The 49,783-nt window shown below is 70.6% G+C and carries 44 protein-coding genes and 2 pseudogenes; 23 read left to right on the top strand and 23 right to left on the bottom strand.

What is annotated here, in order from left to right:
* Positions 1-117: 117 nt before the first annotated feature.
* The 4 genes and pseudogenes from ACTWQO_RS42380 to ACTWQO_RS42395 all read right to left on the bottom strand — a co-directional run.
* A pseudogene (locus tag ACTWQO_RS42380) lies at positions 118-747 on the bottom strand (AAA family ATPase); the annotation flags it as partial.
* Between the two features lie 6 nt (positions 748-753).
* On the bottom strand, positions 754-1,608 hold the full coding sequence (locus ACTWQO_RS42385; protein ID WP_443242711.1) for an FAD binding domain-containing protein: 855 nt from the start codon (positions 1,606-1,608) through the stop codon (positions 754-756).
* Entirely contained in the window at positions 1,605-3,968 is a 2,364-nt protein-coding gene (locus ACTWQO_RS42390) for a xanthine dehydrogenase family protein molybdopterin-binding subunit (protein WP_443242712.1), read from the bottom strand. The genes ACTWQO_RS42385 and ACTWQO_RS42390 overlap by 4 nt, the downstream gene beginning before the upstream one ends.
* Positions 3,965-4,435 carry a (2Fe-2S)-binding protein gene (locus tag ACTWQO_RS42395; protein WP_328436604.1) on the bottom strand — a complete coding sequence of 157 codons (471 nt, stop codon included), beginning with the start codon at positions 4,433-4,435 and terminating at the stop codon, positions 3,965-3,967. Before ACTWQO_RS42395 ends, ACTWQO_RS42390 begins: the two co-directional genes overlap by 4 nt.
* 266 nt (positions 4,436-4,701) lie before the next feature.
* Here ACTWQO_RS42395 and ACTWQO_RS42400 point away from each other — a divergent pair, with 266 nt between their 5' ends.
* The 3 genes from ACTWQO_RS42400 (at position 4,702) to ACTWQO_RS42410 (ending at position 9,091) form a co-directional block, all read left to right on the top strand.
* Entirely contained in the window at positions 4,702-6,672 is a 1,971-nt protein-coding gene (locus ACTWQO_RS42400; protein WP_443242713.1) for a GTP-binding protein, read from the top strand.
* Positions 6,673-6,745: 73 nt separating this feature from the next.
* Positions 6,746-8,605 carry an endoglycosylceramidase gene (locus ACTWQO_RS42405; RefSeq protein ID WP_443242714.1) on the top strand — a complete coding sequence of 620 codons (1,860 nt, stop codon included), beginning with the start codon at positions 6,746-6,748 and terminating at the stop codon, positions 8,603-8,605.
* A 120-nt stretch (positions 8,606-8,725) separates the two neighbouring features.
* Positions 8,726-9,091 (top strand): hypothetical protein, encoded by a 366-nt coding sequence (locus ACTWQO_RS42410; RefSeq protein ID WP_443242715.1) that lies wholly within the window; start codon positions 8,726-8,728, stop codon positions 9,089-9,091.
* A 12-nt stretch (positions 9,092-9,103) separates the two neighbouring features.
* Here the strand turns inward: ACTWQO_RS42410 and ACTWQO_RS42415 are convergent, their stop codons facing one another.
* Positions 9,104-10,354, bottom strand: a complete 1,251-nt coding sequence (locus ACTWQO_RS42415) for a YncE family protein (RefSeq protein ID WP_443242716.1) — start codon at positions 10,352-10,354, stop codon at positions 9,104-9,106.
* 186 nt (positions 10,355-10,540) lie between these two features.
* On the opposite strand from ACTWQO_RS42415, the gene ACTWQO_RS42420 reads away from it, so the two are divergent.
* The gene (locus ACTWQO_RS42420) at positions 10,541-11,197 is read left to right on the top strand and encodes a TetR/AcrR family transcriptional regulator (RefSeq protein WP_443242717.1); all 657 of its coding nucleotides are present in this window, start codon (positions 10,541-10,543) and stop codon (positions 11,195-11,197) included.
* Positions 11,198-11,272: 75 nt separating this feature from the next.
* On the opposite strand, the gene ACTWQO_RS42425 is transcribed toward ACTWQO_RS42420, so the two are convergent.
* Positions 11,273-12,502 (bottom strand): glycosyltransferase, encoded by a 1,230-nt coding sequence (locus ACTWQO_RS42425; protein ID WP_443242748.1) that lies wholly within the window; start codon positions 12,500-12,502, stop codon positions 11,273-11,275.
* Positions 12,503-12,686: 184 nt separating this feature from the next.
* Between ACTWQO_RS42425 and ACTWQO_RS42430 the strand changes: the two genes are divergently transcribed.
* Complete coding sequence (locus ACTWQO_RS42430; RefSeq protein ID WP_443242718.1) at positions 12,687-14,633, top strand: RICIN domain-containing protein; 1,947 nt, start codon at positions 12,687-12,689, stop codon at positions 14,631-14,633.
* A 45-nt stretch (positions 14,634-14,678) separates the two neighbouring features.
* On the opposite strand, the gene ACTWQO_RS42435 is transcribed toward ACTWQO_RS42430, so the two are convergent.
* Positions 14,679-15,032 (bottom strand): nuclear transport factor 2 family protein, encoded by a 354-nt coding sequence (locus ACTWQO_RS42435; protein WP_443242719.1) that lies wholly within the window; start codon positions 15,030-15,032, stop codon positions 14,679-14,681.
* Between the two features lie 192 nt (positions 15,033-15,224).
* Here ACTWQO_RS42435 and ACTWQO_RS42440 point away from each other — a divergent pair, with 192 nt between their 5' ends.
* Positions 15,225-16,685: an aldehyde dehydrogenase family protein gene (locus ACTWQO_RS42440; RefSeq protein WP_443242720.1), complete on the top strand. Its 1,461-nt coding sequence runs from the start codon at positions 15,225-15,227 to the stop codon at positions 16,683-16,685.
* Positions 16,686-16,694: 9 nt separating this feature from the next.
* Here the strand turns inward: ACTWQO_RS42440 and ACTWQO_RS42445 are convergent, their stop codons facing one another.
* Positions 16,695-18,449 (bottom strand): ABC transporter ATP-binding protein, encoded by a 1,755-nt coding sequence (locus tag ACTWQO_RS42445; protein WP_443242721.1) that lies wholly within the window; start codon positions 18,447-18,449, stop codon positions 16,695-16,697.
* Positions 18,450-18,575: 126 nt separating this feature from the next.
* On the opposite strand from ACTWQO_RS42445, the gene ACTWQO_RS42450 reads away from it, so the two are divergent.
* The 5 genes from ACTWQO_RS42450 to ACTWQO_RS42470 all read left to right on the top strand — a co-directional run bounded on the left by ACTWQO_RS42450 (position 18,576) and on the right by ACTWQO_RS42470 (position 22,052).
* Positions 18,576-18,863: a metal-sensitive transcriptional regulator gene (locus ACTWQO_RS42450; RefSeq protein ID WP_362951708.1), complete on the top strand. Its 288-nt coding sequence runs from the start codon at positions 18,576-18,578 to the stop codon at positions 18,861-18,863.
* A gap of 92 nt (positions 18,864-18,955) precedes the next feature.
* On the top strand, positions 18,956-20,044 hold the full coding sequence (locus ACTWQO_RS42455; protein WP_443242722.1) for an S-(hydroxymethyl)mycothiol dehydrogenase: 1,089 nt from the start codon (positions 18,956-18,958) through the stop codon (positions 20,042-20,044).
* Positions 20,044-20,673 carry an MBL fold metallo-hydrolase gene (locus ACTWQO_RS42460; protein WP_443242723.1) on the top strand — a complete coding sequence of 210 codons (630 nt, stop codon included), beginning with the start codon at positions 20,044-20,046 and terminating at the stop codon, positions 20,671-20,673. The genes ACTWQO_RS42455 and ACTWQO_RS42460 overlap by 1 nt, the downstream gene beginning before the upstream one ends.
* Entirely contained in the window at positions 20,663-21,058 is a 396-nt protein-coding gene (locus ACTWQO_RS42465) for a DUF4180 domain-containing protein (RefSeq protein WP_443242724.1), read from the top strand. Before ACTWQO_RS42460 ends, ACTWQO_RS42465 begins: the two co-directional genes overlap by 11 nt.
* A gap of 79 nt (positions 21,059-21,137) precedes the next feature.
* Positions 21,138-22,052, top strand: a complete 915-nt coding sequence (locus tag ACTWQO_RS42470; RefSeq protein WP_443242725.1) for an SDR family oxidoreductase — start codon at positions 21,138-21,140, stop codon at positions 22,050-22,052.
* A 235-nt stretch (positions 22,053-22,287) separates the two neighbouring features.
* Here the strand turns inward: ACTWQO_RS42470 and ACTWQO_RS42475 are convergent, their stop codons facing one another.
* Together ACTWQO_RS42475 and ACTWQO_RS42480 are read right to left on the bottom strand one after the other, a co-directional pair.
* Positions 22,288-22,923 carry an NADPH-dependent F420 reductase gene (locus ACTWQO_RS42475; RefSeq protein ID WP_443242726.1) on the bottom strand — a complete coding sequence of 212 codons (636 nt, stop codon included), beginning with the start codon at positions 22,921-22,923 and terminating at the stop codon, positions 22,288-22,290.
* Between the two features lie 33 nt (positions 22,924-22,956).
* Positions 22,957-23,691, bottom strand: a complete 735-nt coding sequence (locus tag ACTWQO_RS42480; RefSeq protein ID WP_443242727.1) for an SDR family NAD(P)-dependent oxidoreductase — start codon at positions 23,689-23,691, stop codon at positions 22,957-22,959.
* Positions 23,692-23,835: 144 nt separating this feature from the next.
* Here ACTWQO_RS42480 and ACTWQO_RS42485 point away from each other — a divergent pair, with 144 nt between their 5' ends.
* Entirely contained in the window at positions 23,836-24,447 is a 612-nt protein-coding gene (locus ACTWQO_RS42485) for a TetR/AcrR family transcriptional regulator (protein WP_443242728.1), read from the top strand.
* 37 nt (positions 24,448-24,484) lie between these two features.
* Here ACTWQO_RS42485 and ACTWQO_RS42490 read toward each other — a convergent pair whose 3' ends face one another.
* Genes ACTWQO_RS42490 through ACTWQO_RS42500 form a run of 3 tightly spaced genes read right to left on the bottom strand, consistent with a single transcriptional unit; the run spans position 24,485 to position 25,742 of the window.
* Complete coding sequence (locus ACTWQO_RS42490) at positions 24,485-24,778, bottom strand: DUF1905 domain-containing protein (protein ID WP_443242729.1); 294 nt, start codon at positions 24,776-24,778, stop codon at positions 24,485-24,487.
* 3 nt (positions 24,779-24,781) lie between these two features.
* Positions 24,782-25,558: a DinB family protein gene (locus tag ACTWQO_RS42495; RefSeq protein ID WP_443242730.1), complete on the bottom strand. Its 777-nt coding sequence runs from the start codon at positions 25,556-25,558 to the stop codon at positions 24,782-24,784.
* Between the two features lie 55 nt (positions 25,559-25,613).
* A complete protein-coding gene (locus tag ACTWQO_RS42500; RefSeq protein WP_443242752.1) occupies positions 25,614-25,742 on the bottom strand; it encodes a hypothetical protein in 129 nt (42 codons plus the stop codon).
* A gap of 50 nt (positions 25,743-25,792) precedes the next feature.
* Here ACTWQO_RS42500 and ACTWQO_RS42505 point away from each other — a divergent pair, with 50 nt between their 5' ends.
* Positions 25,793-26,590, top strand: a complete 798-nt coding sequence (locus ACTWQO_RS42505; protein WP_443242731.1) for an SDR family NAD(P)-dependent oxidoreductase — start codon at positions 25,793-25,795, stop codon at positions 26,588-26,590.
* Between the two features lie 105 nt (positions 26,591-26,695).
* Here ACTWQO_RS42505 and ACTWQO_RS42510 read toward each other — a convergent pair whose 3' ends face one another.
* Positions 26,696-28,090, bottom strand: a complete 1,395-nt coding sequence (locus ACTWQO_RS42510) for a pyridoxal phosphate-dependent decarboxylase family protein (RefSeq protein ID WP_443242732.1) — start codon at positions 28,088-28,090, stop codon at positions 26,696-26,698.
* A gap of 184 nt (positions 28,091-28,274) precedes the next feature.
* On the opposite strand from ACTWQO_RS42510, the gene ACTWQO_RS42515 reads away from it, so the two are divergent.
* Positions 28,275-28,970, top strand: a complete 696-nt coding sequence (locus tag ACTWQO_RS42515; RefSeq protein WP_443242749.1) for a L,D-transpeptidase family protein — start codon at positions 28,275-28,277, stop codon at positions 28,968-28,970.
* Between the two features lie 29 nt (positions 28,971-28,999).
* On the opposite strand, the gene ACTWQO_RS42520 is transcribed toward ACTWQO_RS42515, so the two are convergent.
* Genes ACTWQO_RS42520 through ACTWQO_RS42535 form a run of 4 tightly spaced genes read right to left on the bottom strand, consistent with a single transcriptional unit; the run spans position 29,000 to position 33,485 of the window.
* Entirely contained in the window at positions 29,000-30,202 is a 1,203-nt protein-coding gene (locus ACTWQO_RS42520; RefSeq protein ID WP_443242733.1) for a Gfo/Idh/MocA family protein, read from the bottom strand.
* Between the two features lie 15 nt (positions 30,203-30,217).
* Positions 30,218-31,558: an ABC transporter substrate-binding protein gene (locus ACTWQO_RS42525; protein ID WP_443242734.1), complete on the bottom strand. Its 1,341-nt coding sequence runs from the start codon at positions 31,556-31,558 to the stop codon at positions 30,218-30,220.
* 10 nt (positions 31,559-31,568) lie between these two features.
* Entirely contained in the window at positions 31,569-32,501 is a 933-nt protein-coding gene (locus tag ACTWQO_RS42530; RefSeq protein ID WP_443242735.1) for a carbohydrate ABC transporter permease, read from the bottom strand.
* An 18-nt stretch (positions 32,502-32,519) separates the two neighbouring features.
* Positions 32,520-33,485, bottom strand: coding sequence for a carbohydrate ABC transporter permease (locus ACTWQO_RS42535; protein ID WP_443242736.1), 966 nt, complete (start codon positions 33,483-33,485; stop codon positions 32,520-32,522).
* A 160-nt stretch (positions 33,486-33,645) separates the two neighbouring features.
* Here ACTWQO_RS42535 and ACTWQO_RS42540 point away from each other — a divergent pair, with 160 nt between their 5' ends.
* On the top strand, positions 33,646-34,806 hold the full coding sequence (locus ACTWQO_RS42540; protein WP_443242737.1) for an ROK family protein: 1,161 nt from the start codon (positions 33,646-33,648) through the stop codon (positions 34,804-34,806).
* Between the two features lie 133 nt (positions 34,807-34,939).
* The gene (locus tag ACTWQO_RS42545; protein ID WP_443242738.1) at positions 34,940-35,125 is read left to right on the top strand and encodes a hypothetical protein; all 186 of its coding nucleotides are present in this window, start codon (positions 34,940-34,942) and stop codon (positions 35,123-35,125) included.
* Between the two features lie 64 nt (positions 35,126-35,189).
* Here ACTWQO_RS42545 and ACTWQO_RS42550 read toward each other — a convergent pair whose 3' ends face one another.
* Entirely contained in the window at positions 35,190-36,569 is a 1,380-nt protein-coding gene (locus ACTWQO_RS42550; protein WP_443242739.1) for a S1 family peptidase, read from the bottom strand.
* A 98-nt stretch (positions 36,570-36,667) separates the two neighbouring features.
* Complete coding sequence (locus ACTWQO_RS42555) at positions 36,668-37,699, bottom strand: hypothetical protein (protein WP_443242740.1); 1,032 nt, start codon at positions 37,697-37,699, stop codon at positions 36,668-36,670.
* A 25-nt stretch (positions 37,700-37,724) separates the two neighbouring features.
* Here ACTWQO_RS42555 and ACTWQO_RS42560 point away from each other — a divergent pair, with 25 nt between their 5' ends.
* Together ACTWQO_RS42560 and ACTWQO_RS42565 are read left to right on the top strand one after the other, a co-directional pair.
* Entirely contained in the window at positions 37,725-38,903 is a 1,179-nt protein-coding gene (locus ACTWQO_RS42560) for a MalY/PatB family protein (protein WP_443242741.1), read from the top strand.
* A 26-nt stretch (positions 38,904-38,929) separates the two neighbouring features.
* Positions 38,930-39,316, top strand: coding sequence for a PPOX class F420-dependent oxidoreductase (locus ACTWQO_RS42565; RefSeq protein ID WP_443242742.1), 387 nt, complete (start codon positions 38,930-38,932; stop codon positions 39,314-39,316).
* A 9-nt stretch (positions 39,317-39,325) separates the two neighbouring features.
* On the opposite strand, the gene ACTWQO_RS42570 is transcribed toward ACTWQO_RS42565, so the two are convergent.
* Positions 39,326-42,094 carry a hypothetical protein gene (locus tag ACTWQO_RS42570; RefSeq protein WP_443242743.1) on the bottom strand — a complete coding sequence of 923 codons (2,769 nt, stop codon included), beginning with the start codon at positions 42,092-42,094 and terminating at the stop codon, positions 39,326-39,328.
* 172 nt (positions 42,095-42,266) lie between these two features.
* Here ACTWQO_RS42570 and ACTWQO_RS42575 point away from each other — a divergent pair, with 172 nt between their 5' ends.
* Positions 42,267-43,619, top strand: a complete 1,353-nt coding sequence (locus tag ACTWQO_RS42575) for a Gfo/Idh/MocA family protein (RefSeq protein WP_443242744.1) — start codon at positions 42,267-42,269, stop codon at positions 43,617-43,619.
* 134 nt (positions 43,620-43,753) lie between these two features.
* On the opposite strand, the gene ACTWQO_RS42580 is transcribed toward ACTWQO_RS42575, so the two are convergent.
* Together ACTWQO_RS42580 and ACTWQO_RS42585 are read right to left on the bottom strand one after the other, a co-directional pair.
* Positions 43,754-44,167 (bottom strand): Zn-ribbon domain-containing OB-fold protein, encoded by a 414-nt coding sequence (locus tag ACTWQO_RS42580; protein ID WP_443242745.1) that lies wholly within the window; start codon positions 44,165-44,167, stop codon positions 43,754-43,756.
* A 161-nt stretch (positions 44,168-44,328) separates the two neighbouring features.
* On the bottom strand, positions 44,329-45,006 hold the full coding sequence (locus tag ACTWQO_RS42585) for a TetR family transcriptional regulator (protein WP_443242750.1): 678 nt from the start codon (positions 45,004-45,006) through the stop codon (positions 44,329-44,331).
* Positions 45,007-45,208: 202 nt separating this feature from the next.
* Here ACTWQO_RS42585 and ACTWQO_RS42590 point away from each other — a divergent pair, with 202 nt between their 5' ends.
* The 4 genes and pseudogenes from ACTWQO_RS42590 to ACTWQO_RS42605 form a co-directional block, all read left to right on the top strand.
* Positions 45,209-46,603, top strand: coding sequence for a hypothetical protein (locus tag ACTWQO_RS42590; RefSeq protein ID WP_443242746.1), 1,395 nt, complete (start codon positions 45,209-45,211; stop codon positions 46,601-46,603).
* Positions 46,604-46,711: 108 nt separating this feature from the next.
* A complete protein-coding gene (locus ACTWQO_RS42595; RefSeq protein WP_443242747.1) occupies positions 46,712-48,007 on the top strand; it encodes an AAA family ATPase in 1,296 nt (431 codons plus the stop codon).
* A gap of 131 nt (positions 48,008-48,138) precedes the next feature.
* Positions 48,139-49,383: a vWA domain-containing protein gene (locus tag ACTWQO_RS42600; RefSeq protein ID WP_443242751.1), complete on the top strand. Its 1,245-nt coding sequence runs from the start codon at positions 48,139-48,141 to the stop codon at positions 49,381-49,383.
* A 140-nt stretch (positions 49,384-49,523) separates the two neighbouring features.
* Positions 49,524-49,783 (top strand): annotated as a pseudogene (locus ACTWQO_RS42605) (peptidoglycan-binding protein); the annotation flags it as partial.

Raw genomic sequence — 49,783 nt, forward strand, 5'->3', positions numbered from 1 at the left:
GTACCAGCCGTGCAGCACCGGGAGGATGTCACGCATCGTCGGCTCCTTTCACCACCGCCGCAAGCCGCTCCAGCGCGGCCACGCTGTGCCCCTCGACGAACGCGTCCACGCTCGGCAGCGCCGCCGCACGATGGCCAGTTCGCGGGCGAAGCCGGGGTGGTCGAACCAGTGATAGAGGCAGCGGCGCTTGAGGGCGTCGTGCACCTCGCGGGTGCGGTTGGAGGTCAGGACGACGACCGGCGGCTGCTCGGCCCGCAGCGTGCCCAGTTCGGGGATCGTGACGGAGAACTCGGACAGCAGCTCCAGCAGGAACGCCTCGAACTCGTCGTCCGCGCGGTCGATCTCGTCGACCAGCAGCACCGACGGATGCGTCTCCAGGGCACGCAGCAGCGGCCGGGCGATCAGGAACCGCCGGTCGTACAGCTCGCCCTCCAGCCGGTCGGCGTCGGTGACCCCGGCCGCCTCCGCCGCCCGCAGATGCAGCAGCTGGCGCGGGAAGTCCCAGTCGTACAGGGCCTGGGAGGCGTCGATGCCCTCGTGGCACTGCAACCGGATCAGCGGGGCGTCCAGCGCCTCGGCGAGGGCGGACGCGAGCGCCGTCTTGCCCACGCCCGCGTCGCCCTCGCAGAACAGCGGCCGGTGCAGGCGCAGGGCCAGGAAGCAGGCGACGGCCAGACCCTCGTCGACGAGGTACCCCGTCTCCTCCAGCCGGGCCCGCACCTGCTCCGGCCCGTCGATGTGCGTGATCGGCCCTCACCCCATTCCGGCGGCGGCCAGCACCGCCCGCTTGGTGAGCACGCGTGCGAGATGCGCCCGGTACTCCGGCGACGCGGACGTGTCCTGCGACGGCCGGGTGCCTTCCGCCGCCGACTGTGCGGCCCGCGCCACGTCCTGCGCGTCACCTGCACCCGACAGGGCGTTCTCGGTCGCGGACGCGCGCAGCGCCGTAGAGGCCATGTTGGTCAGGCCCACGCGCGCCTCGGCGATCTGCCCGTTGTCGCGCCGCACCAGCGCGGCCACGCCGACGATCGGCCAGGACTGTGCCACCCGGTGGAACTTCTCGTAGTGGAAGCCCCAGCCGTCCGTCTTCGGGATCCGCACCTCGACCAGGAGTTCGTCGGGTTCCAGCGCGGTCTGCAGGTAGTCGACGAAGAACTCGCGCGCCGGGATGGTGCGCCGCCCGCGCGGTCCTTGCGCCACCAGTTCGCCGTCCAGCGCCAGTACCGCGGCGGGCGGGTCCCCGGCCGGGTCCGCGTGCGCGAGGGAGCCGCCGAGGGTGCCCCGGTGGCGTACGGCGGGATCCGCGACCGTGGCGGTCGCGGTCGCCAGCAGTCCCGCGTGGCGGCGGACCAGCGGGTCGTGGATGACGTCGTGGTGGGTGGTCATCGCGCCGATGACTAGGGTGTTCCCGTCCTCGCGCACCCCGCGCAGCTCGGGGATGCGGCCGACGTCGACGACCAGTTCGGGGAAGGCCAGCCGTAGCCGCAGCAGTTGCAGCAGGCTCTGCCCGCCGGCCAGCACCTTCGCGTCCTCGCCCGCGTCGGCGAGCGTCCGCACCGCCTCGTCGACGCTGCTCGGCCGGGCGTAGTCGAATGCCGGGGGGATCATCGCGCCGCCTCCTCGATCGCTTCCCACACCCGCTGCGGGGTGCAGGGCATCCGCACGTCGGTCACGCCCAGCGGGCGCAGCGCGTCCACGACCGCGTTGACGACGGCCGGGGTCGAGGCGATGGTCCCCGCCTCGCCGACTCCCTTGACCCCCAAGGGATTCAGGGTCGACGGCGTCTCCGTCCGGTCGGTCACGAAGTCCGGCAGGTCCGCCGCCGACGGCACCAGGTAGTCGGCCATCGTGCCGGAGACCAGGTTGCCCTCGTCGTCGTAGACCGCCTCCTCGTACAGCGCCTGCGCGATGCCCTGGGCGATACCGCCGTGCACCTGGCCCTCGACGATCACCGGGTTGATGACCTTGCCGACGTCGTCGACACAGACGTACGACCTGATCCGTGTCTGTCCGGTCTCCGTGTCGACCTCGACCGCGCACAGGTGGGTGCCGTGCGGGTAGGAGAAGTTCTCCGGGTCGACGAGGTGCTCGGCGTTGATGGTGGGTTCCATGCCGTCGGGCAGGTCGTGCGAGGAGAACGTCTCGAAGGCGACCTCCTGGATGGTCTTGCGGGCCTCGGGTGAGCCCTTCACCGAGAAGACGCCGTTCGTGAACTCCAGGTCGTTCTCGCTGGCTTCGAGCAGATGCGCGGCGACCTTGCGGGCCTTGGCGACCACCTTCTCGGCCGCGTGGTGCACGGCGATCCCGCCGACGACCAGCGATCGCGACCCGTAGGTGTCCATGCCCTGCGGGACGGCCCTGGTGTCGCCGTGCACCACCTCGACGTCCTCGAACGGCACGCCCAGCGCATCGGCGGCGATCTGGCTCCAGCAGGTCACATGGCCCTGCCCGTGCGGGCTGGTGCCGGTGACGACCTCGACCTTGCCGGTCGGCAGCATGCGGATGGTCGCCGCCTCCCAGCCGCCGGCCGCGTACCGGAGGTCCCTGAGTACGCGGCTCGGCGCGAGCCCGCACATCTCGGTGTACGTCGACACGCCGATGCCGAGCCGTACGGTGTCGCCGCGCTCGTTGCGGTCCGCCTGCTCGGCGCGCAGCTTGTCGTAGCCGAACATGTCGAGTGCCTTCTCCGTGGCGGCCTCGTAGTTGCCGCTGTCGTAGGTGAGCCCTGCGACGGAGGTGTACGGGAACTCCTCGTGCCGGATCCAGTTGCGGCGCCGCAACTCGATGGGGTCCAGGCCGAGTTCGACGGCCAGATCGTCCATGATCCGCTCGATGGCGAAGGTCGCCTCGGGTCGGCCGGCGCCCCGGTAGGCGTCGGTCGGCGTGCGCGTGGTGAAGACGCCCGTGCAGGTGAAGTCGTAGGCGTCCATCTTGTAGATCCCCGGGTACATGAAGGCGCCCAGCAGCGGAGTGCCCGGGGTGATGATCATCAGGTAGGCGCCCATGTCGGCCAGCAGGTCGACCTTCAGGCCGAGCAGCTTGCCGTCGCGGGTGGCGGCGATCTCGATGTCCTGGATCTGGCCGCGGCCGTGGTGGGTGGCCTGGTAGTTCTCGGAGCGGGACTCGGTCCACTTCACCGGCCGGCCCAGCTTGCGCGCCACGACGAGCGCGAGGGCCTCCTCGCCGTACACCTGGAGCTTGGAGCCGAAGCCGCCGCCCACGTCGGGCGCGATCACCCGCAGCTTCTGCTCGGGGATGCCGGTGACCATCGCCAGCAGCACCCGTGCGATGTGCGGGACCTGGGTGGAGGAGTACAGGGTGTACTCGCCGGAGGCCGCGAGCGGGGTGACGACGACCGCGCGGGGCTCCATCGCGTTGGGGATCAGGCGTTGCTGTATGTAGCGCCGTTTCAGGACGACGTCGGCGCGCTCGCGTACCGCGTCGTAGCTCTCGCCGGTGGCGAGCGGCCAGACGTAGCAGCGGTTGGTGCCTTTGTCGGAGTGGACCAGCGGGGCGTCCTCGGCGAGCGCGTCCTCCAGGTCGAGCACCGGGGGCAACGGCGTGTAGTCGACCTCGATCGCCTCCAGCGCGTCCGCCGCCGTGTACCGGTCCCGTGCCACGACGACCGCGATCGGGTCGCCCGCGTACCGCACCTCGTCGACCGCCACCGCCGGATGGTCCGGCATGACGATGTCCTCGGTCACCGGCCATACGCACGGCATCGAGCCCATGCCGTCGGCGAGGTCGCGCCCCGTGAAGGCGGCGATGACGCCCGGCCGGTCGAGGGCCGCGGAGACGTCGACGCGGTCGAGGCGGGCGTGCGCCATGGGGCTGCGCAGGATCGCCAGGTGCAGCAGACCGCTGACCTGGATGTTGTCGGTCCAGTTGGTCTGGCCCGTGATCAGGTGGGCGTCTTCCTTGCGGGCCCGCGAGCGGCCGACTTCGGGTTCGGCCATCTGGTCGGTCATGCCGGCACCTCCTGCCCGGAGGCGGCGAGCACCGCGCGCACGATGTTCTGGTAGCCGGTGCACCGGCAGAGGTTGCCCTCCAGGGCCTGGCGTACGTCGTCCGAGCTGGGGTGGGGGTTCTCCCGTAGCAGATCCCGGGCCGCCATGATCATGCCGGGGGTGCAGTACCCGCACTGCAGTCCGTGCTGCTCGTGGAACGCCTTCTGCAGCCCGGTCCACTCGCCGTCCCGGGCGAGCCCCTGGACCGTGGTCACTTCGCTCCCGTCCGCCTGGACGGCAAGGACGGAGCAGCTCTTGACGCTCTCCCCGTCCAGTTCGACCGTGCAGGCCCCGCAGTTGGAGGTGTCGCAGCCGATCGGGGTGCCGGTCAGACCGAGGCGGTCGCGCAGGTAGTGGATCAGCAGAAGACGGGGCTCGACCTCGTCCTCGTATGTCGTGCCGTCCACGTTCACCGAGATGTGGGTCATGTGCCCTCCAGGCCATGCGGCGGAAGCGAGGGAAATCAGCGACGAAACGTGATGCAGGTCACTCGATGTACGTCACTCTATGACCGCGCCCTGACGACGGCGAGTGCTGCGACGGGCTTCGTTGACGGTTAATCCATTGCCGTGGTGCGCCCGCTTCTGCTGCACTGCTGGGGAGACACGTCGTCACACACGAGGAGCACAGATGCGCACTGCGTGCATGTCCACTCACGAAGGAATCCCTCCGATGACCAAGGACATGACGCTCAGTGCACCTGCTCAATCTCGGAATTCTCGCGCACGTAGACGCCGGTAAGACCAGCCTGACCGAGCGGCTGCTGTACACCGCCGGAGTCGTCGACGAGATCGGCAGCGTCGACGCCGGCTCCACGCAGACCGACTCCCTCGCGCTGGAGAAGCAGCGCGGGATCACCATCAAGTCCGCCGTCGTCTCGTTCCCCCTCGACGACGTGACGGTCAACCTCATCGACACCCCCGGCCACCCGGACTTCATCGCCGAGGTCGAGCGGGTCCTCGGCGTGCTCGACGGCGCCGTCCTGGTCATCTCGGCCGTCGAGGGCGTCCAGCCGCAGACCCGCGTCCTGATGCGCACCCTGCGGCGGCTGCGCATCCCCACACTGATCTTCGTCAACAAGATCGACCGGCGTGGAGCGGGGTACGACGGGGTGCTGCGGGCGATCGCCGAGCGGCTCACCGCGGCGGTCGTACCGATGGCGTCGGTGACCGGGCTCGGCACACGCGGCGCCCGCGTCACCCCGGAGCTCGCCCCGGCCGCGATCGACGTCCTCACCGACCACGACGACGACCTGCTGTCCGCCTATGTCGAGGACACGGTCTCGTACGACCGCCTGCGCACCGCCCTCGCCGACCAGACCCGGCAGGCCCTCGTCCACCCCGTCTACTTCGGGTCCGCCATCACGGGCGCGGGTGTGGACACGCTCATCGGCGGGATCAAGGAGTTGCTGCCCGCGGCCGAGGGCGATCCGGAGGGGCCGGTGTCGGGCACCGTCTTCAAGGTCGAGCGGGGACCGGCGGGGGAGAAGATCGCCTATGCGCGGATCTTCTCCGGGGCGCTGGCCGTCCGCGACCGGATCCGTTTCGGCGACGGTGACACCGAGGGCAAGATCACCGCGATCAGTGTCTTCGAGGAGGGCGCGGACTCCCGTGACGAGACCGTCCCGGCGGGCCGCATCGCCAAGCTCTGGGGCCTCGACGCCATCCGGATCGGCGACGCGATCGGCGAGCCGCGCAAGGCGTACGAGCACTTCTTCGCGCCGCCCACTCTCGAAACCGTCGTCGTCCCGGGCGCGGGCGTGGACAAGCGGTCCCTGCACCTCGCCCTGACCCAACTCGCCGAACAGGACCCGCTGATCGGCCTCCGCCACGACGAGATCCGGCAGGAGACCTCCGTGTCCCTCTACGGCGAGGTCCAGAAGGAGGTCATCCAGGCAACGCTCGCCGACGACTACGGCCTGGACGTCACCTTCCGGGAGACGTCGACGATCTGCATCGAGCGGCCCGTGGGCACGGGAGCGGCCGCCGAGTTCATCAAGAAGGGCGCCAACCCGTTCCTCGCGACGGTCGGCCTGCGTGTCGACCCGGCGCCGACCGGCTCGGGCGTCGCGTTCCGGCTGGAGGTGGAACTCGGTGCCATGCCGTACGCGTTCTTCAAGGCAGTCGAGGACACCGTGCGCGAGACGCTCGGACAGGGCCTCAGCGGCTGGCAGGTCACCGACTGCACGGTCACCATGACCCACTCCGGCTACTGGCCCCGGCAGAGCCACGCCCACCAGGGCTTCGACAAGAGCATGTCCAGCACCGGCGCCGACTTCCGGGGCCTGACGCCACTGGTCCTGATCGAGGCGCTGCGCAGGGCGGGCACCCAGGTGTACGAGCCCATGCACCGCTTCCGCATCGAGACGCCCGTGGACACCCTGGGCGCCCTGCTCCCGGTGCTGGCCGCGCTGCGGGCCGTACCGCAGACCACCGGGACCACGGGTGCCACCAGCGTTCTGGAGGGTGCCGTTCCCGCGGGCCGGGTGCACGAACTGGAGCAGCGGCTGCCGGGGCTCACCCGGGGTGAGGGTGAGCTGGAGAGCGTCTTCGACCACTACGCGCCGGTCGCCCACGGCACGGTCCCTCAGCGTCCGCGCACCGACCACAACCCGCTCAACCGCAAGGAATACCTGTTGAACGTGACGCGCAGAGTGAGTGGTTGAGCTGGCCGAGACTTAACTTACTCCAGAGTCAGGGGTGTTGACGGTGTCCTGAAATTACCGGACGGTAGTGAACATGCCGAATAAGCGTGCGCGTGTGCTCCTTGTTCTGGTTCTCCTCTGTGGATTCCTGTCGGTGGCGGGCACCCGCCCCGCCACCGCTGCCTCCGTCCCCGACTCCCTCTGGTTCGACGAATCCCCGCTGACCGTGCAGAACGGCCGCTTCACCGACGGCCACGGCCGCGAGGTCGTGCTGCGTGGCTACAACGTCTCCGGCGAGACCAAGCTGAAGGAGAACAACGGCCTGCCCTTCGCCTCGGTCGCCGACGCGAAGAAGTCCGCGACCGCGCTGAGAGCGCTCGGCGGCGGCAACTCGGTCCGCTTCCTGCTGTCCTGGGCGTACGCCGAGCCCGTGCGCGGCCAGGTGGACAACGCCTACCTGGCCGCCGCCACCGCCCAGATCGGCGCGTTCCTCGATGTCGGGATCCGGGTGTATCCCGACTTCCACCAGGACCTCTACTCCCGCTGGCTGTTCGACTCGGACAGCTGGTACACCGGCGACGGCGCCCCCAAGTGGGCCGTGGACCTCGGTGACTACCCGGACGAGTACTGCGGGATCTGCCCCTTCTGGGGCCAGAACATCACCTCCAACGCGGCCGTGACGGAGGCGACGTACGACTTCTGGCACAACACGTACGGCCTGCAGGACTCGTTCCTCGACACCGCCCAGAAGACGATGGCGTACCTCAAGCAGAACCTCACGACCGCTCAGTTCGCGGCCGTCGTCGGCTTCGACCCGTACAACGAACCCCATGCGGGCGTCTATGACTCGGGCCAGTCCAGCCGGGCCTGGGAGAAGGACGTCCTGTGGCCCTTCCATGTGAAGTTCCGGGCGCGGATGGACGCGGCCGGCTGGCAGGACAAGCCCGCGTTCGTCGAACCGAACCTGTTCTGGAACGCCAACCTGGACTTCCAGAAGCAGGAGGGCGGCCTGCTCGACGTGGGCAACCTCGGGCCGCGCTTCGTCTTCAACACCCACTTCTACGACCAGAAGGCGATCTCCGGCATCTTCATGTGGGGCAAGGCGGCGGACGGACAGTACGCGGGTGACTTCGGCACGGTGCGCGACCGGGCCTCCGCCACCAAAGCGCCCGCGATCGTCAGCGAGTTCGGCCACCCGCTGACCGGCACGGTCTCCGACAAGGCGCCGACGGTTCTCAAAGCGATGTACCAGGCCCTCGACTCCCGGGTGCCGGGGGCGAGTTGGTGGACGAACCCGGCCGGCTCCGGACCCGTGCTCTCCGGCAGCCAGTGGCAGTGGGACATCTACCACGGCCGCCACCACGAGCTGATGAACGACAACCCCGACAAGGTGCAGACCGAGGGCGACGCCTGGAACGGCGAGGACCTGTCCGCCGTACGCCTCGACGACTCCGGTAAGGCCGTCCTGCGCCAGGACGCACGGCTCCTCGACCGCGTCTACCCGAGCGCCACCTCCGGCACGACCGTCGCCTTCACCTACGAGGACCGCTCCCGCGACGGCTCCACGACCCTGACCTGGAACCCGGTGCCCAGCTCACTGCCCCGTGTGGCCCAGCTGGTGGGCTCCGGGCAGTACAGCCTGCTCGTATGGCGCTCGGGAAGCGGCTCGGCACCCACCGAACTGCACCTCCCGGCATCCTTCCCGACCTCGACCACCACCGTCGTCTCCGACCTGGGCACGGCGTACGCCCCGCCCGCGTACACGCCGTCGACCCCGATCGCGGCGGCTTCCGAACCCGGCGGCAGCGGCAGCCGCCGCCTGCTGCTGACGGACTCGGACTCCGGCACCCTGCACTACGCACTCGTCACCAACGGCGCGACGAATCCCTCGTCGTCCCTGCTGAACGCGGCGAAGGCCGAACTGGCGGCCTGGGCGACCCAGCGCATCGGCTGACGCCCGTCCCTGACGTCGGGGTCGACCCTGGATCCCGACGTGAGGGCAGGTGAAGCAGGCTTGGCCTGGTCGCCGTAGGATCACCCACCGTTGACGGGCACATCTGTGGGGGAGACGACGTTGCCGAAACCCGACGACCGACGCGCGGCCGTCCCGCGCTTCGGGACCGAACTCGTCGCCTGGGTGGCCACGCCCTGGGCGCTGGCCGGGTACTCCTGGCCGCTCGCGGCGCTGTCCGTGGTGGTGCTGATCGGGCTGCCGACCGTCTTCACCACACCGGGGGACAAGGCCCACGGGATCGTGCCGGTACCCGGGGCGGTCACGATCCTTCTGGTGCTGCTCCAACTGGTCGCGGCCGTGGTCTGCGCATGGCTGGCCTGGCCCGTGTGGGCGGCGGTCGCGGTGTCCCTGCTGGCCGCCGCCACGCTGGTCACGGAACGCCCGCGGTGGCGGTGGCTGGTGTCCGGGCACCGCGCCACCGCCTGAACCGCTCGGGCCTCAGCCGGTGGTTCCCGTCCAGTCCGCGGCCACATGCCCCAGCCGCACTCGCTGCGGATGGTCGCCGACCGGGACGGACACCGTCTTCTTGCCGGTGGCGAAGTCGATGGCCGTGACCTGGTCGGTGCCGCTCTCCGACACCACGCAGCTCTTGCCGTCGCCGCTGACGGTCGCCCAGTACGGCTTCGAGGCGGTGACCAGCGGGCCCTCCTGGAGGGTGGCGCGGTCGACGACCGTCGCGTAGTCGTCCATCGTGCCCGCGACACACAGCTTGCTGCCGTCGGGGCTCATCGAAATGCCGTGGTGGCGCGAGTCGTTGACGAAGGTGGTGCGGTCGTCGTTGGTCGCCGGGTTCTTGGGCAGTGTCTTCGTACGGGTGATCTTGTCCGTCGCGATGTCGTACTCGAAGAAGCCGTTGAAGAACGACACCTGGAAGTACAGCTTGGACTCGTCGGGCGAGAACACGGCGGGCCGGACGGCGTCGGAGTAGTCCGTGAGGCCGATGGCGTCCAGCCGCTGCCGCATGTCGATGACCTTGACCCGCTCATACGTGGTCGCGTCGACGACGGTGATGTACCGGTTGCCCTTCGTCCAGTCCAGCCAGGGCGCGTCGGTCGCGGTGTTCACATCGCCGATGCCCATGTTCCAGAGGTACTTGCCGTCCTTGGTGAAGATGTTCTCGTGCGGCTTGTCGGCGGTGGCGGCCGAGCCGAGCTGCTTGCCGGTGACGATGTCCAGTACGTGCACGGTGTTGGAGGTCGAGGCGGACACGGCGACGCGCTTGCCGTCGGGGGAGACCGTCATGTGGTCGGAGCGGTAACCCGACACGGGGAAGCGCCAGTTGATGTCACCGGTGGCCAGGTCGATCGAGACCACGTCGGCGAAGCTCGGGCGGGAGACGACCACGGACGAGCCGTCCGGCGTGGTGTACATGTCGTCCACGAACTGGTCGTGGCCCTCGCCGACGCTGTTGCGGATGGCCATGAAGTAGATCCACTTGATCGGGTTCGCGTTGATCTCCGCCATCCGCTCGTCCTTGTCGGGGATGACGTTGATGCGGCCGATCTTCGCGAAGTCGCCGGAGGACTTGATGACGTCGGCGGTGCCGTCCCAGTTGTTGCCGACGAACAGGACTTCGCGCAGGGCGGCGGCGTCCGAGGTGGCGGCGGTGGCTGCGGTCGCGGGAGCGGTGACGGTCAGGACGAGGGCGGCGGCCATGGAGCAAAGGTGCCTGGGGCGGATGGCAGGCATGGGTGCTCTCTTCTCTGGGGGGGGCGGGTGCCATGGGTGGAGCAGGCCAAGACGGGGTGCTGAATCTGAACACAAGTACTTTCACAGTGGACTTACTGAAAAGTAAGGAGGGGGTGTCCTGTTCGACAAGACCGCGTACACGACAAAATTGATCGACGGGGACAGGCGAGGGAACGGGGAGGGTCCGTGACGGGCAGGCTCAGGGCGCCGACCGGCCGGTACAGGGGCAAGTCCGCCGAGGAGCGGCAGGCCGAGCGCCGCCGCCGCTTCCTGGACGCCGCGCTCCAGCTGTTCGGCGACACACCCGGCTACCGGGCCACGACCGTCGCCGCGCTGAGCGAGGCCGCCGGGCTCTCCACCCGCCAGTTCTACGAGGAGTTCCGCACCCTCGAGGACGTCCTGGCCGCCCTCCACCTCCAGGTCAACGACTGGGCCGAGGAGGCCGTGCTCGCCGCGGTGGCTGCCGCGGACGACCTGCCGCTCGCCGAACGCGCCACCGCGATCTTCCGCGCCTACGCCGCCAACGTCACCGCCGATCCACGCCGTATCCGCATCACCTTCGTCGAGATCATCGGCGTCAGCCCGCGTCTGGAACACCAGCGCCTGGCCCGCCGCGCCCGCTGGGTCGACCTCGTCTGCGCCGAGGCGGAGGCAGCGGTCGCCCGGGGTGAGGCGGCGCCCCGCGACTACCGGATCGCCGCGACAGCCTTCATCGGCAGCGTCAACGGCCTGCTCCACGACTGGAGCGCCGGGTGGGTGGACGCCACGCTGGAGGAGGCGGTGGACGAGTTGGTCCGGCAACTGCTGGGGATTCTGCGGCCGGCGGGGTGGGAGGCGGGGTGACGGTCGCTTGCGGGCCGCCGAGTTGACGGTGCGGCGCATGGTCGTTCCGGCCGCCGACGATGCGCTTCGTGCGTGTCAGCCGCTCAGCCGGTTCACCGCGGCAAGGACCGACGTGACCCCGTCCTCACTCCGGATCCGTGCCCCCAACGCCCGCGCCCGCTCCCCGTACCCGGTATCCCGGGTCGCCCGCACCAGCGCCGAGGCCAGCGCGTCGACGCTGAGCCGCCGCAGCGGGACCGCCCGCGGAGCGACACCCAGGGCCACCAGCCGTGCCGCCCAGAATCCCTCGTCGAACTGGATGGGCACCGGCACGGCCGGCACTCCGGCGCGCAGGCCGGCCGCGGTCGTGCCGGCGCCCGCGTGATGAACCACCGCGGCGACCCTCGGGAACAGCAGCGCGTGCGGTACCTCGCCGATGGTCAGCATGTCGTCCCCGGCGGCTTCCAGCCCGCCCCAGCCGCGCTGGATCACCCCGCGCAGTCCGGCCCGGCGCAGCGCCCGCACGATGTCCGCGCTGAGCCGCTCGGGGTCGGGCACGGTCGCACTGCCCAGGCCCACGAAGACCGGCGGCGGCCCCGCCTCCAGGAAGTCCCGCAGCTGCGGCGGGAGTCGGTCCTGACGGTCGTACGGCCACCAGTACCCTGCCACCTCCAGCCCCGCACGCCAGTCGCGCGGCCGGGCGACCACCAGCGGGCTGAACCCGTGTTGCACCGGCCACCTCTGCCGCTCCCGGCGCCGCAGCCCCGCCGCCGCCCGGACGGGCGGCTGCCCCAGCCGGGCCCGCACCTGGGGCACGGTGGAGGCGAAGACGTGTTCCACGGCCAGACCGACCCCGTGTCCGGCGACCCGGTTGCCGACCGCACCCCATGAACCACCGCCGAGCACGGCGGGCCCGAACTCCCTTGTGGGAGCGACCGGTTGGAGGTAGACGCCCAGGCTCGGCAGCGACAGGCCCTCGGCGACGGTGTGTCCCAGCGGCGCCAACGAGCTGGAGAGCAACAGGACATCGTGCGTGCGGGCCGCCGCCACGAGGTCGTCCGTCATCCGCCCGACGAGTGCCCGCGCCAGGGCGACGACCCGCGCGAGCTTGCCGACGCCGGTCGTGCTGCGGTGCAGCCCCCGCCCGCGCGAGGACTCCAACTCCTCCCGCGGGTCCACCGGAAGGGGATGAAACCTGAGCCCTGCCCCCGCGACCAGCGGCTCGAAGCAGCCGTGGGTGACCAGGGTGACCTCATGCCCGGCTCGGGAGAGTCCGTGCCCGAGGCCGGTGTAGGGGGCCACGTCGCCCCGGGAGCCCGCCGTCATGATCGCTACGCGCACGACGGTCAGTGTTCCGTCGACGCGGGACCGCGCGCAATCCCGCACCCACGCGCGTCACATCCGTTGACTTCCGCCCCTGGCGGCTCTACTTTCAGCGCGCCGTTTCGTTCGGATAACCGATCCTCGTTCGATATTTCGGCCAGATCTCGGCCATCGGCAAAGGAGCCGCATGTTCCGCACCCTCGTCCTGCGCACGGTCGCCTTACTGGCGGCCGTGGCAGCCGTCCTCCTCGTCGCCAACCCGACCGCACCCCTCAAGGCGGCCCCCGCCGCCGTGGCGACCCGTCAGATACCGGTGCCCACCGCCCCGATGGGCTGGGCCTCCTGGAACAGCTTCGCCGCGAAGATCGACTACAACGTCATCAAGCAGCAGGTCGACGCGTTCGTCGCCGCCGGTCTGCCGGCCGCCGGATACAAGTACATCAACATCGACGAAGGCTGGTGGCAGGGCACCCGCGACAGCGCCGGCAACATCACCGTCGACGAGGCCGAGTGGCCCGGCGGCATGAAGGCCATCGCCGACTACATCCACAGCAAGGGCCTGAAGGCCGGCATCTACACCGACGCGGGCAAGGACGGCTGCGGCTACTACTTCCCGACGGGCCGGCCCGCCGCGCCGGGTTCGGGCAGCGAGGGCCACTACGAGCAGGACATGCTCCAGTTCTCGAAGTGGGGCTTCGACTTCGTCAAGGTCGACTGGTGCGGCGGCGACGCCGAAGGGCTCGACGCGAAGTCGACGTACCAGGCCATCAGCGATGCGATCACCAAGGCCACGGCGGCCACGGGCCGTCCGCTGACCCTCTCGATCTGCAACTGGGGCAAGCAGAACCCGTGGAACTGGGCCCCGGGCCAGGGCGCGATGTGGCGGACCAACACCGACATCATCTACTGGGGCAACCAGCCCTCCATGACGAGCCTGCTGGCCAACTACGACACCAACCTCCACCCCACCGCCCAGCACACCGGCTACTACAACGACCCCGACATGCTGATGGTCGGCATGGACGGCTTCACCGCCGCCCAGAACCGCACCCACATGAACCTCTGGGCGATCTCCGGCGCACCCCTCCTCGCCGGGAACAACCTCGCGACGATGTCCGCCGAGACCGCGAACATCCTCAAGAACCCCGAAGTCATCGCCGTGGACCAGGACCCGCGCGGCCTCCAGGGCGTCGAGGTCGCCGAGGACACCACGGGAGCCCAGGTCTACGGCAAGGTCCTGTCCGGCACCGGCAACCGCGCCGTCGTCCTCCTCAACCGCACCTCGGCCGCGAAGAACATCACCGTCCGCTGGGCCGACCTCGGCCTGACGAACGCCTCCGCGACCGTCCGTGACCTGTGGGCGCGGCAGAACGTGGGGTCGTACGCCACCGGCTACACGGCCAGTGTCCCGGCGGGCGGCTCCGTGATGCTCAAGGTCACCGGCGGCACGGAGGCGGCGGGCAGCACGTACGAACCTGCTTCCACGGGGCGCTTCACCGGCGTGACGGCGGCGAACACGGGCGTGAAGGTCGTGGACGTCTCCTACACCAACAACACCTCCGCGACCCGCACGGCGACCCTCCAGGTCAACGGCCAGACCAGCACCAAGGTCGCCTTCCCGCCGACCGGATCCGCCGCGGGCACCGTCTCCGTCCAGGTCTCCCTCTCCAAGGGCTCCGCCAACACCCTCACGCTCACCGGCGGCCCCGCCGTCGAGGGCATCGCGGTCCGCCCCCTGCCCGGCACCGACGGCTCCCTCGTCGTCGGCACCCAGTCGTCCCGCTGCCTGGACGTCAACGACAACACCATCACCAACGGCACCCAGGCCGAGCTGTGGGACTGCAACGGAGGCCGCAACCAGTCCTGGACGTACACCCCCCGCAAGGAACTCGTGGTGTACGGCAACAAGTGCCTCGACGCCTACAACCTGGGCACGACCAACGGCACCAAGGTCGTGATCTGGGACTGCAACGGCCAGGCGAACCAGCAGTGGAACATCAACGGCGACGGGACGATCACCAACGTCCACGCCGGTCTGTGCCTCGACGCCTACAACGCGGGGACGGCCAACCGCACCCCGCTGGTGCTGTGGTCCTGCGGCACGGGCGCCAACCAGAAGTGGACGCTCACCTAGGGACGGTGTCGCCGCCCCGGCCGTCACGGCCGGGGCGGACGACGGCTACTCGTCCCACGCCTGGATCATGGTCTGCTCGGCGATCTTGCCGTCGCGCAGCGACACCATCGACTCTGACAGGACCCGGACGCCGTCCGAGTACTCGCAGGACTCGCTGAACGCGACGTCGTCGCCCTGGACGACACACCGCTCCAGCTTGTGCGTCTTGATGTCGCGGCTGTAGACGTCGGCGAGCATCTCGGCGATCTCGTCCCGGCCGTGCAGGACCTTGGGGTGGCTGGGCTGGGTGTTGCGGTCCACGATCCGCAGCTCCGCGTCGTCCGCGTAGAGCGAGACGAGCGGCTGCTCGGAGTGTCCTTCAATGGCCTGGCGCAGTGCGTTGCTGTCGAACGTGCCCATCATCGACCTCCTTCGAAGGCCGCGGCCCGACGAGGAGCGGGCCACCGGAGCCCTCACCTCCGAGCCTCCTCCGCCCCGCCGGGCCCGGCAAGCGCAGCCGCGGTCTGCGACCCTTGACATTGCCGCAGCCGGCTCGCAGCATGCGCGGTAGAGTGGATCAACTTTCACACGGCGAACACAAAGGTCGGCAGCATGCCCATCACGCGTGAACTGTTCATCGGCGGCAAGGACGTGCCCGCCGCCTCCGGCCGCACGACCGAGGACATCAACCCGTATACGGGGGAGGTGTACGCGACGGTCGCCGCGGCCGGACCCGAGGACGTGCGCCGGGCCGTGGACGCCGCCGACGCTGCGTTCGAGGAGTGGGCGGCGCTCGCCCCCTTCGCGCGCCGGGCGATCTTCCTGAAGGCGGCCGACCTGCTGGACGCCCGCGGCGACCAGGTCGCCGAGCTGATGGCGAACGAGGCCGGCGGCACCCGCCCGTGGGCGTACTTCAACGTGGCCCTCGCGGCGAACATGCTGCGTGAGGCCGCGGCAGCCGTCACCGCGCCGCGCGGTGAGGTGCTGAACGCCCAGGCGCAGGGCGCGTTGGGGCTCGCGGTGCGTGAACCGCTGGGCGTGGTCGCCGCGTTCGCCCCGTGGAACGCGCCCGTCATCCTCGGCGTACGGGCCGTCGCGGCGCCGCTCGCGGCGGGCAACACCGTGGTGGTCAAGCCGAGCGAGGACGCGCCGCTGGCCTGCGGGCTGCTGATCGCCGACGTCCTGCGCGAGGCCGGACTCCCGGACGGCGTGCTGAACGTCGTCACCAACGCCCGTGAGGACGCCGCGGAGATCGCCGAGACGCTGATCGCGGACGCGCGGGTGCGGGGCGTGAACTTCACCGGCTCGACCCCGGTGGGCCGGGTCATCGGCGAACACGCGGCCCGCCATCTCAAGCCCGCCGTCCTGGAGTTGGGCGGCAAGAACGCGGTGATCGTGCTCGACGACGCGGATGTGGACTACGCCGTCAACGCGGCCGTCTTCAGCGTGTTCATGAACGCCGGACAGATCTGCATGTCCGGCGACCGCATCCTGGTGCACGAGTCGCTCGCCGAGGAGTTCACCGAGCGCTTCACCACGAAGGTCGCCTCCCTCCAGTCCGGTGACCCGGGTGACCCGCACACCGTGGTCGGCCCGCTGGTGGCCGCGTCGTCCGCGCAGCGCGTGGCCGGACTGGTACGGGACGCCGTCGCCAAGGGGGCCAAGGTCCTCGTCGGCGGCGGCGAGCCGGAGGGGGCGGTGCACCCGGCGACCGTCCTCACGGAGGTACCGCAGGAGGCCGACCTGTACCACGCCGAGGCCTTCGGGCCGGTGTGCGTGGTCGAGTCGTTCGCCGACGACACCACCGCCATCACCCTCGCCAACGACACGGAGAACGGCCTGACCTGCGGCATCATCACCGAGAACGCCACTCACGGGCTGGCCGTCGCCCGCCGGATCCGGACCGGGATCGTGCACGTCAACGACCAGTCGGTGGCCGACGAACCGCACGCCCCGTTCGGCGGAGCCAAGGCCTCCGGATACGGGCGCTTCGGCGGTCGCTGGGGCATCGAGGCCTTCTCCAACACCCGCTGGGTGACCATCGCCACCCAGCAGGCCCACTACCCCTTCTGACGGGACCTGTCAGCCGACCGTCGCCAGGAACTGCGTGGCCGCCAGCTCCGCGTACAGCGGGTCGGCGGCCACGAGTTCGCGGTGCGTGCCCACCGCGCGCACCTTGCCCGCGTCCATGACGACGATCCGGTCGGCCATCGTCACCGTCGACAGCCGGTGGGCGACCACGAGCACCGTCGTCGTACGGGCGACATCGGCGACGGTGTCCCGCAGCGCCGCCTCGTTCACCGCGTCCAGCTGCGAGGTGGCCTCGTCCAGGAGCAGCAGCCGGGGGCGGCGCAGCAGGGCGCGGGCGATGGCGACCCGTTGACGTTCACCGCCGGACAGCTTGGTGCCGCGATGTCCGACGAGCGTCTCCAGGCCGCCCGGCAGCCTGTCCACCATGCCGTCCAGACGGGTCGTCTTCAGCACCCGCGCGAGGGCCGCGTCGTCCGCGTCCGGGTTCCCCAGCAGCAGGTTCTCCCGCAGCGAGCCCGACAGGACCGGCGCGTCCTGCTCGACGTAGCCGATCGCGGACCGCAGCTGGGGCAGCTCCCAGTCCGCCAGATCCCGGCCGTCGACGGTGATCACGCCGGACTCGGGGTCGTAGAACCGCTCGATGAGCGAGAAGACGGTGGTCTTGCCGGCGCCGGACGGGCCGACGAACGCCGTCATGCCCTGCGCGGGCACCTCGAAGGTCACGCCGTGGTGGACGTACGGCAGGTCGTCGGCGTACCGGAAGCGGACGTCGGTGAAGGCGAGCGCGGCCGGCTGTGTGCCGGGCGAGGGCAGCGGGGCGGGCAGGGCGGCCGGTTCGGCGGGCAGCGCCAGCGCCTCCTGGATACGGGCGAACGCCGCGGCGCCCGTCTGGTACTGGGTGATCGCGCCGACGACCTGCTGGATCGGCGACATCAGATAGAAGACGTACAGCAGGAACGCCACCAGGGTGCCGACGTCGACCGCGCCGGTCGCGACCCGTGCCCCGCCCACCGCGAGGACGGTGATGAACGCGATCTGCATCGCCAGACCGGCCGTATTGCCCGCCGCCGCCGACCACTTGGCGGCCCGCACGCTCTGCCGCCAGGACTCCTCGGCCGCCGAGTGCAGCGTCTGCTCCTCGCGGTGCTCCGCGCCGGACGCCTTCACCGTGCGCAGCGCGCCCAGGATCCGCTCCAGCGAGGCGCCCATGACACCGACAGCGTCCTGCGCCTGCTTGCTCGCCCGGTTGATGCGCGGCACGATCACGCCGAGGATCGTGCCCGCGCCGAAGATCACGGCCACGGTGACCCCGAGCAGGACCGGATCGACCAGGCCCATCATCACGATCGTCGCGACCAGCGTGAGCCCTCCCGTGCCGATGCCCACCAGGGAGTCGGTGGTGACCTCACGCAGCAGGGTGGTGTCGGAGGTGATCCGGGCCATCAGGTCGCCCGGCTCGCTGCGGTCCACGGCCGCGATCCGCAGCCGCAGCAGATACGACGACAGGGCGCGCCGCGCGCCGAGCACCACCGACTCGGCGGTGCGCCGCAGCACATACCCACCCAGCGCGCCCACCGCCGCGTTGGCGACCACCAGACCCGACATGACGAGAAGCGCGCCGGTGATGGTCCGGTCGTGCGAGAGGTCGTCGATCAACTCCCGTGCCACCAGCGGCAGCAGCAGCCCGGTGGCGCCGGTGACGAGGGAGAGCACGGCACCTGCGAGCAGGGCCCAGCGGTGGGGTCTGACGTAACCGAGAAGGAGCCGCCACGTGGGCGTGCTGCTCTTCGTCGCTGCGATGCTCACGGCGCTCCTTGGGAGTCGGGCGGAGTACTCAGGCTACGGTCCCGGGATGACCGGATCCGAACGGGTTTCCGGGGTGGCGCGGGCCCTGAGGTAAAATACCCCTAAGGGTATGCAAAGGGAGTGATCGTGGAGCTGCAGTTCGAGGGTGACGAGCTCAAGTCGGTGCTGAACCGGCTGAGGCGGGCGCAGGGGCAGATCTCCGGAGTGATCAAGATGATCGAGGAGGGCCGTGACTGCGAGGACGTCGTCACCCAGCTCGCCGCGGCATCCCGCGCACTCGACCGGGCCGGATTCGCGATCATCGCGACCGGCCTGCAGCAGTGCCTCACCAATCCGGCCCAGGGGGAGCGCGACGGCGAGAGCCCGGAGCAGATGAAGGCCCGGCTGGAGAAGCTGTTCCTGTCGCTCGCGTAGAGGTACCGGTGGCCTGATCCGGCGGGTGACGTTACTGATCAGTCGCACGTAGTGTCGACTGGCCAGGACATCGTTGGTGAAAGGGGCCCACCATGGCGCAGGAAGTGCGCGGCGTGATCGCACCGGGCAAGGACGAGCCCGTCCGGGTGGAGACGATCCTCGTACCCGACCCCGGGCCGGGAGAAGCCGTCGTCCAGGTCCAGGCCTGCGGGGTCTGCCACACCGACCTGCACTACAAGCAGGGCGGCATCAACGACGAGTTCCCCTTTCTGCTGGGCCATGAGGCCGCCGGTGTCGTGGAGGCGGTCGGCGAGGGCGTCACGGACGTCGCACCCGGCGACTTCGTGATCCTCAACTGGCGCGCGGTGTGCGGCCAGTGCCGGGCCTGTCTGCGCGGCCGGCCCTGGTACTGCTTCGACACCCACAACGCCGGCCAGAAGATGACCCTCGCCTCGACCGGACAGGAGCTGTCCCCGGCGCTCGGCATCGGCGCCTTCGCCGAGAAGACGCTCGTCGCCGCCGGACAGTGCACCAAGGTCGACCCGGCGGTCTCGGCGGCCGTGGCCGGGCTGCTCGGCTGCGGAGTGATGGCGGGCATCGGGGCCGCGATCAACACCGGCAACGTCGGGCGCGGCGACACGGTCGCGGTCATCGGCTGCGGCGGCGTCGGGGACGCGGCGATCGCCGGTTCGAGCCTGGCCGGTGCAGCGAAGATCATCGCGGTGGACATCGACGACCGGAAGCTGGAGAAGGCCCGCTCCATGGGCGCCACCCACACGGTCAACTCGAAGGAGGCCGACCCGGTCGAGGCGATCCGCGACCTCACCGGCGGCTTCGGCGCCGACGTCGTCATCGAGGCGGTCGGCCGCCCGGAGACGTACAAGCAGGCCTTCTACGCCCGCGACCTCGCCGGCACGGTCGTCCTCGTCGGCGTCCCCACCCCCGACATGAAGCTCGAACTGACGCTGCTGGACGTCTTCGGACGCGGCGGGGCGCTCAAGTCCTCCTGGTACGGCGACTGTCTGCCCTCCCGCGACTTCCCGATGCTGATCGACCTGCATCTGCAAGGCCGCCTGGACCTGGAGGCGTTCGTGACCGAGACGATCCAACTCGACGAGGTGGAGAAGGCATTCGAGCGGATGCACCACGGCGACGTCCTGCGCTCGGTGGTGGTGCTCTGATGGCCGCCCGCATCGAACGCCTCGTCACCTCAGGGCAGTTCACCCTCGACGGCGGCACCTGGGACGTCGACAACAACGTGTGGATCGTCGGCGACGACCACGAAGCCATCGTCATCGACGCCGCCCATGACGCCGACGCCATCGCCGAGGCCGTCGGCGACCGCCGGCTGACCGCGATCGTGTGCACCCACGCCCACAACGACCACATCGACGCCGCACCCGCGCTCGCCGACCGCACCGGCGCCACCATCTGGCTGCACCCCGACGACCTGCCGCTGTGGAAGCTCACCCACCCGGACCGCGACCCCGACGCCCATCTCGCCGACGGGCAGGTGATCGAGGCCGCGGGCGCCGACCTGACCGTGCTGCACACCCCCGGACACGCGCCCGGCGCGATCTGCCTCTACGACCGGGGCCTCGGCACCGTCTTCACCGGCGACACCCTCTTCCAGGGCGGCCCGGGCGCCACCGGCCGCTCCTACTCCCATTTCCCGACGATCGTCACCTCGATCCGGGACCGCCTGCTCACCCTGCCGCCGGAGACGAAAGTCCTCACCGGACACGGCGACTCGACGACCATCGGGGCGGAGGCCCCACACCTGGAGGAATGGGTCACCCGTGGCCACTGACGCCGTATCCCCAGCCGACGAGATCGTGACCCTGCACGGCGTCACCGTCCTGCGCTGCGCCCCCGACGGCCCACCGCTCGACGGCGAGCGCGCGGCGCTGGACCTCATCGGCGACGCCGGGTGGAACGAGGCGGAACTGATCGCGGTGCCCGTGCAGCGTGTACCGGAGGCGTTCTTCCAGCTGCGTTCGGGGATCGCGGGTGCGATCGTGCAGAAGTTCGCCCAATACCGGCTGCGCCTGGCCGTCGTCGGGGACATCTCACAGCACGTCGCCGACAGCCGGGCCCTGCGGGACTTCGTGTACGAGAGCAATCTGGGCAACCAGCTCTGGTTCCTGTCCGGCTACGACGATCTGGAAGAGCGGCTGCGCCGCCCGACCGGGTGAGCGCCTGAAAAAACCCGACAGAAGATGTCCGGCTTACCCGTCACCCTCGTATCAGAGACGGTCACACGGGAGGCAGGACATGTCACAGCCACTGCAGGGCAAGGTCGCGCTGGTCGCCGGGGCGTCACGGGGAGCCGGACGCGGTATCGCCGTGGAACTCGGGGCGGCCGGCGCGACCGTCTACGTCACCGGCCGCACCACGCGCGCAAAGCGCTCGGAGTACGACCGCCCGGAGACCATCGAGGACACCGCCGACCTGGTCACCGAGGCCGGCGGCCACGGCATCGCCGTACCCACCGACCACCTCGACCCGGCACAGGTCCGCACCCTCGTGGACCGCGTCGCCGACGAGCAGGGCCGCCTCGACATCCTGGTCAACGACGTCTGGGGCGGCGAGAAGCTCTTCGCGTGGGACAGCCCGGTCTGGGAGCACGACCTCGACAACGGGCTCAGGTTGCTCAGGCTCGCCGTCGAGACGCACGCGATCACCAGCCACCACGCCCTGCCGCTGCTGCTGCGCCACCCCGGCGGCCTGGTCGTGGAGATGACCGACGGCACCGCCGAGTACAACCGCGACAACTACCGCGTCAGCTTCTTCTACGACCTGGCCAAGTCGTCCGTCCTGCGTATGGCCTTCGCCCTCGGACACGAACTCGGCCCGCGCGGCGCCACCGCCGTGGCCCTCACCCCGGGCTGGCTGCGCTCGGAGATGATGCTCGACCACTTCGAGGTACGCGAGGAGAACTGGCGCGACGCCCTCGAGATCGTGCCCCACTTCGCCATCTCGGAGACCCCGCGCTACGTCGGCCGCGCCGTCACCGCCCTCGCCGCCGACCCCGACGTGGCCCGCTTCAACGGCGAGTCCCTCTCCAGCGGCGGCCTCGCCCAGGTCTACGACTTCACCGACCTCGACGGCAGCCGCCCGGACGCCTGGCGGTACCTGGTCGAGGTACAGGACGCGGGGAAACCGGCGGATGTGACCGGCTATCGGTGAAGGTCCCGGCTCCCGATGAGGTCCCTGCCACCGGTGAGTTCCAGCGCTGCTCGCCGGTGGCAGGGGCCAGCGTGCCGAGTTGGCGCCGCGGCAGCGTCAAGTCGTCGCGTACGGCGGCGTAGTAGCCCTCACGCCCGGCGCGCTGGGCCTCCAGCAGGGCCTGGGTGCCGCTTACTGCCCGTCGCCGTGATGCGGCGGCGGGCTCCGCGGTGGGCGCTCTCCTTTCGGTAATCCGTCAACCGTTTGCTCGGACGGGAAGTTCGGCGATGCTGAGGGCGAAGTCCAAGTTCCCCACCCCATGGTTGGCGAGGCCCACCGTGACCACGCCCGCTCCTTCCAGCCAATGCGCCATTTTCAGGCCGCCGACGTCCAGCGGGCGCAGCCCGAGGGTCTCGATGAACGCCTCCACACTTGCCTTGGCCCGCGCATTGTCGCCAGCGATGAAGACGTCGGGCCGACCCTTCTCCAGGACATGACGGAAGACGGTGTTGAACGCCTTCACCACGCTGGCGCCGGCCGGGGCGACCTTGGCCACTTCCTGCGCGATCGAGGTCTCCTCGCGGTGAGCCAGCCCGTCGAACGTGGAGTTGAAGGGATTGCTGATGTCGACGATGACCTTGCCCGCGAGAGCGTCTCCGTACTCGGCGACGACCGGCACGACACCGTCGTACAGCAGGGCCACGATGACGATGTCCCCGGCCGGAGCGGTGCCCCATTCTCCCGTCGTGGTGCCGCCGCCGAGAGCCTTGGCCAGGTCAGCGGCCTTGGACTGATCGCGGCCCATGACCTCGACGGTGTTGCCGCCCGCCACCGCCCGCGCGCCGATGGTGCGGGCCATGTTCCCGGCGCCGATGATGCTGATGTTGCTCATGAGATGTCCTGCCCCAGTGGTGTGTTGTTCGGTTCAGATGGCGGTGGTGCCGCCGTCGGCGACGAGTTCCATGCCGTTGACGTAGCTGGAGTCGTCGGAGGCGAGGAAGAGGGCGGCGCTGGCGATTTCGTCGGGGCGGCCCATCTGGCCGCGGGGGATGAGGGACTCGAACTGGCGCCTGGTGGCCTCGTCGAAGAGTTCTTCCTGCTTGGCGGTGGCGACCTGGCCGGGGGTCAGGACGTTGACGCGGATGCGGCGGTCCTTGAGTTCGTTGAGCCAGATTCGGGCCCAGGCCTGCTGGACGGCCTTGCTGCCGGCGTAGACGCTCCAGCCGGGGAAGGCGCCGAGGGAGGCGTTGGAGCCGGTCATGAGGATGGAGCCGCCGTCGTTGAAGAGCGGGAGGGCCTTCTGGACGGTGAACAGGGTGCCGCGGGCGTTGAGCCCGAACCAGGTGTCGAACTGGGCCTCGGTGATCTCGCCGAGCGGGGCGGGCTCGCCGCCGCCGGCGCTGGCCCACAGCACGTCGAGGCTGCCCTTCTCCCGCTTGACGGTGTCGTACAGGCGGTCCAGGTCGTCCAGGTCGGCGGCGTCGCCCTGGACGCCGGTGACGTTGCGGCCGATCTGCTGCACGGCCTCGTCCAGGGCCTCCTGGCGGCGGCCGGTGATGAAGACGTGTGCTCCCTCGTCGACGAACAGCTTCGCGCCGGCCAGCGCCATGCCGTTGGTGCCGCCGGTGATGACCGCGACCTTGCCGTCAAGCTTTCCCATGGTCGTTCCCTTGAGTCGGTGGTGCCGTGTGTACCTGAGGCGATGTCGTTATGTACACCGCCCTGTTTGTTTAAGGTACGGGGCGGGCAGCCGGGACGCAAACTATGTACACCGGTCGTTACCTGGCCGCTGTACGATGGAGCCATGACGGAGTTGGAGAAGGGCCCCACGGGCCGCCGCCGCGGCCGGGGCGCCCGCGAGCGCCTCATCAGCGCGTCCCAGCAGCTGTTCCGCGAGCAGGGCATCAACCGCACCGGCATGAACGAGCTTTGCGCGGCGGCCCAGGTGTCCAAGCGCACGGCCTACCAGCACTTCACCGGCAAGGACGAACTCGTCGCCGAGTACCTGCGCCGGTTCGACCCCTCCGTTCTGTCCGGCGTGTTCGACCGCACCGACCTCACGCCCCGCGAACGGCTCCTCGCCGCCTTCGACATCCCCCCCGCGACCCCCCTGTGCCCCTACATCGGCGCCGCCGTCGAACTGCACGACCCCCAGCACCCCGCATCCCAGTACGCACGCGACTACAAGAAAGCCGTCGCCGCGCGGCTCGCCGACACCGCCCGCGAAGCCGGCGCCGCCGACCCTGAACAGCTCGGCGAGCAGCTCGCGTTGCTCATCGACGGCGCCGCGGCCCGCACCCGGGTCCTCAATGCCGACGCCTTCCCCACAGCCGCCGCCATCGCCGCCGTCCTCATCGACAACGCCATCCCCGCAACAGCGGGAGATGACCGGCGGCGGGAGGAAGTGTCGATCTGATCAAGCGGTGGACGGCACTGCTCGTGAAAGCCCGAGGCTAGGGCTGGAGGCGGACCGTCATGTCCACCGTCACGTCGTCACCTGCCGCGAGACCGTGCGGATTGCGGACAGCGTTCTTGAGCGGCAGCAGGTAGCGGCCGTCCTTGGGGAAGAGTGACGTCTCGAAGGTGATATCGCCGATCCGGGCCTGGACCGGGATCACGCCCCAGCCATATGTGGCCATTACGGCCACCTCCCGGATGTCGGCGGAGTCCTCGTCCGGCACGGGGACGAAGTAATACGGCGCCGGCCCGCGCCATTCAATCACCCGGCCGGCGAAGACGAGTTTCATGAGTCAGTCCCGTTTCTCGAGGACGGCCAGGTCACGCTCGGCGAACATGCGGTGCCACCACTCCTCGTTGAGGACGATCAGCAGGCACTCGCGGACGGGGAAGGTGTCGCCCTCGTCCGGCCAACCGGGGCCAACGAGCGGCTCGGTCCGGCTGTCGAGCTGCTCGTCGGTCAGGCCGTCGACCACCCGCCGCATCATCGCCATCGCGTCCAGCCGCAAGGCCAGCGCATCGTCGAGTGATGGGCGCGCGTCACGGTCGTGCGGTACGCCCGGCCGGGGATCCATTTGGTCCCACGGCAGGGACAGCGGGTGCCACGGGCTGGGATCGCCCAGGACGCAGCGGCCGACCCACGACTCGGTCGCGAACGCGAGGTGGCGCAGGGTCTGGATGAACGACCACTCGCCGCCGACCGACTCGTGCAGCCTCTCCGGGGCCAGTCGGCGCGCCCGCGCGATCGTCGCCTCCCACAGCCGCTCGTTGAGGTCCCAGCCCTCCCGGAACCCCTCGGGGGTGGTCGGCCGGAACTTGGGGCGGTCGGGATGCCGGCGGTCCAGCTCGGCCTCCACGAGCGGCGCGACGTCGACTCCGTTGACAACGAGGTTATGGATCTCGCCGTCGATGGTGGTGTCGACGATCTCGACGCCGCGCATCACGACACGGTGGAGCTCACATGCCCGGAACGTCGCCCCGTCCAGGTTCACCATGGTGAACCGTGCTCCCGTCATGTCGGCGCGCTCGAACTCCTTGCCGTGGAAGTCGGCGGAATCTCTGCCATTCATGGCGGCCAGAGTAGGGCCAGAGCGCTGCCTACCGGGACCATGCGGTGATGGCGGCCTATTCAGCTTGGGGAGTTGACCGGGGCGCCTCGCCGAGCAGGAGACTGCGAACGACCGCCGGATACGAGCCGAGCGCGCCGATCACGACGCCGATGAGCGCGGGCAGTTGTTGTATGAAGGCGGACATGCGCGCACGGTATCTGCCGTGTTGATCGTTCCGGTACTAGGTTCGGAGCCATGACGCACACGACACGCTTCGACGGGTACGGAGTTCTCGTCACCGGCGCGGCCCGCGGTATCGGCGCGGCCGTCGCCCTGAGGCTTGCCGAGGAGGGTGCACGCGTACTCGTCACCGACAGGGACGGGCCCGAGGCGGACAAGACGGCGTCGGCGCTGCGTGAAGTGGGCCTGGTCGCCGAGGCGTTGGTGTGCGATGTGGCGGACCGGACCTCGGTGGAGGCCGCCGTCGCGCACGCCGTCGAGTCGTTCGGGTCCCTCGATGTCCTGGTCAACAGCGCGGCCTGCTGCACTCCCGACACCGCGCTCTTCGAGGACGGCCCGGACGAGGCGTGGGACCGTGACCTCGACATCACCCTGACCGGCGCCTACCGCTGCTGCCGCGCCGCCCTGCCTCACCTGGCCGTCTCAGGGCGCGGCGCAATCGTCAGCATCGGCTCGGTCAACGGCGCCTACGACTTCGGCAACCACGCCTACAGCGCCGCCAAGGCGGGCCTCGCCTCCCTGACCCGCACGCTCGCCGGGCACGCCGCCCCGCGCGGAGTCCGCGTCAACCTGGTGATGCCGGGCACCGTGCGCACGTCCGCCTGGGAGGGCCGGGACGACGAACTCGACGCGCTGCGCCCGCTGTATCCCCTGGGCCGCGTCGGCGAACCGGAGGACATCGCCGCGGCTGTCGCCTTCCTCGCTTCCCGTGACGCGGCGTGGATCACCGGCACGACCCTCGCCGTCGATGGCGGCATCACCGCGGTCAACACCGGGTTCCGGACGGTCATTCGGCGACCCGGAGAGGCGTAAGCCCTCCGCTGGGTATGCGGGTCGTTTCACCGCGGGCCGGTGGGGCTGGTCGCGCCCACGCGGCGGAGCCGCATATCGATACAGCCCCGCGCCCCTTCGGGGCGTTCAGACCTCTGCTAGCGCCGAGCGGAGCGCGCCCAGGATCCGGTCCACATCGGCTTCCGATGTGCGCCAGTTGGAGAACGCGGCCCGCAGGCCGGGCGTGCCCCCGTAGACGGTCGGCGTCAGGAACGTCTCGCCCGACTCGGCGACCGCCTGCGCCAGGGCGTCCACGCGCTCCCGGGTCGGCTCGTCGGCCAGGGTGAAGCAGACGACGTTGAGGCGGACGGGCGCGAGCAGCTTGAGGCCGTCCAGTTCGGTGAGGCGTTCACCGAGGTCGCGGGCGAGTGCGACGGTGCGTTCGACGATCTCCCGGTGCCCCTCACGGCCGTACGCCATCAGGGAGAACCACGCCGGCAGGGCCCGCAGTCGGCGTGAGCTCTCCGGCGTGAGATGGAGGAAGTCGGGGTCCTCGGTGGGCAGTCCGATGTACGGGGACGCGTTGTGGAAGACCCTCACCTGGAGGTCCTGGCGGCGGGTGAACTGGACGGCCGCGTCGTAGGGCACGTTGAGCCACTTGTGCAGGTCGACGCAGACCGAGTCCGCGGCGTCGAGACCGTCGACGAGATGCGCGTAGGCGGGGGAGAGGGCGGCGAAACCGCCGAACGCGGCATCGACGTGGAGCCAGAAGTCGTACCGCTCCTTGAGCGCGGCGACGGCCCGCAGGTCGTCGAAGTCGACGGTGTTCACGGTCCCGGCGTTCGCCACGACGATCGCCGGACGCCCGGCCAGCGCTTCCAGGGCGTCGGCGAGCCGGTCGACGTCCACGGCCTCGCGGTTGCCGGGCAGGAGCGGCACCGGACGCAGCCGGTCCCGGCCGATGCCGAGGACGGACAGCGCCTTGAGGACGGTGGAGTGCGCGCTGCCGGACAGCACCTCGACCGGGCCGAGCGCCCCGACGCCGTCCCGGGCCACGTAGACGCCGGCGCGCTCGCCGAGCCATTCCCTCGCGATGGCGAGCCCCCCCAGGTTGGACGCCGTCGCACCAGTCACGAACACGCCGCTGTGTGCCCGGCTCAGCCCGAACAGCTCCCGAAGCCAGCTCACCGTCTCCCGTTCCAGAGCGGTCGCCCACGAGTCGGCGGCATTGATCACGTTCTGGTCGTACGTGCTCGTCAGCCAGTCCCCGGCGAGCGCGGCCGGCGTCGCCCCGCCCGTCACGAAGCCGAGATAGCGCGGGCCCGCCGAACCGGACAGACCCGGCGCCCACCGCTCGGCGAACCGCGCGAGAGCGGCCTCGGCACCGACCCCGTCGGCCGGGAGGTGCGCGCGGTCGGGTGCCTTGTCCAGGCGTACGACCGGACGCTCGGTCATCCCCGCCAGCTCCCGGGCGGCCAGGTCACGGACGGACTGCAGGAGTTCGGGAAGCCGGGCGAGGTCCTCGGCGAGTGCGCGTTGCATGAACGGCAGCGTAGGCGCGCCCGTCGACCAGGACGCGGTCCAATCCTGGGTGACTGGCCCCGAATCCCCCATCACGCGGAATGTCACCGTTTTGTCGCGGCGCGAGACCCACCACAACCGAATGCGCCGGACGCCGGTCTAGCTGGTGGCAAACGACACGCACATTCGCATGAAGGGCCAGGCCATGGGGGACATACGCAGACGGGGAGCCGTCGCTCTCGGGATCACCGGACTGGTGGCACCGCTCACGATCGCGCTGGGCGCCACGCCCGCGCAGGCCGCGAGCTGCACCACACAGACCGGCCCGTACCAGAAGCAGGTGGAGAAGTTCCTCGGCCGCCCGGTCGACGGCAAGCAGTCCGCCGCCGACTGCAAGGCCATCCAGAACTTCCAGACCAAGCACGGCATCACGCCGAACATCGGCTACGCGGGTCCCGTCACCTGGGGCGTGATGGACCTGATGAACAAGCAGAAGGCCGTCGGGAACAACCCCAACAAGGCCGGCAAGTGCCCCGTGAACAAGGGCCGTATCGCCTGCGTGAACCTCACCCTCCAGCTGAGCTGGATCCAGGACGGCAAGAAGCTCGTGTACGGGCCGGTGCCGGTCCGCACCGGCCGCAACGGCTACGAGACCCGCACCGGCCTGAAGAAGATCTACTGGCGGAACATCGACCACGTGTCGACCATCTACGACGTCCCCATGCCCTACGCCCAGTTCTTCGACGGCGGCCAGGCCTTCCACTCCGCCGGCGTCAGCATGTGGAACCCGCCGGGCTCGCACGGCTGCGTCAACATGACCAAGACCGTCGCCAAGAAGTACTGGTCGCTGCTGAAGAAGGGCGACGACGTCTTCGTGTACGGCCGCAAGCCGGGCACCTGACACACGGCGCCCGGCCCGCCGGGGACGCGTCACTGAGACGGTGCGTCCCCGAAGTCCGGGATCTCCAGCCTGGCCCCGCCCTGCCGCGCCGACTCGTGCGCGACGATGCCCGGCAGGGTGTAGCGGGCGGCGACCCACGCGTTCACCGACGGCAGGCTCCGCGTGTTGACCGCGGTCACGAAGTCGTCCACCAGGAAGTGATGGCTGCCCTCATGGCCGTTGTGCAGGTGGTCGAACTCCCGGGGCAGCCGCGACCGGTCGTGCACCGGAGCCGAACCGGAGGTGAAGGCGGCCCGCAGATCCGGCGCGATGTGCTGCAGTGACGGGTCGTCAGGAGACAGGGTGGGCTTGGGTTCCAGCAGCTCGCTGATGTCCTTGACGCCCTTCTTGTCCTGCCAGAACGCCACCGTCGCCAGCTGCTCCATGCTCGCCTCCGTCCCGAAGAACCGGAAACGCGACTCCCGGATGTGGGACGGATAGCCGACCCGCCGGAACTCGTTCGTACGGAACGAACCGCCGCCCGCCACCTCGAACAACGCGGTCGCGTTGGAGACATCGTTGCCGAACTGGCTGACCTGCTGGTCGAAGACGCCGTCGCCGCGCTCGTCGCGCACCCCGAGCGCCGACACGCTCACCGCATGCGTCTGCCAGGCACCCAGCACCCCGCCCACCGAGTGCGTCGGATACAGCAGCGGGGGATAGGAGGCGGTCGCCTTCCAGTTCTCGCCGCCGCTGTACTGGTACGCCTCGTAGAACCCCAGATCCATGTCGTGGACGTAGTCGCCCTCGGCGTAGAAGATCCGTCCGAAGGCGCCCTCAGCGATCTGGTTGCGGGCGTGGACCGTGGCCGGGTTGTACTGGCTGGTCTCACCCATCATGTACGTCAGTCCGGTCGCCTTGACCGCGTCGATGATCGCCGCTATCTCCTCCGTGGTGATCGCCATGGGGACGGCGGAGTAGACATGCTTGCCGGCGTTCAGGCCCTGCAGCACCAGCGGGCCGTGGGTCCAGCGCTGGGTGAAGATCGCGACCGCGTCGACCGCCTTCGACTCGAGCATCGCTTCGTACGAGGGGAAGGTCCCGGCCAGTCCCTGCGCGGCGGCGAGCTGCTCGGCCCGCTCGGGCAGCAGATCGGTGACGTAGACGTCGCCGACACCGGGGTGGGCGTGGAACAGCGTGGCGAACTGGCCGGAGAACTGGCCGGCGCCGACGATGCCGAGGGAGAACGTCATGAAAATGCGTGCCCTTCACTGGGAGAGGACCAGGTTGATCTGGTCGTTGGTCGAGTCGAGGGTGCTCACGGACTTGCCGTTGCCATAGATGTCCTCCATGGCGGGCGTCATGAGGGCGGTCACGTCCGCCGCGTAGTTGGTGATCGGGAAGGAGAAGGTCCGGAAGTCCTTCTGGTCGGCCACGGGTTCGGTGAAGGCCGAGACGTCGATGCCCTTCTTCTCGTAGGCGGCGATGGCGGCCTCGGTGCCGGCCGGAGTGGCGGGGAAGACGACCCCGGCCCTGCCGACGACGGTCTGGCACTTGTCGGAGGCCAGGTAGGCCACCCACTTGCGGGCGCCCGCCTTGTTCTTGGCGTCCTTGGTGATGGAGTCGGCGAGGCCGTTCATCATCGTGGCGCGTTTGCCGGTCGGCCCGACGGGGGTGACGGCGGTCTTGATGTCGAGGCCCTTGAAGCCGTCGTAGGCGGAGATCATCCATGCGCCGTCGAGGGCGGCGGCGGCCTTGCCCGCGGCGACCTGGGTGTTGGCCTGGTTCGACTGGATGTTGTAGTCGGAGAGGGGAGCCATGTATCCCTTCTTCGCCAGGCCGAAGTACCAGTCGATCACCGACTGGAAGGTCTTGCTGTCGTACTGGTACTCCGTGCCCCAGCGCGCCTTCTCCGTGTAGCTCCACCCGGCGGAGGCGGCGAAGGAGCTCCACTGCGTCTGACCGTCGCCCATGCCGCCGCCGTTGCTGGCCAGCCCGTACACCTTGACGTTGTTCTTGTCGAAGCCCGGCTCGTCGCCCCGCCTGCCCTTGTTGTCGACGGTGAGATGGGCGATGGCCTTCTCGAAGGTGCCGCCGTCCTCCGGGTTCCAGGCAAGGCTGCCCAACTGCTCCGCGGTGAGCCCGGCGTCCTTGGCCATCTTGTCGTTGTAGAAGAGCGCCACGGTGTCCCAGTCCTTCGGGGCGCCGTAGCGGTGGCCGTCCTGGCCGATCCAGTTGGCGGCGAGGCCCGGCTGGTAGTCGGCGTCCTTGATGCCGACATCGTCCAGCGGCTCCAGCACCTGCAGATCGGCGAACTGGCCGAACTTCTGGATGTGGTCGGTGAACACGTCCGGCTGGGTGCCCGCGATGAAGCCCGCGGTGAGCTTGGTCCAGTAGTCGCTCCAGCCCAACTGCGTGATCTCGACGTGCAGTCCGGGGTTCTCCTGCTCGAACCCCTTCGCGCAGGCCTGGTAGGCGGGCAGTTGGTTGGCGTCCCACAGCCAGTAGGTGACCGTGTCCGCCGACGAGCCGGTGCCGCCTTGCGCGCATCCGCTGACCAGGGACAGCGCCAGCGCTCCGGTCGCCGCTACGAGCGTACGCATTCGCATCGAAGTCCCCTTACTTGATCCCGGTGAAGCTGATGGAGCTGACGATGCGGCGCGCGAAGAACCCGAACAGCACCAGCATGGGCAGCGCGGCGATCAGCGTGGCCGCCATGAGGCCCGACCAGTCGACTCCGGTCGCCGGGGTCTGCGCCCGGAAGATCGCCAGTGCCACGGTGAGCACGCGTGAGCCGTCGCTGTAGGAGACCATCAGCGGCCAGAAGTAGTCGTTCCAGGACGTGATGTACGTCAGGACCGCCAGCGTCAGAACCGGTGTGGACGCCATCGGCAGCAGCACCCGGAAGAAGATCCGCACCTTTCCGGCTCCGTCGAGGAGGGCCGCCTCCTCGACCTCTCGCGGGATGTTCATGAAGAACTGCCGCAGGAAGAACACCGCGAACGGCGTCATGAACATCGTCGGCAGCGCGATCCCCACCAGCGAGTCCACCAGGCCGAGTTCCTTGATGAGCACGAAGTTCGGCAGCAGCGTGAAGATCGTCGGCACCATCAGCCCGGCGAGGAACAGGGCGAACACCTTGTCCCGGCCGCGCCAGCGCAGCCGCGCGAAGGCGTATGCGGCCATCGCGGAGAAGAAGATCTGGCAGACGGTCACAAGCGTGGAAACGATCACCGAGTTGAGCAGATAGCGCCAGAACTTCAGTCCGCCGCCCGCACCGCCCTGAGCGATCGCCTCCTCGGCCGACTGGAGACCGAGTGCTCGCTCGAAACCTCCCGTGGTCGGGTCGACCGGAAGCGGATCGGCCGGGTTCGCGGCGAGTCCGGAGTTCGTGGACAGCGCGGTGCGCAGGATCCAGTAGAACGGCAGCAGGGTGATGAGCACGATCGCGGCCATCACCACCCAGGCCACGACCCGGCCGGGGGAGAGCCTGCGGCGCTGTGCGCGCCGTACGTTCGGCACCTTCGTCGGTGTAGCTGTCACGGCAGCCATGTCGGTCGCTCCCCTCCGTCAGCCGAGGTCGGTCTGGCCGGCCCTGGTGAGCCGGTACTGGACGAACGTGATCGCGCTCAGCACGACGAGCAGGGCCACGGACATCGCGGACGCGTAGCCGAACTGGAAGCGGCCGAAGGCGGCGCCGTAGATGTAGTACTGGAGCACGTTCGTGGCGTTGGCCGGGCCGCCCGCGGTGGTCACGGCGACCGTGTCGAACACCTGGAACGAACCGATGACGGTCATGATCAGAACGACCGCGAGGACCGGCCTGAGCAGCGGCATCGTGATCCGCCAGAACATCCGCCACTCGCTCGCGCCGTCCACCTTCGCGGCCTCGTACATGTCGTTCGGGATGGCCTGCAGCCCGGCGAACAGCAGCAGCGCGGTGTAGCCCACGTGCCGCCACACATTGATCAGGGCGATCGTCGGGATCGCCCACGTCTCGTCCGCCAGGAACGGGATCCGGTCCGCGCCGACCGCCGCGATGATTTCGTTGCCGATGCCGAGCTGGGTGTCCAGGATCCAGAGCCAGACGATGCCCGCGACCACGTTCGACATCAGATAGGGCGTGAGCACGATCCCGCGCAGCACCGCCGACTGGGTCAGCCGCTGCAGCAGCACCGCGATCGCCAGCGCCGAGACCGTCTGCACACCGATGTTGATCAGCACGTACTCGACCGTGACCGTCAACGAGTCCCAGAAGATCGGGTCGTTGACCATGCGGACGTAGTTGTCGAAGCCCACCCACTCCGCCGGGGTGAGCAGATTGAACCGGGTGAAGCTCAGGTAGATGCCCCGCAGCGTCGGCCAGAGCAGGAACACCACGAAGCCCAGCAGGGCCGGGGCGAGGAACACCGCGGCGAGCCGTCCGTCACCCCGGTTCTCGCCGGCGCTCGCCCGGTCCGTCCTCGGTCTGGTCCGTGCCCCCTCCGCGGCGCCCGGTGGCAGGCGCGACGGTGGGCTGCTGGAGGCGATGGTCATCGGAGACTCCCTCGTCTGCGGCTCGTCCTCAGGCCACTTACTTTTGTAGCGGAAGAATCCTGACGTCAAGAGGCGTGCGAACATCTTTTGCCAGCCGGTGCGGCACCATAGAGTTGGTCATGTTGATTTCGTTGCAAAAGAATCTCCGGGGGTCGACATCATGACCGCAGCAGCCGCCAGCTGGCTTCCGCTGAGTCCGGGCGAGCGCTCGGTGGCGATCGAGGTACTCGTCCACGGCCCGCTGTCGCGCACCGAACTCGCCCGGCGGCTGAACCTGTCGGCGGGCAGCCTCACCCGGCTGACCAAGCCGCTGCTGGAGTCCGGCCTGCTGATCGAGGCCCCCGAGACGCCCGCCCTGCCCGAGGTCCGCCAGGGGCGCCCCTCGCAGCCCCTCGACGTCGTCGCCGAATCCCGCTCCTTCATCGGCTTCAAGATCACCGAAGACATGGTCTACGGCGTCGTCACCACCCTCAGAAGCGAGATCGTCGCCCGCCACGACCGCCCGCTCGCCACGCACGACCCCGCTGAGGTCGCCGACCTGCTGCGGGAGATGACCGAGGAACTGGCCCGCACCCACCCCCGGCTCGCCGGGATCGGCATCGGCGTGGGCGGGCTCGTCCAGGACCGGACCATGGTGGGGGAGTCGCCGTTCCTGCAGTGGCGGGACGTGCCCCTGGCCGAGCTCGTCGAGGAGCGCACCGGGCTGCCGGTCGTCGTCGAGAACGACGTCGCCGCCCTCGTCGAGGCCGAGACCTGGTTCGGCGCCGGCCGCGGACTCGACCGGTTCGTCGTCCTCACCATCGGCGCCGGCATCGGCTACGGGCTCGTCCTGGGCGGGAAGCGGGTGCCCTACGCCGAGGAGGACCGCGGCTTCGGCCGCCACTGGATCATCAACCCCAACGGGCCGCTCACCCCCGACGGCGCCCGCGGCAGCGCGGTCTCGCTGCTCACCATCCCCAACATCCGCTACCAGGTGCAGGCCGCCACGGGTGAGGACCGGACGTACGAGGAGATCCTCGCCCTCGCCGCCGCCGGCGAGCCCATGCCCGCCCGCGTCATCGACGAGGCCGCGCGCGCCCTCGGCACGATCGTCGCCCAGATCTCCAACTTCGCCATGCCGCAGAAGATCGTGCTCGCCGGAGAGGGCGTCGGCCTGATGGATGTCGCCGGGAAGACCGTCGACGAGGCGATCAGGGCCAACCGGCATCCGCTGGCCGCGCCCGTCGACCTGGAGACCAAAGTGTCCGACTTTCACGACTGGGCGCGCGGGGCCGCCGTACTGGCGATCCAGGTGCTGGTTCTGGGGGCCGTTGAAAGATGAATCGAATCAGGGTGGTTGAGGCGGAGCGGCGTGAACTGGGCCACATGCCTTGATAGATGACGTGATCAGCAACACGGTCCGATATGTCTGGAATATGTGTGATGACTCACGTGGCCTTCACGTCTGGAGCCGTATGCTTCACAGCATGTCCACCACTGTTGAACCCGCCTCCGCAAGGACGGCTGACGAGGTCAACGAGGAGATCCGGGCCCTGTGGCGCCGGTCGGGCGGGACACTGAGCGGCGAGCAGCGCGAGAAGTACCAGCGGCTCGTCCTGGAGTGGGCCGCCGCGGCCCCGCAGCCGGCGAGGGCGGCCTAGCATCCGCTGAAGGCCGCCGCGCATCATCGGCGGCCCGGATTTCCCTCACCGGCCCACGTTCTCATCAGCTCCACGTCGCCGAGTAATAGCGCTGGTAGGCCTTGCGGTCCTGTTCCGCGCGGATGTACCGGGTGGCCACCAGCGCGATCAGGCTGCCGCCCATGACCAGCAGACCCGGGCCGATGTTCCGGGGATTCGCGAGCCGCGACAGCAGCGTCGACGCGTCCACGATGCCCTCCACCGGAGCCGACGACCCGGGCGACGCGTCGCCGGGAGCGATCGCGCCCTGCGTGGCACCGGCGGACGGCTCCGCCGACGGCGAAGCGCTCTGCCCGCCGCCTGCCGGAGCGGCCACCAGCAGCTTCAGACCGAGCTCACCCAGCGCCTTCGTCACCGGCTGGAAGAACGTCGTACCGCCCGACGCGCAGTCGCCGCTGCCGCCCGAGGTCACGCCCAGGGCGACCCCCTCGGAGAACATCGGCCCGCCGCTGTCACCGGCTTCGGCGCACACATTCGTCTCGATCAGACCGCTGACCGTGCCCTCCGGGTAGTTGACCGTCGCGTTGACCGCGGTCACCTCACCGTCACGGAGCCCGGTCGTGCTGCCGCTGCGGAACACCTTCTGCCCGACGGACGCCTCGCCCAGGCCGGTGATCCGCACGCCCCGCCCCTCGCCGATGGAGACGACGTCGGCGCCGTCGCCCGCGCGGCCGTTCTCGTACTGGACCAGCGAGTAGTCGTCGCCGGGGAAGCTCTGCGTGGTCGTCCTGCCCACCTGCTCCCTGCCCCGGTTGTCGGAGAACCAGACGGAACCGGTGGGCCCGCAGTGGCCGGCGGTGAGGATGAAGTCGCGCTGTCCGTCGGTCACATTGAAGCCCGCGGAGCAGCGGCCCGCGGTGGACAGGATCGGCTGCGCCCCGTTGATGCGCGTCGTGAAGGTGCCCTCGGTGCGCTCCATGCGCACCGAGCCGCCGATGGCGTCGGCGATCTCGTTCAGCTCGTTCCAGTCGGCGGTGGAGACGGTGCTGTCGGCGCGCACCACGACCTCGTTGGACCGGTAGTCCACGGCCCACGCCGTGCCGGCCACCTTGGGCGTCGAACCCAGCGTCGACGTGGCCGACTTGAGGTCGCGCATGCTGTATTGCACCATCTTGGCCTCGGCCCCCGCCCGCTTCACCTCGGCGGCGGCCTCCTCGTCGGTGACCGCGACGACCGACCGGCCCTGGGCGTCGACCCAGCTGCCCGCCGTACGGGACGTACCGAGCCGGGACACCAGCCCAGCGCCCGTGTCCCCCGCGGACTGCGCCAACGTACGCGGCAGCTCGGCGCCGTCGGACGGCTCACTCGCCACCGCCCGCGTCACCATCGTGCCTCCCAGGAGGAGTCCGCCGACCGCCGCCAGACGTGCCACTCGCCGGACGACCCGTCGTCGTGCGTGCCTCATGCATGGCTCCCGAACCCGAACAGCGCGGTGTCAACACCACGGGGCACTCCGTCAGTTGAGCGCACCCTCCCTAGGTACGTGGCTCGGCCCCCGGGCGTTCAGAGGATCGGTGATCCTCTCAGCGCGCGCGGCTCGTCCATGCTGTCGTCCACCGGTCCGAGCCGCGCCCAGCTGCGTTCGTCGCCCCAGATGGACGCCGCGTCCACGTACGGCCGTACCAGCGCCGTGAGGACGGGGTCGCCGTGTCCGTTCAGCTCGTCGGAGGCGATCTTGCGGGCGATCCCGGCGAGGAAGTCGGCCAGCTGCACGCGCGGATCCAGCCCCGCCTGGACGAGCCGCAGCCCGCCGAGCCCGAACCCGGCCTGCCGGGCCGACTCCTCGATCCAGGCGATGCGGTCCGGCGTGAGCATGTTCTGCCGGTCGTGGACCAGCCGCACCATCCGGCCGCCCGCGCTCCAGTACGCGGCGGTGTGGACGATCGCGGGCAGCAGCGGATTGAGAAGGGGAATCAGGGTCGGACCGTGCAGAATTCCCGCCCGATAGGCATCCGCCCGGGAGCGGGCCGCCGCGAGCCGCTGCAGGGTTCCCGCCAGTTCCGTACCGGAATGCTCTCGCAGCAGTTCGTGGACCGTTCGGAAGAAGGTCTCGACCGGCAGCTGTGGCGCTCCGTCGTTCCTGACCCGCAGCAATTGGTTCGCCGCCTCGAGGAATTCCCGCCAGTTCCCCTCCCCGAAAGTCCGAGGCCCGTGCCGGAACAGCACGACGGCCGCGGAGCTGTCGCCGAGCAGCAGGTCGACGGCCCGGTCCACCACGAAGAACGCCTTCTCGGTGAGATGCACATGCGCGTGCCCATGGATCGGGCCCGAGGGCGCGAGCAGCCATTCCAGCACCGCGCGGTGTTTCTCCCGCAGAAGATGGTTCGCCTTGTACTCCTCCGCGGGTGAACGGATCCGGTCCCTTATCTCCTGCACGAATCCGGCCGCGGAATCCATGGGCAGCAGCACACTGCCGTGCGCGAAGACATCGGTGTTCCCGCCGGTGAGATTCTCCCCGTCCGACCCCGACTCGTCGCAGGCCACCTCGGGAATCCCGTCGACCGTCACCGTCCGCCCCCCGTGATTCCACGTCACGCCACAGCCCCCTATCTTGTGCTCCATGACCAGGATCCCGCACGAAACGTCCGGTGAACCGAATCCGCTGCATGCCCTCACTCTCGACCGTCTCCGATGCCGTACGAGCATGAAATGGCGCACCTACCCCGACGACGTCCTGCCGCTGTGGGTGGCCGAGATGGACGTGCCGCTCGCCGAACCCGTCGTCCGCGCGATCACCGACGCGCTCACGCTCGGGGACACGGGCTATCCCGCGGGCACCGCCTACGCCGAGGCGCTCGCCGGCTTCGCCGGAAAGCGGTGGGGCTGGGACGGGCTCGCCGTGGAGCGCACCGCGATCGTGCCCGATGTGATGCTGGGTGTCGTCGAGATGATCAAACTGGTCACCGGCCCCGGGGATCCGGTGGTGGTGAATTCACCCGTGTATCCGCCGTTCTTCCAGTTCGTGGAGCACATGGACCGGCGGGTGCTGCAGGCCCCGCTGGGCGCGGACCTGCGGATCGACCTCGGCACGCTGGAGGAGGTCTTCCGGCAGGCGGTCACGGACGGTCGACGCGCCGCCTACCTGCTGTGCAGTCCGCACAACCCGACGGGCACGGTGCACACCGCCGACGAGCTGGCCGCGATCGCCATGCTCGCCGACCGGTACGGGGTGCGCGTCGTCGCCGACGAGATCCACGCGCCGCTCGTCGCCGGCGGCGTCGACTTCGTGCCCTATCTCAGCGTGCCGGGCGGCGAGGACGGTCTGTCGCTGATGTCGGCCTCGAAGGCGTGGAACCTGGCCGGGCTCAAGGCCGCGCTCGCGATCGCGGGCCCCGCTGCCGCCGCCGACCTCGCCCGGATTCCCGAGGAGGTCAGTCACGGCCCGAGCCACCTCGGCGTCATCGCCCACACCGCCGCCCTGCGCGACGGCACCGCCTGGCTGGACGCGCTGCTCGCCGGCCTCGACGACAACCGGCGCCTGCTCGCCGACCTGCTGACCGAGCACCTCCCCGCGATCCGCTACCGCCCGGGCGAAGCCACCTACCTCGCCTGGCTCGACTGCCGCCCGCTCGGACTCGGGGACGACCCGGCGCAGGTCTTCCTTGAGCGCGGGCGCGTGGCGCTGAACTCGGGCATCCCCTTCGGCACGGGCGGGACGGGACACGTACGCCTGAATCTGGCGACGTCGCCGGAGGTGCTGGAGGAGGCGATACGACGGGTCGCGACGGCGTCGGGATGACATGACCGGGCCTAGACTTGCCGGTCATGGATGACACGGCGTTGCAGCGGCTCGGTGCGGGCCAGTACCTGCTGGTCACCAGCTATCGCAGGAACGGCACTCCGGTCGCCACCCCGGTGTGGGTGGTGCGCGACGGGGACACGCTCGGCGTCTGGACCCCCGCCGACTCCTGGAAGGTCAAGCGGATCCGGGCGCGCGGCGATGTCCTCGTCGGCCCCTGCGATCTGCGCGGGAACCCGACCGGCGACCAGATTCCGGCCACCGCCGAGATCTGCGACGAGGCCACCACCGCCCGCTACCGCACACTCCTCGCCCGCAAGTACGGCATCGTCGGGCGCCTCACCCTGCTCGGCAGCAGGATGAGGCGCGGCCTGAAGGGAACCGTCGGCATCCGTGTGACGCCGACTCCCTGAGGTGGCCGTCTAGGACGCGTCCAGCACCGTCCCGTTCATCACCGCCCCGTCGCTCTGCGGCTCACCGAAGTCGTCGATCTGCCGGAACCGCACGGACTCCGCGGGCTCGGTCGCCGCGTCCCCGATCGTGGGCAGGGTCACGTCGACGGAGGTCTGCCCTGCGGGGACGTCCATCCACAGGTAGAGGCCCTCCAACTGGGAGAGCGGGCGCTCCGGGTCCGGCGACTCACCCGAGTACTCCTGGAGCCACTGCGGGTCGACGTCCTTCGTGGACAACTCGGCGCCACCGGTCACCGGCTCCACGCGGAACAGGGGCCAGATCTCCGTGTCGGCGGGCTCGGACAGGGTCACCCGCCACTTCAGTGGCTGGCCCTCGGTCACCCGGTCGGCGACCGGCGTGACGCCGATCGTCGGCGCGGGGTCGTCGTTCGCCGCGGTCACGCCGCCCCGGTACGAGCCGATCACCGAGTTCCGGACCGCCTTCACCAGCACGTCGTGCGTCACGTCGTACGAGAAGCGGGTGTTCCCCTCGACCTTCACCGGCACGTCGATGTCGTTGCCGCCGGGCCGTACCGTGACGAGCCGTTCCTCGCTGTTCCCGGTGTCCGGGTTCACGACGTACACCCGGACCTGGCCGCTGCCCTGTCCGGACACCCGCACGGGCACCCGGTAGGTCCGCACGCCCGAGTCGCCCTCGTCGACGGTGAGGCGGCCGATGTCGACGCGTGGCAGCGTGGCCTCGCGGACCGCGGGTGTGCCGGGGCGCCAGCCCCAGGCGTCCATCAGCCAGGCCTTCCCGGACCCGGAACGCGGCGTCAGCTGCAGGGAGTTGATGTGCCGCAGATCGAGACCGGCGCGGCCGGCCGCCGCCAGCGGTACGCGGACCTCGCGGGCCCAGTACGAGGCGGTCCGCTCACTGCCGGGCAGCCCGTCCACGCGGACCCGGCCCAGAGTGGCCCGTCGCCCGGAGGTGTCGGCCACAGCCACGTCCAGCTGGGTGCCGGTCGTGTTCGGCGGCACGATCACGCGCAGCGTCAGCCCCTTGGCCCCGCCGAGGGACAGCGGTTTGTCGGTCCGCACCCGGGCCGCGGACCCCGGTTCGGACCAGCGCAGCGCCACCGCACGGCGCCCGGACTCCGGTCCCGCCTCCCAGGACGCGAAGTGCGGGGAGGCGCCCGGGGTTTCACGGTCCAGGCAGGTGACGGCCGGGTCGGGGTCGGTGACGGAGCACAGCTTCCCGCCCGTGACGGAGACCTTGCCGTCCGGCAGGAAGCCGGCGCGGCGGTTCGCGCCGACCGCGTGTGTGAGGACGCGCGCGGGATCGGCGGAGGGTGCCCGCTTGCCCGAGCCGTCCAGCAGCGGACGCACCCGGTCGTCGCCGGCGACGAACAGCCTGGCAGCCGCCGCGATGTAGGTGGCGCCCGCCTTGTGCTGCTGGTCGGCCGTCAGCCGGGTCCGGGTGCCTGGCGAGCACACCGGGTCCGGCTGCTCCTCGTCGTCGTAGAAGTCGTCGTCCGCGGGCGCCTGGGCCTGGCCCGGCGTCCACTCGCTGTTGAAGAAGTTGTGGTTGGCGCCGACCACGTAGACGGCGCTGTGCAGTGCGCTGCCCCGGCTGACGCCGCGGGTGCCGTCGACGTACACCTCGCCCTGGAGATCGGAGACGTCGCCGTCACAGCCCGGCAGGATCGTCAGGGACGGCACATCGGGGACCGGGTTCTGGCCGAAGATCGTCGGGCCGATGAGCACGGTGCCGCGGATATGCCAGCGCACGCGGCCGTGGTAGCCGTCCTGCTGGGCGGGCGGCGGGTAGAGGCTGTCCATCGCGGCACGGTTGACGCCCTCGCCGCCGCGTGAGTGCCCGACCAGCAGGACCCGCGAGAGGTCCGTCTTCGGCGATTTGCGTACGATCGCCGGGGCCGCGTCCGGGTGCCCGGCCCAGTCGGCCCAGCGGGCGAGATGCTGCCGCACCAGCGACGAACGGGCCTGCGCGCCGCCGTCCTCGGCCGCGAAGTCCTGGCCGTTGACGCCGTTGGCCGAGATCGACACCGTCACATAGCCCTGCGAGGCCAGCAGCTTCTGGTCGCGCAGATAGCCGCGGTGGCTCGGGATCGACTTCGTTCCGGTCGGGCAGGGCCAGTCGCCGGTGACGTCCTCGGTGCCCTTGTAGCAGGTGGCGTGGCGGCCGTGCAGGAAGAGCGCGAGGGGGCGCTTGCCGGTGGCGCCGTCCGGTGCCACCACCACGGCCTGCATCTCCACGGGCTGCGGGAAATCGGGCAGCTTCACGGAGTCGAGCTTGTACTCGCCGGTGACCGTCCGGTACGAGCCCGGCTTGCCCGGGTCGACGGAGTTGGCCGGCAGTGCGGCCGGCGGGTTCGCCACCGCCGGGGAACGCCGGTCCTGCCGCTCCTCCTCGGCGACACCGGCCGCGTCCAACCGCCGCCCGCCGGAGAGCACTTGAAGGTCCTTCGCGGAGTTCAGCGGTACGGCTTCGAGGTCCAGCCGGAACGTACGGCCGTCCTTGCCGGGCACCGGTCTGCCCAGCAGCCGGTCGCCGTCGTAGAACTCGACCCGCGCGTCACCCATGGGCACCGGCTCGGCCGATCGCCACACCAACTGCCGGTCCTGGCCCGCACCGGTGACCTGCCAACCCGGTGGAAGGTCCGCCGACACCGAGAGCCGGGCTGCTCCGGCCGGCTGTGCCTGCGCCAGTCCTGGTGCTGCCCCCACCACCGCGAGCACCGCCGCAGCGGTCACCCCTATTCGCCGGGCACGTAACAACGTTGTCCTCCTCCGCCCTGGGCTCGGGCACTCCGGCTGGTCCGGACGGCCCTCACGCCACGGAGGACGGAGTGTGGGGTCTGTGGGTTGCCTGTGAAGAGGGGCAAGTGGGGTTGGAGGACAGGACTTGGCCCAGGACTGGCCGGGACAGTGGGTGGGAAGGGGCTTGATCATGAGCCGATCAACTCCTCTGCGCGCGGCGGTCGTCGGTACCGGCCACCGTGCCCAGACCTTCACCCGCGCCCTCGCCGCACGTTCCGGCCACCGGGTCGTCGCCCTGTGCGACCCCAACCCCACCCGGATGGCCTTCCACAACCGACTGCTGACCGCCGCCGGCGAACCGCCCGCCACCCAGTGGGAACCCGAGCAGTTCACCGACCTGCTCACCAAGGAGGACATCGACGAAGTCGTCGTCACCACCGTCGACGCCGAGCACGACCGCTACATCGTCCCCGCGCTGAAGGCGGGCTGCCGGGTCGTCACCGAGAAGCCGATGACCGTCGACGCACAGCGCTGCGCCCGCATCCTGGACACCGTCCGGGAGACGGGCAACTCCCTCACCGTCGCCTTCAACTACCGCTTCAACCCGGTGCACGAGAAGGTGCGCACCCTGCTCGCCGACGGTGCGATCGGCGAGATCCTGTCCGTCCACTTCGAGTGGCTGCTCGACATACGCCACGGCGCCGACTACTTCCGCCGCTGGCACCGGGAGAAGCGGCACAGCGGCGGACTCATGGTGCACAAGTCCTCGCACCACTTCGACCTGGTCAACTGGTGGCTCGCCGACGAGCCCGCCGAGGTCTTCGGCTACGGCCGGCTCGGCTTCTACGGCCAGGAGGCGGGCGCCCGTCACGGACTGCGCCGGCAGTACGAGCGCGCCCACGGCGCCGAGGCAGCCGCCGACGACCCCTTCGCCCTGGACCTCGCGGCCAACGACACCCTGCGCGCGCTCTATCTCGACGCGGAACAGGACGACGGCTACCTCCGCGACCGCAACGTCTTCGGCGGGCCGATCACCATCGAGGACGACATGGCCGTCCTCGTCCGCTACCTGCGGGGCGCCACGATGACGTACCACCTGACGGCCTACTCCCCGTGGGAGGGCTACCGGGTCATGTTCAACGGCAGCGCCGGCCGTCTGGAACTAGAGGTCGAGGAGAGCAACTGGCAGCCACCCGTGACCCGGATCGCCTCCCGCACCGGCGCCCTGCACGGGGACACGGCCGCCGAGCACGCGGGCGGGGTGCGGCTCACACTGCGTCCGTTGTGGCAGCCGCCGACGGAACTCGACGTGGAGACCGCGCACGAGGCTCACGGTGGGGGAGACCCGCGCATGCTGGCCGCGCTCTTCGGACCGGTCAGCCCCGGGGAACCGGTGACCGGCGGCGAGGCGGCGTCACGTCCGGCCACGGAACGGGACGGGGCGCTGGCTCTGGCGGTCGGGCTCGCCGCCAACTCATGCTTCGAGACGGGGCGGCCGGTGGCGGTGCGGGACCTGATACCCGGTGTGTACGTGGAGCCCTGAGCGGGTCCGGCGCGGTTCAGCCGCGCCCCCGAAGGGGCGCGGGGCTGTATCAATGTGCGGCTCCGCCGCGTGGGCGCGACCAGCCACTACGGACCCGCGGCCAAAACACCGGTCTTCCTGCGGAGCGCTTCGCGTCAGCTCCAGGCCCGGTACGGCTCGTCGACCAGTTGGAACACCGGCTCGCCGCGGACGGGGTCCTTGGCCGTCGACAGGCGGACCCGGTCGCCGCTGTGGATGCCGATCGGCGGGCCGATGACCCGGCCGCGCACCACGAACCCCTCGGCCATCTCGACCAGGGACACATTGCGCGCGGCGGGGGTGTTGCGGTGCACCACGGACGAGTGGCGGACCGTACCGACGCCCTCGCTGCGCTCGGTGCGCAGGTCGCTGCCCTGGCAGACCGGACAGAGCAGACGGTGGTACATGGCGGTGCCGCACCAGGTGCAGCGCTGGTAGAGGATGGCATCCGCGTCCCGGGGGGCGGGGTCGAGTACGCCCGTCGCGGAGCCGGCTGTCGGACGAGCAACGCTTCCTGAGTGGTGGTACACGCTGGTCAACTCCCTGCACTCGGCCGGAATCCCACGTGCGCGGGTCGCCCGTGCACGCACGTGCCCGGTTCACCGTGCCACCGTGCACAGGCTCAGCGTATGGCACTCAGTGCCACGCGTAAAGGTACTGAGTGCCCCTGGATGTGGAAGGGGTGTGGGGATCAGTCGCGTCCGAGCGTGGACTCGATCTCCTGGACGACCCGCCACAGGGGCGCGCCCCGGCGGGAGACGACGACCACGACGTCCTCCGGCTGCTCGCCCGCGAGCGGGGCGGAGGGGGCGGGGGACGCGCCGAAGGCGGACTGTACGTAGCCGAGGGCGTGATCCACGGCCGAGTCCGCGTCGTCCTGTCCGTCCGAACGCAGCCAGGAGCGCAGGGCGTTGTTGTGCGCCGCGACCACGGCCGCCGCGATCACGTCGGCCTGCAGCGTCCCGTCCCGCCGGCCGGCGAACCGTCCGCGCAGATACTCGGCGAGGGCACGTTCGTAGCGCCACACCACGGACAGCTCGTACGCCCTCAGCCCCGGGACCTTCTTGGTGAGGCGATAGCGCTGCACCGAGAAGGTCGGGTTCTCGGCATACATGCGCAGCACCAGCCGGGCCGCGTCGCAGACCCGCCGCACCGGCTCGTCGTCCTCGCCACTGGCGGCGAGGAAGGCCGTCATGTCCGCCAGGCACCGTTCGTGGTCGGGGAAGACCACGTCCTCCTTCGAGGGGAAGTAACGGAAGAACGAGCGCCGCCCCACCCCCGCCAGCGCCACGATGTCGTCGACGGTGGTCTGCTCGTAGCCCCGCTCCAGGAACAGCTGGAAGGCCGCCGCGACCAGGGCGTCCCGCATGGGCGGTTTCACGGTGGAGCTCATGGTCGGGAACGTAGCACTCGACTCCGGGGCGTGGCACTCAGTGCGCTGCGAAAGGGGAACTGAGTGCGCTCTGGAAAGAAAGTGGCTGACAGATCGACATCGCGGCAGTTACGGTGGCGGCGATGAAGACCTTCTCCTCGTACGGATTGGGGGAATCATTCGCGCAAGGTGAGTGCTGATGGCACATCACTCCGCGAATGAGATTCCGTCCCGCCTGTTGATGTGGCAGCGCGTGCGCGAGTACGCCGTGCCACCGTCCATGATCGAGACCGCGACCGCACGGCGTGCCGTGGGTGACTGGGCGGGGGCCTGCGCCGCCGCCCGTGTCGACGTCGATCTCGATCTGCACGCCGTGCGCGCCCGCCACGGCACCGATCTCGTCACCCGCCTCCGTGCGGATCTGCGCCGGCTGGCACCGGATCTGCTCCGCTGGCACATGCCCCGGGTCGCCCCCGACGGACGGCTCCGACCCGGCCTCACCATCTGTCTGGCCCGTTACCGGAGTTCGGGCGCCACGCCGGTGCAGCTGGTGGTGCGTACGCCGCCGGCCTGGGCGGACGCCGGACAGCGGATGTCGCTGGCCCTGTGGGAAGGGTCCTGGACCGGCGCCCCCGGCCGCCATCCGCATCCCCATCCCGACCGGCGTTTCCGGCTCGACCTGCACCGGCATCTCTGGGACGCCGGACTGAGCGGCGAACTGGCGCGTCGGTGCGATGCGGGCGAAGGCCCGTGGGCGGTGGCCGGCTGGGCTGCCGAGGCGGAGTCGCTGTTGCGGGCCGAAGGACTCCCACGCGGGGCCTTCACCGTGCGGCTCGGTGCGCGCAGACACGCCGTGCTCGAACTCGTCGCCCCCGACGAAAGCCATGCCCCGACGCTCCGGCCGCTCCATGAGGCGGTGACGCCGCAGGACGTCGCGGCGCTTCCGGTGCTGCCGGAGGTCGCGGCCCGGGTCCTTCCGGATCTGGAACTGCTGCGGGCCGGGCTGGTCAGGGCCGAGCGGCTGCACCCGCTCGTCGCCTCGGCACTGGAGGCGTCCGGCTCGGTGACGGTGCCAGGCCCGGCACCGGGACCCGACCCCCGCGATCCGCACCGGGTGCGGTGCCGGGGCGAGGTCCACCGGATCGCGCTGCGGGACGGGGTGCTGACGGCGATCGATCACGACCCGGCTCAATTGCGCCGGGAGGAGCTGCTGGTGGCCCTCGGCGGACCGGCTCTGCCCTGCCTGCGGGCGATCGACGCGGTGCACCGCAACCCGGAGGCACTGCCCGCGGTCCGGGAGCGGCTCGGCCACGGTGACGTCGCCGGGGCACTGGCCGTGGTCGAGGGGCTGCTCGGTCCCGGTGCGATCCTGCGCGACGGACCGCTCCGGGAGGCACTGGAGTCGGCCGCGGCCCGCCGCATCGACCACGGGCTCTTCCGCTCGGGGCTGGCCGGTGCGGGCGCCGTCGGGGAAGAGACCGCCCCGGACGTGCGGCACGCGGGCCACCGTCCCCGGCTCGACCGCCGTACCCCGCCCGCACTGCGCAGCAAGCGGAGCAGCCGATTCCGGCCCCGCACCGGCCTGACCTGCTGACCGGCCGCCCTCACCGAACTCCCTTTCCCGCACTGCGCATTCAGCGCCGCACGCCCACGACATCCCGGACGGGCCGTCCCGTCCCCCGACCCACCCCAGGTGATGCCCATGACCTTCAGCACCGTCCTGCCCGCCCCCGTTCCGGCCGCCGGCACGTCCGCACCCGACCGCGCCCGCGCCTCCGCAACCGGCACCCACCTCGCCCTGGCCGACGACCTCCTGAGCCTGCTGCGGACGACCACCACCGAACCGCGCCCCGACGAGCAGCTCGAAGCGCTCACCCTGGCCGTCGCGGCCGACCTGCCCGTGCTGCTCTGGGGCGAGCCGGGCATCGGCAAGACCGCGGCCCTCACCCAGCTCGCCACATCTCTCGACCTGCCGCTGACGACCGTGATCGCCAGTGTTCACGAGCCGTCCGACTTCTCCGGGCTGCCCATCGTGGGCGACGACCCGGCGGTGCGGGGGGTGCCGATGGCGCCGCCGCAGTGGGCCGTGGACCTCGTGCGGGCCGGACGGGGGCTGCTGTTCCTGGACGAACTCTCCACCGCCACCCCGGCCGTCCAGGCCGCACTGCTCCGGGTCGTCCTGGAGCGGAGGGTCGGTGCGCTGCAACTGCCGCCCGGGGTGCGGATCGTGGCCGCCGCCAATCCGCGCGCGTCGGCGGCGGACGGGTGGGAGCTGAGCCCGCCACTGGCCAATCGGTTCGTTCATCTGAACTGGGTGCACGACCGGGAGGTGGTGGTGCGCGGGCTGGGCGGGGTCTGGCCCCGGGCCGAACTGCCCCGGCTGGTACCTCAGCGGCTGCCGGAGGCGGTGGCTTTCGCCCGGCGCGCGGTCTGCGGCTTCCTGGAAGCCAGGCCCACGCTGATCCATCGGCTGCCGAACACCGAGACGCGGCGTGGCGGCGCCTGGCCTTCGCCCAGGAGCTGGGAGGCCGCGCTGACCCTGTTGGCCTTCGGCACGGCCGCCTCCGTGTCCCGGGAGGTGCTCGCGCTGCTGGTGCGGGGTGCGGTGGGGGACGGGCCGGGGCTCGAACTCCTCGCCCATCTGGACCGGATGGACCTGCCGGACCCGGAGTCACTGCTGGCCGATCCGGCCTCCGCCGAGCTGCCGGTGCGGGGAGATCTGCGTCAGGCGGCGCTGGAGGCGGTGGTGGCCGCCGTCGGGGCGCGGCCCCGGCGGGAGCGTTGGGAGGCGGGCTGGGCGGTGCTGGTCCGCGCGTTGGAGACCGGCGCTGCCGACCTGCTGGTCGCGCCGGCGAAGACGCTGGCCGGGCTACGGCGCGACGACTGGGAGGTGCCTCAGGCCGTGGAGCGGCTGGCCGGCGTCATCGGTCTCGCCGAGCGCGCGGACCGGTCGGTGGAGCGGATCACGGCCGGCCGTGAACAGGGGGTGCGCCGATGACCGGGGGAGTGAGGGCCCCGCTGCCGCGCCCGATGTCCCCGCCTCCGCCGCCGCGCCCGGTGCGGGCCACCGTGCCGAAGCCGTCGGCCGGAGCGGGCGTGCCGGCCGGTGGGCACGGACTGCCGCTGGACATGGAGAAGTTGCTGGCGGCCAGGCTCCACGCGGTGAAGGTCCGCCCCTACCTCGCCGCCGCGCTCTTCGCGCTGTACGTGGTGGAGGACCGGTCCGTGCCGACGATGGCGGTGGACGTGCACTGGCGCTGTTACGTCTCGTCCGGCTTCGTGGCGCGGACCCCGCTGGAGGAACTGGCGGGCGTCTGGGTGCACGAGGTCTCCCACCTGCTCCGGGACCACCACGGACGGGGCGAGCGATATGCGCGGCAGCACGAGGAGCACGGGCCGGGCGAGCGCAGCGGGACGGGGGTTCCCCCGGACGAAGGCTGGGAGAGGCTGCGGCGGAACATCGCCGCCGACTTCGAGATCAACGACGACATCTACGGTGACGGTCTGCCCCTGCCTGCCGGTGCGGTGCTGCCGTCGCTGCTGCGGCTGCCCGACGGACTGCTGATGGAGGAGTACCTGCGGACGGCGTCGATGACCGGGCTCGCCGCGGACCTGGCATGGCTGGACTGCGGCAGTGGTGCCGACGGGAAGCACCGGCCGTGGGAGCTGGGGCCTGACGGGGCGCACGGACTGAGCAGGCAGCAGCGGGACGCGGTCCGCTTCCGGGTCGCGGAGGGGATCAAGGGCCGGCCGGGCGAAGCGCCGGACGGGTGGCGGCGATGGGCGGACGAGGCGTTCCATCCGCCGCAGCCCTGGCGGCAGTTGCTGGGGGCGGCGATCCGTTCGGCGGCGGGTGCGCCCGGGGTGGGCGAGAACCACAGCTACCGTCGTCCGTCCCGGCGGTCGGCCAGCGTCCCCGGGGTGCTGCTGCCCAGCCTGCGCCGCACCCCGCCCCGGGTCTGCGTCGTGATCGACACCTCCGGGTCGGTGAGCGACGCCGAGCTGGGCAGCGCGCTGCTGGAGGTGGCGGCGATCTCGCGGGCGGTGGGCGGGCGGCGCGACCTGGTCTCGGTGATCTCCTGCGACGCTGCGGCCGGGGTCGCCGTCCCGCTCTGCCGCGCTGAGAACATCGCCCTGGTCGGCGGCGGCGGAACCGATCTGCGCTCCGGTTTCGCCCGGGCGCTCCGCTCGCGACACCGTCCGGACGTCATCGTCGCCCTGACGGACGGTCAGACGCCGTGGCCCTCCGTGCAGCCCCCCTGCCGCGCGATCGTCGGTCTCTTCCCCCGCCCCGCCCACGCCGCGAACGAGAAGAATCCCGACTACACCCCGCAAGCCCCACCGCCCTGGGCGCATGTCGTCACCATCGGCTGAGAAGGCAATGCGGTGGATGGAACGCCTCGTCCGCCCGTGTGCCCCTTCGCGGAGTCCCGCTGAACTCCCGGTGCGGTTGCCACGTATCACTCCACGGGGACCGCCCGGACCCCAGCGCACGGGACGGAAGGAGAAGAGCGGTGCCGACACCGTCCGAACCCCGGCAGCCGCACGACGACCGGCCACCTCTGGAACCGGTACGCGTCGTGCGCCCCCGCCGCACCGACGCCCTCGCCGAACTGCTCAAGGACCTGCCGCCGAGAACCGGCGGCTACGAGACCGTGCCGATGCCGGCGCCGCTGCCCGGATCCGAGGACTCGACCCAGGAACTCCCACCCGTCCGCGCCGGCGAGGCGAACCGCCCCACGGGTCCCGGCCGCCGCGGAGTGGGGCGACGCCG

This window comes from Streptomyces sp. 4N124 (assembly GCF_052245395.1).
In the GTDB taxonomy this organism is placed as follows: domain Bacteria; phylum Actinomycetota; class Actinomycetes; order Streptomycetales; family Streptomycetaceae; genus Streptomyces.

Bases quoted from the DNA above. Each gene is read 5' to 3' on its own strand.
- ACTWQO_RS42385 (WP_443242711.1), bottom strand. From the start codon at position 1,608: ATGATCCCCCCGGCATTCGACTACGCCCGGCCGAGCAGCGTCGACGAG.
- ACTWQO_RS42390 (WP_443242712.1), bottom strand. From the start codon at position 3,968: ATGACCGACCAGATGGCCGAACCCGAAGTCGGCCGCTCGCGGGCCCGC.
- ACTWQO_RS42395 (WP_328436604.1), bottom strand. From the start codon at position 4,435: ATGACCCACATCTCGGTGAACGTGGACGGCACGACATACGAGGACGAG.
- ACTWQO_RS42405 (WP_443242714.1), top strand. From the start codon at position 6,746: ATGCCGAATAAGCGTGCGCGTGTGCTCCTTGTTCTGGTTCTCCTCTGT.
- ACTWQO_RS42415 (WP_443242716.1), bottom strand. From the start codon at position 10,354: ATGCCTGCCATCCGCCCCAGGCACCTTTGCTCCATGGCCGCCGCCCTC.
- ACTWQO_RS42425 (WP_443242748.1), bottom strand. From the start codon at position 12,502: ATGACGGCGGGCTCCCGGGGCGACGTGGCCCCCTACACCGGCCTCGGG.
- ACTWQO_RS42430 (WP_443242718.1), top strand. From the start codon at position 12,687: ATGTTCCGCACCCTCGTCCTGCGCACGGTCGCCTTACTGGCGGCCGTG.
- ACTWQO_RS42435 (WP_443242719.1), bottom strand. From the start codon at position 15,032: ATGGGCACGTTCGACAGCAACGCACTGCGCCAGGCCATTGAAGGACAC.
- ACTWQO_RS42440 (WP_443242720.1), top strand. From the start codon at position 15,225: ATGCCCATCACGCGTGAACTGTTCATCGGCGGCAAGGACGTGCCCGCC.
- ACTWQO_RS42455 (WP_443242722.1), top strand. From the start codon at position 18,956: ATGGCGCAGGAAGTGCGCGGCGTGATCGCACCGGGCAAGGACGAGCCC.
- ACTWQO_RS42460 (WP_443242723.1), top strand. From the start codon at position 20,044: ATGGCCGCCCGCATCGAACGCCTCGTCACCTCAGGGCAGTTCACCCTC.
- ACTWQO_RS42470 (WP_443242725.1), top strand. From the start codon at position 21,138: ATGTCACAGCCACTGCAGGGCAAGGTCGCGCTGGTCGCCGGGGCGTCA.
- ACTWQO_RS42475 (WP_443242726.1), bottom strand. From the start codon at position 22,923: ATGAGCAACATCAGCATCATCGGCGCCGGGAACATGGCCCGCACCATC.
- ACTWQO_RS42480 (WP_443242727.1), bottom strand. From the start codon at position 23,691: ATGGGAAAGCTTGACGGCAAGGTCGCGGTCATCACCGGCGGCACCAAC.
- ACTWQO_RS42485 (WP_443242728.1), top strand. From the start codon at position 23,836: ATGACGGAGTTGGAGAAGGGCCCCACGGGCCGCCGCCGCGGCCGGGGC.
- ACTWQO_RS42490 (WP_443242729.1), bottom strand. From the start codon at position 24,778: ATGAAACTCGTCTTCGCCGGCCGGGTGATTGAATGGCGCGGGCCGGCG.
- ACTWQO_RS42495 (WP_443242730.1), bottom strand. From the start codon at position 25,558: ATGAATGGCAGAGATTCCGCCGACTTCCACGGCAAGGAGTTCGAGCGC.
- ACTWQO_RS42500 (WP_443242752.1), bottom strand. From the start codon at position 25,742: ATGTCCGCCTTCATACAACAACTGCCCGCGCTCATCGGCGTCGTGATC.
- ACTWQO_RS42505 (WP_443242731.1), top strand. From the start codon at position 25,793: ATGACGCACACGACACGCTTCGACGGGTACGGAGTTCTCGTCACCGGC.
- ACTWQO_RS42510 (WP_443242732.1), bottom strand. From the start codon at position 28,090: ATGCAACGCGCACTCGCCGAGGACCTCGCCCGGCTTCCCGAACTCCTG.
- ACTWQO_RS42515 (WP_443242749.1), top strand. From the start codon at position 28,275: ATGGGGGACATACGCAGACGGGGAGCCGTCGCTCTCGGGATCACCGGA.
- ACTWQO_RS42520 (WP_443242733.1), bottom strand. From the start codon at position 30,202: ATGACGTTCTCCCTCGGCATCGTCGGCGCCGGCCAGTTCTCCGGCCAG.
- ACTWQO_RS42525 (WP_443242734.1), bottom strand. From the start codon at position 31,558: ATGCGAATGCGTACGCTCGTAGCGGCGACCGGAGCGCTGGCGCTGTCC.
- ACTWQO_RS42530 (WP_443242735.1), bottom strand. From the start codon at position 32,501: ATGGCTGCCGTGACAGCTACACCGACGAAGGTGCCGAACGTACGGCGC.
- ACTWQO_RS42535 (WP_443242736.1), bottom strand. From the start codon at position 33,485: ATGACCATCGCCTCCAGCAGCCCACCGTCGCGCCTGCCACCGGGCGCC.
- ACTWQO_RS42540 (WP_443242737.1), top strand. From the start codon at position 33,646: ATGACCGCAGCAGCCGCCAGCTGGCTTCCGCTGAGTCCGGGCGAGCGC.
- ACTWQO_RS42545 (WP_443242738.1), top strand. From the start codon at position 34,940: ATGCTTCACAGCATGTCCACCACTGTTGAACCCGCCTCCGCAAGGACG.
- ACTWQO_RS42550 (WP_443242739.1), bottom strand. From the start codon at position 36,569: ATGAGGCACGCACGACGACGGGTCGTCCGGCGAGTGGCACGTCTGGCG.
- ACTWQO_RS42560 (WP_443242741.1), top strand. From the start codon at position 37,725: ATGACCAGGATCCCGCACGAAACGTCCGGTGAACCGAATCCGCTGCAT.
- ACTWQO_RS42565 (WP_443242742.1), top strand. From the start codon at position 38,930: ATGGATGACACGGCGTTGCAGCGGCTCGGTGCGGGCCAGTACCTGCTG.
- ACTWQO_RS42575 (WP_443242744.1), top strand. From the start codon at position 42,267: ATGAGCCGATCAACTCCTCTGCGCGCGGCGGTCGTCGGTACCGGCCAC.
- ACTWQO_RS42585 (WP_443242750.1), bottom strand. From the start codon at position 45,006: ATGCGGGACGCCCTGGTCGCGGCGGCCTTCCAGCTGTTCCTGGAGCGG.
- ACTWQO_RS42590 (WP_443242746.1), top strand. From the start codon at position 45,209: ATGGCACATCACTCCGCGAATGAGATTCCGTCCCGCCTGTTGATGTGG.
- ACTWQO_RS42595 (WP_443242747.1), top strand. From the start codon at position 46,712: ATGACCTTCAGCACCGTCCTGCCCGCCCCCGTTCCGGCCGCCGGCACG.
- ACTWQO_RS42600 (WP_443242751.1), top strand. From the start codon at position 48,139: ATGGAGAAGTTGCTGGCGGCCAGGCTCCACGCGGTGAAGGTCCGCCCC.